Here is a 55084-nt window from a genome sequence, read left to right as displayed (position 1 = left end):
GCCGCCGCCCTGCTGGCCGTCGGCGGTACGGCGACCTGGTTCGGGACGCGCCGTCGGCGGGCGGCGACGCGCGTCTGACCGTCGAGGCACGCGGTACGTACAGGGGGAGGGCCCGGAGGCTGGTGTCACCGCCTCCGGGCCCTCCCCGTTCGTCGCGTGGGCTCAGCGCGCCCCGGGGTCGTACTTCTTCAGCGAGGCCTGGACCTCGGCCGCGTACGCGCCCTCCCACCACGGGATCGTCTCGACCAGCACCGGCTTGGTGCCGGAGGCGAGGACGAGGGCCCGGCCGGGCGGCATCGCGCCGAGGTCGGAGACCTGCAGCACCCGCTCGCGGCGGGTGGACTCGCTGATCGCGCGGTTGCCGGACCAGCCGCCGAACTCCGACTCCCGGCTCGTCTGGTACTCGCGCAGCTCGAACTCGCCGGCCAGCTCGCTCAGGTCGCCCAGGAAGCGGGTGTCGGAGACGCCGCCGCCGTAGACGCGGACGTTCGCCGCGGACCACAGCTTCTCCATGCCGCGCTCGCCCCACACCTCGATGCCCTGCGCCCAGGACTGCAGGATCGTCATCAGGATGATGCCGCGCGAGCCGTAGTGGGAGTACAGGTCGGGAAGGTTGCGCCAGCGGCACACGTTGGCCGCCTCGTCGAGCACGCCGACGAGGGGCAGCGGGAGCCGTCCGCCGCGCTGCGTGGTGGCGAACTCCTCGGCGGCCTCGACGACGGCGACGGTTAGCGCGGTCACCAACGGCCCGGCGGAGTCGCGTCCTTCCCGGCTCAGGGAGTAGAGCGTTCCGCCGCCGCGCACGAACTCGTGCGGGTCGAACTCGCCCGCGTAACTGTCGGCGGGCGGCGTCACCCACCGGTTGACTTCCGGGTTGACCAGGCAGGACGCCATCTGCTGGGCGACGCCGTAGATGCCGCTGCGCTGCTTGTCGGGGGCGTTGATGACGCCGGCCAGGCCGTCCGCGGACATGGCGTGCCCGGCGCCGCGCAGGATCCGCTCCGGGGCGTCGTCCTTGGGGTTGGAGAGCCAGGTGTAGATCTGCGTGATGGGCGCCTTGGCGCAGGCGGCGGCGAGCAGCAGGTTGGCGAGCAGGTCCTGGCCGGCCGGGTCGAAGAAGGCGTCGGTGGAGGCGTTCGCGTCCCGCGAGCCGCTGGCGAAGTGGTCGGCCATCTTGCGGGCCTTGGCGACGTCGGTGACGTACGACAGCGGGTTCCACCACCAGGTCGGCGTCTCCTGGGCGACCTGCTGCGGGTCGAACACCCACACCGGCCCGCGCGCGGTCCGCGGTCCGCGGGTGGCGTCCACGATGTCCCGCTTGTTGGAGGTGACGAGGACCGCGCCGGGCCCGTCGAGGATCGCCGGGATGGCCCGCCGAGTGGTCTTGCCGGTCCGGGGCCCCCAGATGTCGACGTGCATGTCCTCGTAGGACCCGTACAGCGGCTGACGGCCCTTGACGGACCGTCCGATGAACACGCCGGGCGTGGACGACTGCACGCCGAGCCGCTCGGCGGTGGCGGCGGCGCCCTTCATCGTCAGCTTGCCGAGCTCCTCGCCCTTCGCGAGGTGCTTGGCGGCGCCGTCCACCTTGGGCTTGTTCCGGAACCGCTCGCGCACCCGGTAGGCGGCCACGCCGAGCAGCCCGACCACGACCGCCTCCGCGGCCGCGACGGCACTGGCCGGCGAACCGGGCCAGCTGTAGTCGCCCTTGACCACCTCGACGAGGAACGTCAACGGATTCGACGCCGGCGCGGGCTCGTCGGCATACCCGGCCCCGATCTTCGCCGCGAGCCAGGCGCCGGCGCCGACGAGGAGCACGACCGCGACGGCGATGACGATCTCGAAGGTCCAGTCGTCCTCGGCGCGGGGCTTCTTCTGCTGTTCTGCGGTCACCCGCGGGTCCGTCCTTTCTGGACTTCCTGGCCTGTGTGGGGCTCGGCCGGGTGCCGGTCAGGCCTTCGTCGCCAGGAAGGCGAAGAGGCCGTCGTCGGCAGGGATGAGTGTGTAGCCGTCGGTGGTGAACTGCGTGGGTGCGTCCGTCCCCTGGGGGACCACGCCCATCAGGCGCTTCGTCGCCATGGACAGGGCTCCCTGGTCGGAGTCGAGCTCCGCGAACAGGACGTCGCCCGTCGTCACCGCGACCGGTCGGATCTCCTTCTCGTCGGCCCCCTGTCGCCACAGCTCGGCGCCTGTCGCGGTGTTCCAGGCCACCGCCTCTCCGGCGAAGTCGACGACGGCGGTCCTGCCGTCGGGGGAGACCACGGGGACGTCGACCTGCTGGAACTCCTTGACGGTGGTGCGTGGACCGACGGCCAGGGTGGCTCCGGTGCGCAGGTCGACGGTGGTGATCACCGCGTCGTTGGAGCCGCTCGCCGACCAGACGAGGATTCCCCGGTCGCCGTGGAGGGCGTAGAGCTCGGCATCCGGTTCCTCGTCGTCCTCGATCTGCGCGACGACGTCCTTGGGCGGGGTGAGATCCGTGGTGGTCCAGAGGGGCTTGCCCGTGCTGCGGTCGATCACCGACACGGGTTCGTTCCTGCCGTCGCCCTCGACCGCGCATCCCTGTCCGGTGCCGAGGGGTTCGGCCTCGGCGAGCTTCGCGGGAAGCACGAGGTCCTTGCCGCCGCCGATGGGCGCCAGCGTGCGGTTCTCGTCGTCCTCGCCGGGCAGCAGCACATGCCCCCGGACGACGGGGAGTCCCGCATGGTCCTCGCCGGAGTACGTGGAGCTGCCCAGCTTCGTGCCGCTGGGCGCGTACATGGTGTAGACGGTCTTCACCGCGGCCTTCTTCAGGCCGCTTGCCTCGGTGTTCTCGCAGCTGCGGATCAGCACGGCCGGGGAGCCGTCCTTCCAGGCGCCCACCTGGACCTGCGCTTCGGGGCCGGGTCCGTCGCTCTCGGACGGGTCGTACGTGCACTCGACGGTGAAGGCCTTGCGCTCCTTGCCGGTCGCCGCGTCGTAGAGGTGACCGACGAAGTGCGCCGTCTGCGGGTCCGTCTCGCCCTCCGCGACCCGCTCGGACAGGTCCTCGACCAGGAGGAAGGCGTCGCCGACCGCACAGCTGCCGTCCTGCCCCTGTTCGTCGGCCGCGAGCGCGGCGTCGCCCGCGCACGACCGGTGAGCACCGGTCTTCTGGGCGAGGCTCCACGCGGGCTTCGCCGAGAGCCCGGGGATCGGGTCGCCCGGGTAGGCGAGCGACCTGGCCGCGGACGCCGACGCGGGCGGGGAGGCCGGTCCCGTCGCGTCCTTGCCCGCCGGCTCGTCACCGCCTCCGCAGCCGGTGAGCAGTCCCAGGGACAGCACGGCACCGGCGATGGGGGCGGTACGTGGCTTCGTCAACTTCCTTGCTCCGTCGAGTGAGATCAGACATGAGTGGCGGGCGGGCGTGCCAGGCCTCAGGCGCCCGCGGTGTCGTTCGTGCCGTCGCCCTCGACCGCGTTCGTGCCCTGGGGGATCGGGACGCGGTAGACGCCGGTGATCTTGTCCTGGTAGTCCCACTTGCTGAACTCGACCGACTTGCCCGGCCGCGGAGCATGGATGATCTTGTGGCCCTTGGGGTCCCAGACCAGTCCGACATGGCCCGAGTGGTTGCCCTCCGGCCGGAAGAAGATGACGTCGCCGGGCTGGGCCTCGGACAGGGGCACCTCGTACTTCTTGAGGTAGGGCTCCTGGGTGTACGTCGTCGTACCGATGTTGATCTTCCCGCCACTGGCCATGTAGTACGCCCACTGCGTGAAGCTGGAGCAGTCGAAGCTGGTCGGGTTCTGGCCCTGCAGGCGCGGTGCGCCGAACACGTACGGGGTGCCGATGCCGCGCTGGGCCCAGCCGAGGACGGCGCGGATGACCGGGTCGTCGGAGTCGGGGAGCACACCGGAGGCGCCGGCGCCGTCGGGAGCGACGGCCGCACCGCCGTTGCCCTCGGCGCACTCGGCGTACTGGGCGTCCTTGCTCTGCTCCTCGGAGCCGGGAACCGTGCCGTAGTCGGGGTTCGCGGTGACCCTGCCCGCCATCCACGCGGCGGGATCGACCATGCCGGGGCCTTGGTCCTGACCCGCGACGAAGGGGTTGTCGACGCCCGGGACCCGGACCTCCCAGTGCAGGTGGGGCCCGGTCACGTTGCCCGTCGCGCCGACCGTGCCGATCTGCTGACCGCGCTTCACCTGCTGGCCGACGGACACATGGATCGAGGTCTGGTGGGCGTAGAGCGTGACGACGCCGTCCGCGTGCTGGATCTCCGTCTCGTTGCCGTACGAGCCGCCGGGGCCCGCCTTGACGACTTTGCCGTCGGCCGGGGCGTAGATCGGGGTGCCGCTGTCCGCCACGAGGTCGAGGCCGGTGTGGTAGCCGAGGCTCCACATGTTGCCGTTCTGGTGGTAGGGCGTGCCCAGCGCATAGGAGCCCGACTTCATGGGCCACTGCCAGTCCTTGCCGCCGACGACGGGCGGCTTGGCCTCGGGGAAGGCGACGGTCGTCACCCCCGTGCTGCCCGCCGCGTTCATCGCGCTCGCGAGACTCGTGCCGTACGCGGCCGGGGCCATGGCGGTGGTGGTCGAGCCGTCGTCGCCGGACAGCGGCGGGGTCGACCACGAACGGGCCGAAGAGGCCGGGATGCTGAGCGCCTTGCTGGGCTGCGCGTCGTTGCCGACCGGCTCCGGGATGTCCGACTGCTGCCCCAGGGTGGGGAAGTCGGGGTTCTTCTCGATGGTCTCCTTCAGGTGCGCGTACCAGCGCTTGATGAGGTCCTGATCGCCGGTCAGCACCCCGCGGTAGCGGGCTGCCTGGGTGAGGACCACCCGCGGGTAGATCGTGTTGGAGGCCGTCGAGCCGGAGTAGATCTGCAGCGCCTTGAACGGAGCGGTCTCGGCCTTCTTGGCGTGCAGGAAGTTGGCCGCGGCCCAGGCCGCGTCGTCGATGTTGTAGAGGTCCTTCTTGCCGTCGCCGTTGCCGTCGGCGCCGTAGTCCGTCCAGGCGGGCGTGCCGAACTGCAGGATGCCCATGTAGCCGAGGGAGTTCTTGCCGCCGGGTGCGGCCGACTGGTCCTGGCCGTACTTGGTCTCCTGGTACATCTGCCCGGCGATCAGCGTCCAGTCGAGGCCGTCGTAGTTGGCGGCGGCGCGCATCGCGGCGAGGATCATCTTCGGCGGTATCTCGGCGCGCGCGGTCTCGCTCGGCATGTACATCTTGCCGGCCGGCATGATCGGGTTGGTGGCGGCGGCGTCACCGGTGTTGCCCGCGCCGGCGTTGTCCGCGTAGTCACCGCAGGCCGCGTTCGCGGCGCCGTTGCCGACGCCGCCGACCATGCTGCCGATCAGCAGCAGGACGAGGAAGACCACGGACGCGGCGGCAAGACCGCCGCCACCGCCGATGATCATCCACCACTTGACGGACTTGTCCTTCTTCTTGCCGCCGTCGCCGTCCGGCCCTCCCCCGGAGCCTGCTGCGGCCTTCGCCTTCTTGGCGGCCTTGGCGACCTTCGCGGCCTTCTGCGCGGCCAGGAGTACAGCGGGTGCCACCATGGCGGGCTCACTCCCCCGAGTCGTCGGAGGCGCCGACGTCGCCGAGTCCGAAGACGTCGAAGCCGGAGACCTCCCACTGGCCGCCGTCTTCCTTGACGGTCACCAGCCACTCGTTCTCCTCGGTGGAGGACTGTCCGCCGGACGTGTGCGTGGCGGTCACCTTCACCAGGCTGGATATGGTCCGTCCGCTGCCGCGCACCACATCGTCCGCGATCACCGCGTCACGTTCCACGACCGCGGCGCCCTTGGACGAGCACTCCTCGGCCTGGCAGGTCGCCCACTCCTTGCCGGACGGCAGCACGGTCGCCTGCTTCATCTGCGGGTCGCCGGAGGTGAGTTCGAGCAGCGGGGCGGTCCAGGCGGCCGACTTGCTGGTGTGGTCGTAGGTGGTGATCCCGGCCATGTACTGCGCCATGACGGCATGCGCCCGGGCCAGTTCGGTGGCTTCGACGATGGGGGTGGCGCCGCCGCCGGGCGCGTCGGATCCCGAGGACCCGGAGCCCGCGCCGGCGCCGTTCTGTCCGGCGGCGGTGGCGACCGGTGCCGCGTCCCCGGCGTCACCGTCGTCCCCGTCGAAGACGGTGAACACGGTCAGCACGAGAATCAGCAAGACGCCGAGCACGACCAGAGGTAGTAGTGCCGTGCGCTTGTTCTCGGCAGGCAACTCCACGTTCCCGCGCCTCCCTTGTGCTGAGCCGGTACGGCGGTCGACGGGTGACCGGGACACGGTAGGTGGCCCAGGCGTGGGGGAGCTTCGGGTTTTCCTGGAGAGGAAAGAGGTGAAGACGCCTCGGGAAAGGGGAGGAAAGACGGAGGGCGCGGTGTGCGGAGGGGGAGGTGCGTCGAGCGTCGCCGTGCGGAGGCCTGCCCGACGGCGGTCACTCGGGTCGTGGATCCACCGGCAGCGGGTCGAACGGGTAGGCCGTGTGCCCGTCCTTGGGCGAACAGGCGGCGAACGGGCCCGCGTCGGCGTCCATCAGCACGCGCAGATGCGGGTCCGCGTGATGCAGCCACCACGTCGACATGCCGAGCGCCGGGTCCTGGCGCAGGTGCTCCCAGGCCAGCCAGAGCGCGGAGAGGCGGGCGCCGGCCTCGGGGTGCTCCCACCACCTCGGGCACCAGGTGGCCGAAGAGCCGTTGAGACGGCGGCGGATCATCTGGGCGAGGTAGTCGGACACGAAGACGAAGACGTCCGCGAAGTAGAACTCCGGCTCTTCGGCGGTGGGTTCGGTCACGGTCATCGTTCGACTCCTGCGGGCTTCTGCTCGGGAACCGGGGGCGGGAGGGTGAGCGCCGCCGCCGGGTTGAGGACTCCGTGTCCGGCGGTCGGCCCACGGGGCGTCGCGGGGCGGGCCACGGGGGGCACGTCGCCCGTTCTCTCGATCGTCATCGGCTCCGGCTCCCTCTCGATCGGCTGATCGGTGATCACGTGATCCCGCGATCAGGTCAGGAAGATACCGAGCAGCAGCAGCGCCACCACGATCGCGCCCATCACGATCCGCGCCGTCGGGTCTTCTCGTTCCCAGAGGTCATGAACCACGGTCCAGCCGCTGAGGCGCGCCGCGCGACCCCCCTGAAGCCGGTCGGCCAGACTCTGCTGGTCCTCGTCGACGCTCTCCTCGTCGGCCGCGAGCGGCTCGGGGTCGGGGTCGTCGTCGAAGCCGACCGGCAGCCCCTGCTGCTCCTGCGCCACCAGGACCAGCTGCTCGAGGAGTTCGGGAATCGTGTTCGGCGTGAGCGGATAGGCGAAGGTCCCGTACGGCGTCTCCACGCACAGGCTGGTCTGCCAGGGGTTGCCGGGCTCATAGCCTTCGACCCATGCGCGGTCGGCCTGGAACACCTGAGGCGCCTGAGGCGCCTGAAGGGCCTGGGGGGCCGGCACGGCGGCGGGGGCAGGAGCGGAAGCCTGCTGGACCGGCGGGGCCTGCTGGACCGGCGGGGCCTGCTGAGGGATGTCCCGGCTACGCGGGTCGGGCTGCTGCGGGTTCCCGTGGTGGTCGGTCAACTCTCGTCCTTCGCCGGGTCCGTCGGATCCAGGGGTGGTGCCGGGTAGCGGTACCGGGCGCGTCGAGCGGACGCGCCCAGCGCATTGTGGGCCCAGGGCGGCTCTCGGCGTCCCGGCATCCTCCCGGCGTGTCCCTGACAGTTTTCCCGACGCGATTCCCCCCGCACACCGCGTCGGGAATTCCCGAAGTCCCGGCGAGGAAAGCGACACCGGTCCGGTGACAGGACTTTGTCACACTGCCAAGCGCACCTGGCCGGGCCAGGGCCCGTCGTGCGGTGCGGTCGTGACCCGCCCAGGCGGACGGGGAACCGACTCGCTGGAGTAACCGACTCGATGACAGACCACAACAGCCCTGCTGGCGCGGTCGGCGGAGGCCAGCCTTCCGGGCAGCCCGGGTCCTTCGGTCCTTCCCAGCAGCCGCCGCAGCAGGCGTGGCAGGGGCAAGGGCATGCCCAGCACGGCGCCGCCCCGCAGCAGCCGCAGCCCGCCCAGCCCCAGCAGCTCCCCTCCGACGCGGCCCGCGCCCAGGTCGCCGCCGCCTGGGTGCGCAACACGCCCCGGGCCGGCCAGGCCGCCGTGCCGTCGCTGCCGCCGCGTGAGACGCGTCCCCAAGGCGAGTCCAAGAAGGAGAAGCGGGAGCGGGAGCGGGCTGCGCGCAAGGCGGCGTACGAGCAGAAGAAGGCGGAGAAGGAGCAGCGCAAGCACGGCGGCGCCACGACGGCCTACGCCGCCACCGCACCCACCGCGCCCGCACCCGCCGCGCCTGCGCCCGCCGTGACGGCCCGGCCCACCTCCCAGGCACCGGCCGCCGGCGCCTCCGCCACCGCACCCCGCCCGACGACCGCCACCGCCCCGGCCACGGGCGCAGCCGCCTCCGCGCACACCGCCTTCAGGCCCGCGCCCGCCCGAGACTTCGACGTCCCCAAGCCCGGTGGCCGCATCCCCAGCGGTGGACGCCGTACGCACGTCGCGCTGCGCGCCACACTCCTGATCACCACATGCGTGTTCGCGCTGGGGTCGTGCGGCGTGATGGGGCTGGTGGTCGGCAAGTCCTCCACGACCACCGCTGCCGGACTCGACGCGGCGGACGCGACCCGCTACCGGCTCACCGAGTTCCCCACCGAGCAGGCGGCGGCCTTCGCCGAGCAGTACGCGCAGCTGTGCATGACGTTCTCCCCGGACACGTCGTCCGCGCGCCGGACCGGCCTGGCCCGCTACGCCTCCGCCGGCGTCGACCCCGAGTGCGGCTGGAGCGGAGAGGGCACCAGCAAGGCGCTCTCCGCGACCTGGGACGGCACCGCCGAGAACCTTCCCGAGTTCGGCGACCACGGCCGCTACATCGGAGTGCAGGTCCGGACGGACGACGGGGCGCTCACCACGCTCACCGTCCCGGTGTACGTGCAGAACCTCAAGACGGGCGAGGGGATGCGCATCGCCGGCGACGTCGGCCAGATGCCGTTGCCCGCGCGCGCGGACGTGCCGGAGGTCGACCAGAGCGACGAGGTCGTGGACGAAGCCCTGTCCACGCAGCTCCAGCAGAAGGTTCTGCCGGGCTACTTCGCAGCCTGGGGGGCCTCCGACGCGACCGCGATGTCCCGTTTCATCACGCCCGACGCGACGCTGACGGCCACCACCGGCCTCTCCGGGAGCCTGGCGAACCCGCAGGTCGGCACCGTCGTCGCGCTCGTCCCGACGAGCCTGCAGGACACCGACCCGTACGCCTACAGCGCCGGACAGGCCGTCCAGGTGCGCGTGGCCGTCGACTGGAGCGACGCCAAGGGCGTCGTCGTCAGCCGCGCGTACCGGATGACGATGGTGAACACGGCCCAGGGCTGGTTCATCAAGGACATCCGGGGCGGTGTGCTCGACGAGCAGGGCGGCCGAGCCGACAGCGACGACACCGGCAGCGGTGCCGCGACGGGAACCGCCTCCCCGTCCGCCGCGGCCTCCCCTTCCACTTCGGCCACCACGACCACCCCGTCGTCCGCGGGCGCCAAGCCGCCCAAGTCCTGACCGGACCGCGCCACCCTCACACCACCGCTCAGCACCACTTCACCACCCGAGAGGAATCACCATGTACCTGGCTGCCGGTACGACCCTGGACGAGATGTTCGGAAAGATCGAGGACATCCTCCGCAACGCGGGCACCATGGTCGCCGTCATCGCCCTGCTCGTCCTCGGCATCCGCATGCTGCTGTCGATGAAGCGCGGCGACGGCATGCGCGAGGCCTTCCAGGGCTTCGGCATGATCGCGCTCGCCGCCCTGATCATCGGCGGCGCCAGCGGCCTCGCCGGTGTGCTGATCGGCCTCGGCACAGAGATCGGCGGCGGCAACTGACCTTCCCCTCGGGCCCTGCCCGACGGACCGTCAGTAGCCGTCCCAATCAGGGGAGTTCGCAGACATGAGCCAGGAGGCACCGCCGGAGCCGCTGGTCGCGTACGACCACACCGATCTGGTCAACCGCCCCAAGCGGATCTGGAACTGGGGCAACATCCCGCTGCCGGGCCTGCTGCTGCCCGCGCTGGGCGCGGCCTTCGGCTTCGGGCTGGTCTGGCTCGTCACGCTGTTCACGATGTCGGCGTTCCTGCCGTTCCTCGGCATGTCGATGTGGACGTCGATCCTCTACTTCGGGCCGCCGTTCGCCGTCTACTTCGTCTGGGGACGGCCGCTGCCCTCGGCGCTCACGCTGAGCCAGCAGATCGTGGTGTGGACCGACTGGTGGTTCCAGCCCAAGCGCCTGCAAGGCCTCGCCGCGGACCAGGAACCCGAGGAACTGCACTGGCAGGTCATCCTCTTCACCCCCGGCTCGCCGCGCTGGCAGGCCCGCTACGACGCCGCTCGCCGGGCCGCCGCAGCGCGCGGCAGCGCCTTCTCCACCTACCGCTGACCCCCTACACGTCAACTACCGCAGGATGAGTCCTCCATGTTCATGTTGATCCTTTTGGGCGGGGCGGCCGCCTTCTTCGTGGTCGCCATGATCATGGCCGCTTCGTCGAGCAAGAAGAACGGCCAGGGCGGCGGCAGGAGTTCCTCCGCCGGACGCTCCAAGCCGTCCGGCGCGGCGGCCGCCACTCGCCGCGAGGACCTCCGCCTCCCCTACCGCTACGCCGACGACATGATCTTCGTGCACGGCGACTCGGTGTGGACGGGCATGGTCCTGCCCAACGCCATCGACGAGTACCTGAACGCCGGCGAGCTCCAGGCGATGGCCGAGGGCCCGGCCCGCGGTCTGCTCAACCTGGCCCGCGGCGACCGCAACGTCGAGTGCCACTACCGCAAGGTCTACCAGCCGATCACCGCGCTGACCTGGGCGGAGGAGCTGAACGCGATCGCCTGGGAGCCCACCGAGAACTACAAGGCGTACAACCTGCGCAAGGCCGAGTACCAGGAGCGCATCGGCGCCAAGCGGGAGCGCAACATCCTGCTGGTGAAGCTGGGCTCGCTGAAGCGCTCCAGCGGCGGCAGCGGTGTCCTCGCCCAGGACGACGAGCCGTACAACGAGCCCGGTCTCCTCCGGGGCGTCCGCGGCGCCGCCGACCAGGTGGCCGCCACCGCGACCGGCGTCGCCGACGAGTACCTCTCCCCGCACGTCCTCGCCGAGTGGACGCAGACGGCCGTCGAGGTCCACGAGAGCCTGGAGGGCCTCAAGGGCACCCCGCTCAGCCGCGAGGAGCTCGTCTGGCTGATCCGCAAGCCGCTGCACGGCGACCTCCCGGTCCCGCCGGAGCCGGTGCTCGGCTCGCGCGCCTGGGGACCCGACCAGTTCGACCTGGTCGTCGACTTCTCCGGCGAGAACCGCAAGACGCACATCGTGCTGAACCAGTACGACGAGGTCACCGGCGAGCAGCAGACCAGCTACACCACCACCCTCGTCGCCGCCAACTGGCCCGCCGAGACCCGCTTCCGCCAGTCCACCGCCTGGGCCCGCTACGCCGCCCAGCACGTGGAGTTCCCGGTCGAGATCGACATGCGGTTCACGCTCATCCCGTACCTGAAGTTCAAGGACCGCGCCGACAAGATCCGCGGCAACCTGGTCGACGAGATGAACGACATGGCCAACTCGGGCCGCAGCCCCGACACCAAGCTGGCCACGCAGGTCACCCGCGCGCAGGAGCTCGTCGACGACATCGACGAGCACAAGATGCCGGGCATGGAGGCGCAGATCCGCTTCACGATCTCCGCGCACGACGTGAAGGAGCTGGAGCGCCGCCGCCGCGTGCTGGAGATGCAGTTCAAGCAGGACCTGAAGGTCACGCTGCTGCGCCCGACCCGCCAGCAGTGGCGACTGCTCCAGTCCCAACTCCCGGGCGACGCGCCCAAGCTGCCGATCGCTCCCTACCTGCGGCTCCAGGAGGTCGAGCAGCTCGGCGCCGGACTGCCCACCGCGGGCACGGAGTTGGGCGACAACCCCGAGCAGCGGTCCGGCAAGCGGCTGGGCTGGGTCGGCAACCTGGTCGGCTGGGCGGGCAAGATGCCGGTCCACTACTCGCTGCACGTCGGCCCGGCCCGCAACGACGGCGGTGGCCTGGCGATCGTCGGCGCGTCGGGCGGTGGAAAGTCGTCCCTCGCCCTGCAGAAGTTCTACGAGGAGTCGGAGTCCGGCGTCCGCTGCCTGGTCATCGACCCGAAGACCGACTTCGCCCAGCTGTGCTACTACCTGGCCTTCGGCTCCCAGGTGAACGACCCCGCCTTCGCGGGCGACGCCGAGCAGGGCCTCCTGGGCACCCCGGAGAGCCGGTTCCACCCGGTGAACCCCGAGTTCTGGGCGGAGACGGAGGTCGTCGACCTCCTCAAGGGCCAGGCCGGCGTCCTGGACCCGTGGGTCATCGCCCGGGACATCCCCGCGGGCCGGCTGCTCGCCGAGTCCATGCTCCGGGGCTTCCTCGGCGACGACGACTACCAGCGCGTCCGCCTCCCCGTCATCGAGGGCATGGCGACGGTCATCGGCCGCTACAACTCCGCGATCCGCCAGGCGGTCGAGCAGGGCCACACGGCCCGCGACGCCGAACTCGCCGTCCCCCGGCCGACGTTGTGGCAGGTCGTCGACGAGGTCGTCGCGGCGTACGACCAGGCGGTCGCGTCCGGCGACCGGGAGGCGATCAAGGACCTGAAGCTCGCGCAGATGCTCCTCACCGAGCTGCGCACACTGCCGTACGCCCGGCTCTCCTTCGCCGAGCGCCCGCAGCCGCTGTCCAGCATGCGCAAGCGCCGCACGGTCATCACCCTGCGCGGTTTCCAGTCCCCCGCGGCCTCCGACCCGCGCAGCTGGAACCCGGCGGAACGCCTCGCCGCGACGGCCCTGATGGCGGTCGTGGAGCTGGGCAGCCAGATGCTCGACGTCGGCTACGAGAAGAACCCGGTGACCGGCGAGATCGGACTGCGCCCCAAGGCGCTCTTCGTCGACGAGGCGTACGTCGTCACCGCGACCGAGTCCGGCCGCGACCTGATGCGCCGCGCGCTCAAGCAGGGCCGTTCCTATCTCGCGGTCACCGTCCTGATCACCCAGCAGGCCATCGACCTGGTCCAGATCGAGGACTCCGAGGCCCGCAGCGGCGGCGCCAACCAGATCCACACGGTCTTCGCCTTCAAGCAGAAGTCGGCGCAGGAGGCGTCCCTGGTGGCCCCGCTGCTGGGCCGCCCGGAGAACGACCCGAAGGTCATCGCCGCGCTGCAGGAACTCCGCACCGGCGTCTGCCTCCAGCGCGACGCGGACAAACGCGTCGGCACGGTCGCCGTCGACCTGGTCTTCAAGGAGATCCTGGCCGCCACGGACACCAACGGCACCACCCGCCCGGCCCGCCAGGGCGTCAACCCGCCACTGAGCGTGTGGGACTGGACCTTCCTCCAGGAGGTCGAGGAGGACCCGGCTGCCTCCCGGCCCGCAACGCCGGAATCGGCCGCCGTATGACCTCGCCCGAACCCGTCTCGTCCCAGGAGGCAAGCGTCCCCATGTCCCTGTCCAAGCTCCTGCCCACGGGCATCGTCTCCGTCGCCCTGCTCACCGCGCTGACCGGCTGCGGTTCCGACTCGGACGCCGACGGCGACGGCGCCACGGCCTCCTCTTCGACGTCCGCTTCCACGTCGGGCTCCGGTTCCGGTTCCGGTTCCGGTTCCGGTTCCGCGAGCCTGCCCAGCGCCAAGACGCTGAGAGACGTCCAGGAGTTCATCACCGGCGCGGGGCTCCCGTGCGACAACCTCACCGACGACGAGAGCGGTCAGGGGACGCCTGCCGAAGGGTTCCTCGGCCCGGCCACCGACTCCGACGACGCCGACCGGAAGCGTGAGGCGGACGCCTGGTCGATCAGGCTGTCCGGTTTCTGCGGGGAGACCCGGTCCGACGTGGGTGGCTGGGTCATCTATCTGCCGAACGACATGAAGGCGTTCCAGGAGAACTACCGCAAGAAAGCCCTGGAGAGCGCGAAGGACAACGGCTGGACGGAAAAGGGGAAGCGCGGAAAGTTCTTCTTCGGCGCCGACTTCGTCCTCGATCCCACGAACTACCAGGCGAGCAAGACCCTCCTCGAAGCCGGATTGCTGCTGGAGAACTGCGACCCCGATTTCAAGGCTCCTGACGGCTACCGCACGCAGGATGCGCTGGCGAGCGGCTGTGTACTGACCAACTACCTCCTCGATCCCCTGGACCAGTAGGCAGACCTGCCGATCCGCTGTGCGCTGAGCGACTGCTACGGCGGCTGAGCCCGCACCTCGAGCACCTCACCCTGCCCACGCGTACCCCGAAGGAATACAGATGCATCCGCGCAACGCGCTGAGCCGTCGCATACGGAAAGCCGGTGTGGCCGCCCGCGCCGGCCTCTTCGTGGTGCTGGCGCTGATCGCCCTCACCCTGGCCGCGCCGAGTTCGGCGTACGCGGACTTCGCCTGCAACTTCACCGGCGACGAGAGCTACCACATGGACTCGCCGGGCAGTAATGGCGAGGGCATCATGCCCGCTGTCGTGCAGTGGAAGGACGGCGACGGCTCCAAGAACCTCGGTGACCAGTCGGGCACGGTCAGGGGCTCCTTCCCGGTGGAGCCGGACCAGGCGGCGCACTACACCCTGTACGAGCTCAACGGCATGCGCGGCCTGAACTGGTCCATGACCTTCAAGGGCAAGGGCGACGCCTCCGAGGAGAACGGCTCGTGGGGCAGTGGGGCCGACTCCTGCCAGGTCATGGCCTATGTCAACAACGGCATAGCGGACGCCGTCTTCTACGGCACCAAGGTGCTCACCCGGTTCTCCATCTCCATCAAGGAGATGGCGTCCAACCCGAGTCCCTTCTCCGGCCTCTACTCCGGCCGCGACAACGTGGTGACGACCCTTCGTGACAACGTCCTGAAGCCCGCCGTCACGGTCATGATCCTGCTGGTCGGCCTCTGGGTGTTCACGAAGTGGCGCAAGGGCGACATGCGTGAGGTGTGGGCGGGAGTCTCCTGGACCGCCCTGACCGTGATCGCCGTCATGGCGTTCCTCACGGGCAACAACTACGACAGGGTCGTCGAGAGCTCGGACAAATGGATCGCCAAGGCCAACTCGGCGCTCAGCTCGACCGTCCTCGCGGGCGTCTCGGGCAAGATGCAGAGTCCGTGCGATCTGCCGAACAACGGCAGGGACGAGCCCGGAGAAGTGGGCCTGCGCCTGTCGAGCTGCGCCATGTACGACACGCTCGCCTTCCGTCCCTGGGCCATGGGCCAGTTCGGCGACGTGGGCGCGAACTGCATCTTCAGGAACGACAGCAACGGAAAGGTCTCCGCCGAGGACGGGACCTGCACGTTCAGCAGCGGCACCAACTACACCTGCTACTGGGGCCAGAAGGACGGAGCCCGCTGTGGCGACCTCCGCGTCCGCCAGGCCGTCGCCCAGTCCTGGACCAATGTCGACAGCCAACGCGGCTCGGCCAAGCCGAAGGGCGACAAGTTCGGCGAGTGGGAGAAGATCCGCATGGACATCGCCGTCAGTGAGGAGGCGGCGGACGGCACCATCTACCCCGTCGCCTTCAACGACTGGGCCGGCAAGAACGCCACCGACCGGGTGGGCATCGCCTTCTACTCCCTCGTGGCCGCCTTCATCGTCGGCGTGATGGTCCTCGCGCTCAGCGCGCTCACCCTGCTCTGGCACGCGGTCACGCTGATCCTGGTCATGCTGCTGCCGCTGGTGGCCACGCTCGGCATCCACCCCTCCCAGCAGAAGCTGCTGAAGAGCTGGCTCGAGACGTTCATCCACAGCTTCGTGCTGCGCGCGGGCTTCGGAGTCATCCTCACCGTGCTGCTCGTGCTGTACCAGATGATCCTGCCCGCGCAGATCGCCCTCGGCACCCAGTTGCTCATGCTGCTCCTGGTCACCGTCGCCGTCGTGATGATGCTCAAGAAGCTCCTCGGCGGGAACTTCACCCCGCAGGTGGCGGGCGGCGAGGACGCGCTCGGCATCCGGGACGCCGCCGGCAAGGTGACCGCCATGGCGCCGGGCCTCGCCGCCTCCACGGCCAAGACCACGGGCCGCGTCGTGAGCGGTGGCGCCCGAGGCTCCGCGCGCGTGGCGGACAAGGTCATCGCCGGGGGCAAGGGCCGCGAGAAGATGCAGCAATGGGGATGGATCGGTCAGTCCAAGCGTGAGCAGCGCAAGACTCAGCAGCAGTCGGCGGAGACGACGCGCATGCAGCACGAGATGACCCGGGAGGAGTTCGAAGCGCGGAAGGGTCCGGACCCGGAGGCGAAGCCCGGGCGCGGTCGTCGGGTCAGCGGCGGCACCGGCCAGTCGTCACCGCAGCCCGCGACACCGTCGGAGCCCCGCCCGGCACCGAATCCCGCACCGGCTCCGGCACCGGCACCGGCGTCGACTCCGGCTCCCGCTCCCGCTCCCAAGCAGCCGGCACAGCAGCCGGCCCCGCGTCCCCGCCCGGCGCCCACCACGCCGCCCGCAGCCCCCTCCCTGCCCTCGCCCCCGCCGCCCCGCGACCCCCGAGGCCCCAGCGGCCGTGTCTGACCCCACCCACCCGCGTAAGCCTGCGAGGAGCCACCGATGCCCGTCCTGACCGCCGACCGCACCCCCGGCCAACTGGTCGCGGAACTGGAGCGGCTCATCGGCGTGGACTGGCCCACGGTGTGGGCGGGTGTCCCGGACGGCACGGAGAAGCGGGCGGCCTGGTGCGCCGGCTTCGACTGGCAGCCGCTGTGGTTCCAGGGCGGCCTACGGGTCCGTACCGCCCTGGGCGGCCGCCTGCTGCTGGCCTCGGCGGCGCCGGCCCGCCCGGTGACCCGGATCGACCACACGGTGTGGGCGGCCCGGGCCCGGGACACGGACGAGAACCAGCAGGTCGCCGATCTGGCCGAGGCCCGCTGGGCCGCCTGCCTGGCCGCCCTGCGCGGCCTGCTCGGCAACCCGGTCCAGGACGGCGCCTGGGACACGCCCGACTTCCCGGAGCTGCCGGGTCCGGGGGCCTGGCCCGACGCCCGGTGGCGCGAGGAGCACCAGGATCCCTACCGCGTCGCGGTGTGGCGGTTCCGGGTGCCGCAGGCGCCGGTCTTCGAGCTCAGGATGACGCTGGGCGCGAGAGCACGAAGGGGTCCGGTACCGGCCGATGCGAGGATCGGACTCGCCTGCCACGACCCCGCCCACGCGGAGTCCCGACGGCAGGCGCGGCTCGGATGAACCGCAGCCGTGCGGAACGCGAGGAAGGTGACAGGCGATGACGACCCTCAGGATCGACCGCAGCCCCGGACAACTGGCCGAGGAGTTCAAGGCACTCGAGCACGTGGACTGGCCCGCCGTCTGGGCCGGCCCGCCGAACCCCGGCCAGGCGCTGGACGACTGGTGCGCCCTGTTCGGCTGGACGCCGACGTCGGCGGAACGGGTGCTGTCGGTGCGCAGCGCGACGGGCGAGTGGTTCGGGCTCTACCCGGTGCGCGAGGCCGGCTGGGCACCGGTCAAGCAGCTCAGCTGGACCAGCTGGGACATGTGGGCAGAGAACACGTCCGAGAACGAGGAGGTCCTCGCCCAGGCGGCCACGACCTGGGCCGCGTACGTGGCGGCGGCACGCCCCGTACTCGGTGAACCTGCCTTCGCCGGCGCCTGGGACGACCCCGCCTTCCCGGAACCGCCGCACGACCGGCACTGGCTCATGCCGCGCGACCTCCGCATGGAGGACATGGACCCCTATCGCATGGCCTTGTGGCGCGAGGACAGTCCGGAAGGACGCATCACCGTACTCACCGTCAGCCTGGGATCCGCCCTGGTGCCGGGCGAGCTGCGAAGCGCGCGCATCAACGTCGACTGTTATCCGCCGGAGGCCGTGTGATCCAGGTACATGTCTCGGACCAGGTCCTCGACGATGCCCGTGACCGCCAGCGGACGGGCGAGGCCGCCCTGACACCTGCCCAGGCCAGGCGGATCGGAAAGAGGCTGCGCGAGGGCATCGGCGGTCTGTCCCCCGACGAGTACCGGGAACAGCTCCGCATACGGCTCAGGGAATTCGCAGCCGCCCAAGACGTCGAGCTTCCCGACCCGGACACCAGGTCGACCTTCTGGTCCTACCAACTGGAAGACCATCCCGGCCTCGACGTGCATACCGAGGAAGCGCTCTACAGCATGCACATGGCGGCCGCCTACACGGAGGCGCAGAACTCGATCGTCCCGGAGACCTTGCGGTATCTGGAGGGCACTCCTGGCGGCAAGGCCCTGGGCGAACTCCACCTGTGGGACCCCCAGGTGCAGAACGAACTCAAGCTGACCAAGGACGAGGGCAGGGACTTCGCCTACGACGCCTGGGGCACGCTCTCCGAGAAGTACGCCGCGAAGACCGAGCACGAAGCCCTCTTCTTCATGGCCGAGCTCAACCCGAACACCGTCGCCTTCCAGACGGAGTCCCGGCAACTCCGCCAGGACGGCAAGCTCGACATCATCCAGTTCATGTACCCGGCGCCGGCGCAGAAGTACGCGGATCTCGCCCCGGAGACGCAGGAGTTGCTGGCCTCCCAGGCCGTCCGCGCACAGGTCCACACCTTCGCGTCCAACGAGAACGACGCCAAGTACACGCCGCTGACCAAGGCCGGCTACCTGGACCTGGAGCAGCTGGCGGCGCTCCCCACCCCCGAGGCCCAGCGCGCCGCCGTCCTGGAGGTGTGCGCCCGGGTGGCGACCATGGACGGCCCCGCCCGCGCGGCCGACGTGGAGAGACTCGTCGAGGAGATCAAGGTCCTGCGCCCTGATCACGAGGTCACGCTGCCCGGTATCGAGGACCAGGAGTGGGCGGCCGACCTCCGCAGCCGAGGATGGGACTCCCAGCCGGCAGCCCAGCCGACAGCCCTGCCGGAGGCGTCCGGCACGCACGGCCGGTACGTCCCGGACGCCGAAGTCGACGCCGAGACGGGACCGGCGCTCCCCGAGTCGCCCACCCTCCCGGCGCCAGCGGCCGAAGTCCCCGCCCGGGAACAGGACTCGCCGACGACAGCCCCGTCCTCCGAGGCGGCCGGCGCCCACGGCCAGTACCTCCCCGGCGTCGCGGTGAACGTCAAGGCGGGACCGGCGGCGCCCCAGCCTCCGGCCGGCCCGGTGAAGACCGCCGGCGTCGCCTCCACCCACAACTTCCTGCCCGGCGTCACCCCACAGCCGAAGTCGATCGCCCCCGCGGCCAAGAACGCGACCCCCGCGGCTGCCCCGCAGGCCCCTCCGGCCCCCGAGCAGTCGCGCGACTCCGGAATAGGGGTGTGACCCGATGACCCGACCCACGAACCGCACCTCACCCACCCGAACCACCCCAACCACCCCGCGCGCCTCCGCCACAGAGCTCCCCCGCCTCCCCCGCCTCTCCCACCTCCGCCGCCTCCTCCACCAGGACGAGAACGACTCCTGGGCGGTCAGGCTCCTCCCCCGCATCGTCTTCGGCCTCGCCGCCGCCTACACGCTGTTCGCCATCGCCTCCGAGAGCGGCTCCAGCTTCCTCACGGTCTGCGCCCTGGCCGTCCTCGGCGCGGTGGTCTGGCTGCTCCGCCGCCGTGGCCAGCTCCTCCTGGGCCTCGGGGCGACGATCCTCTCGGCCGCGTTCACCGGGCTGTTCTCCGCCGTGGGCGACTCGGCCCGTATGTCCACAAGTGCGACCGTCACCGGCCAGGCCGCCCTCGGCTACTGGGCGCTCGCCGGCATGGCGCTTCTCGGCGCGTGGATGGTGAAGGAACACCCGGGCCGACGCGGCGTCACCGTCGTGCTCGCGGATGTGATCCTCGTCATCGCGTCGCTCGTCGGGATGTTCCTGCCCGAAGCGGGCGTACCGCTCGGATTCCTGGGAGTGATCGGCGTTCTGGCCTTGCGCGGAAACAGCGCGAAAGCCGTGGTGGCCCGTGCCCGTCGGGTACTTGGCCGACTGCGGCAGCGCAAAACCAGTGACCCGGCGGACAGTTGAGGCCCGTGTGAACTTTTCGTCTCGTCACTGTGCCAGAACGGCACATGCTTTGCAGATGCGTTGCACCGGGTTGACGGGTCGTTCTAGAGTCCCCTCCGATCACGGATCATCACGGGGGATTACACACATGCGTATGGCCAGCCATACGGTGCTGCACGCACGGCCGACGCGCGGACCGGTACATGGGCCGGGAGCTCACATACCGGACGCCGCCCTGCCCTGCCAGCGCCGACCGGACGTCTACCAGCACCCGCTGCTGGAGGCGTCGACCGAGACGTCGACCGGCATCCCGGACATCTCTCCCGAACAGCGCCACCAGCACCTCGTCCTGCTGCGCACCGCCCGCGACCTGTGCGCTTCCTGTCCGTTGTGGCAGGAGTGCCTCCAGGACGCGATCGCACAAGCGGAGCCGTCCGGCTACACGGCCGCGACGACGCTGGAGGACCGCCGCTGGATCCGCCGCGCGCTCGGCATCGGCGACGCCAACGGCAACCTCCCGACCCACACCGGCGACGGCCCCGGCGGCACCACAGGGGTCAGCACCAGTGGCGACGCCTCCCGGCGTCTCCTGCGCCTGCGCTCCCGCACCACCGACGCCGCCGCCCGGCACGCCGCCGAGCGCGGGCTGCCCGAGTTGGAGCGGATCCTCGACGCGTTCGACGCCCGCCAGGAGCAACTGGCCGCGCTGCGCCGCGAGTTGCCCGCTATACCCAGGCAATTGCACGAGCACACCACCCCGCAGCGGACACCCAGACACGCCCACCCGGAAAGCAGGAGCGAGGACATGCCAGCGGCCGAGTCCGGGCAGCGGATCGCCTTCTCGTACGAGGATCCCGCCCAGGCCGTACGACAGGCCCTGCTGGTCCCGCTGATCCGCTCCGCCCTGCCCACGCTCGACAGCCTGGAGCAGCTGGTCACGATGCTGGCGAGCGTGCCCGGCGGCGACATCGCGCCGGAGCTGCCGGAGCATCTGCGCGCCGTGCGCAAGGCTGTGGAGGCGGTGGCCCCGGAAGGCTGCTGCGACGACCCGGCCGAGGCCGCCGCCGACACCGGCGCCCCGCTCCACGCCCCCCTCCGCGCCCTGACCGGCTCGGTCTCCGTCGAGCTCGCCACCACCGACCCGGTGGCCGCGCTGCGCCGCGACTTCCTGGAACCGCTGCTGCGCGAACTGACGTCCGCCCTCGCCAACATCGAGAAGGTGGCGACGATGCTCGCCGCGACCTCGGCCGACGACGAGGTCCGCCTGGAGCCGATCCGCACCGCGCTGCAGGGCGTCCGCGCCTGCCTCCCCCACCCGGCCCCGGCCGGCAAGACGTCGCCCACGGCCGCCGGCCGGCCCACCCACCCGGGCGCCCCCGACACCCCGAGCATCCGCGCCGCCGTCGAAACGGCCGTGGCCACCTTCCCGGGCCCCTTCTCCTCCCGCGACGTCCTGCGCGCGCTGCCGCCCGGCGTCTACGGCGACCCCTCGAAGACGATCAGCAACGTCCTGTCCGCCCTGGTCAAGTCGGGCCGCCTACAACGCCTCGCCCGTGGCACGTACGCTCGCACCATGGACGTCCCCGACGTCCCCGACGTCCCCGACGCCGCTGCCGTCCCCGGCCTGCCCGGCCGACCCGAGCAGGACGCGGCGAAGAGCGCCTGAGCCGGAAGGAACCCACCGCCCCGATGACCGAACCGACGCCCACACCCCCGCCCCCGCCCCCGGCCATGGCGGACGCCCAGGTGCACGTCTTCTCCCCCAACGCCGGTCTGATCGACGGCGTCCCGGTCACGGCTCCGCCCTACGGCGACATCCAGGACGTCGTCCTGTCGATCCTCCAACAGCGCGCCCAGCAACTCGGCGCGCCCACCCCGGCCACCATCACCGACAACCGCTACGGCGGCGCGATCCGCCTCCTCATCCACCCGGACGGCACGACGGAACAACTCGGCTGAACAGCTTCAGCGCCCACGACGGCGCCGCAGCGGAACCCTCAGTCGGTGGGGCCGGGGCCGGCGGGCGGGGCGCCGGCCCGGTCGATGTCGGCCAGCACGGCCCGTGAGTTCCTGATGCTCAGTTCGAGCACTTCCCGACGGAAGTTGCCCGGCTCCCGCTGATAGCGGCCCTTGCCCACCTCGGAGGTGAAAGCACTGGCGGGAACCGCGTCCTGCCCCGGCGGAATGAACTTGATGACCTCTTCATAAGCGGCGAGCGCATAGGCCACAGCATCGCGATGCTTGTAGTGCTCGGACTCCGGCGCGTTGAGCAGCTGAACCCCCGTCGATTCCGCGATCCGGAAGGCGACGTCGAGGAACTCCCCCGGGTCGATGATCTGCGACGGCTCGGGCCCGCCGAAAGCGGGCGGAGGCGGCGGAACCTCCTCCGCCATCCGGAAGACGAAACGACGAGTCGTGCCGCACTGCCGGCACGGCCCCTCGTACACCGCCACGAGATCATCCCCGTGCTGCTCCAGCCGATGCTGCCGCTCGAAGTCGCCGGAACCGCACTCACAGGGATGCAGATCCATGTAGAGGTGGGCTTCGAAGGCTGAGCGCGCAGTCAACATGACATGATCCTACGGCCGTTGACGAAGATGCAGACGGAAGGTACGGGGGACGTGCTGCTACCGGAATCCGAAGAGGCGACCGACGCGGAGCTGCGTGCCCGACAGGCGACGCTGGTCGCGGCGGCGGAACGCGATCTGGAAGCCGTGGCGTCCATCGTCCTGGGGGAACGTTTCGGCGCATTCCGCAAAGTGGCGGCTGCAGACAATGAACGTGAGCACTTCCTGCTGGAGGACTCCCAGGGCGGCTCGGCCAAGATCTGCGTGGACGCCATTCCGATGGAGACGGGCACCGTCGCCTACACGGTGACGAACACGACGTCGGGCTACTACCTCCTGCAGCTGTCCGACCGGCTGCCGAGCGGGCAGCTGTCCCGCGTCCTCGCCCACGAGGTGGGGGAACTCGTCGCCGTGCGCGACCGTTCCGGTCAGGGGCTTGCGCCGGTACGCGAGAACCTCCTGAACCAGGGAACCGAAATCGGTGACCGGCCCGAGCTGTCGAGCCAGGATCACGGGCGGGTCGGCCAGTTGAACTGGCTCGCGGATCGCAGCACCGTGGCCGGCCTGTCGGAGCAGGAACGGCTGCAGGCGCGGGCCGAGTTCTCGGCACTGCTCGACGGCACAGGCCTGCGGCCGGTGGCCGCCGTCGCCGACGAGGAGGCGTTCCGGGCGCAGAACGCCGCCGCCAGGAAGCGGTTCTTCGCCTCGACCCCGCACCTCTCGCCCGATGCCCGCCTCCTGGTCGACACCCTCGCCCACCCCGTGGAACACCTCTCCCCCGCCGACGCCACCGCCCTCCAGGCGTCCCGGGACGCCGCCCTGCGCGCCGACCGTCAGGTCGAGGCGTTCATCGGGCGTCGGGACATCACCATGCCGCTCCCCGGTTACGACCAGAACGGCCTCCCCCTCCCCCGCGACGAGTTGGAACCCTCCGCCGTGGCGTGGGCGGGCTACCGCGCCCAGGTCAGCGAGCGCACCGTGCAGACGCTGGAGGGGCAGCTCGCCGTCGGGGAGTTCCCGCTGCGGCAGGTGGTGATCGGCGGCGGAGCGAGCCTCACCGGACGCAGTCCGGACGCCCTCCTGATCGACGGCGCCGGCCGCTGGCACCTGGACCCCGGCGCCGGCATCGTCCAGTCCGCGGACCAGGACCGGGATCTCGCCCGTTGGATGGGCGTCGACCCGTACTCGGCGGTCCAGGATCCCCGGAACCGCATCTCCATCCACGCCGTCCGCGTCTGGGAGGACCAACTCGCCACCCAGGGCGACCTGGTGAACGGCCATGCCCGGCTGCGGCTCGGCCGGGACGGCGAACTCCTCGCCGAGGTGCGGCCCTTGGGCGCCGACGGCAAGGAGAGCGCGGACCCCCTCTGGGTCGCCTGCGACGGAACCCCCAGCATCGCCACCGGCCTGACCCCGGAGATCCTGCCCGGAATGCCGCGCGAAGCCCCCGCCGTGGAGAGCCGGAGCGAGGCCGTCCGTCTGATCGGCGACCGCCTGCGAGAACTGGCGGGGCACGAGGACCAGGTGCTTCCCGAAGCGGGCGACATCCGTGCCTGGCTGACCCAGGCCGAGCGGGGGAACGCGGACGCCCGCACCGTCCTCGACGCCCTGAACTCCCACCCGTCGCTGCGCGAGTCCCTCATCTCCGGCCTGGGCGACGCCGACGCCGCCCGCATGGGCAACTGCTTCACCGCCCTCGAAGCGACGCAGCAGTGGGAGTCGGCCCGCGAGGCCGCGCCGGGCCGGGCGCTGCTGGGCGACGAGGTCGCCGAGAGCCGCTTCGACCCCCACGCCGCAAAGAAATGGATCGTCGTGGGCACCGGCGGAACCGCCGTCGCCAACGCGGAGATCATCCTCATGCAGAATCCCGACGCCCACGTCACGATCATCGGCTCGGGGACGCCGCCGGCGCTGCAGCACCAGGTCCAGTTCCCGGCGATGGAGGAGAAGTACGGCCACGGACCGGACGGCGAGAAGCGGCTGAGCTTCGTCAGGGCACGGGTGGGCGCCATCGAGACCTACTGGGACGAGCAGGAGAACCGGACCGCCTTCCAGGTCTCCTACGCCGACCCGGACACCGAGGAGGAGAAGGCGGTCCGAGGCGACGGCTACGTCACCAGCCTCGGCCGCACCAACCCGCTCCCGCCCGCCCTCCAGACCCTCGCGAACGAGGTCCGCGACCGCGGCGGCGAGATCTCCGGCGACCTGCAGTTCGACCGGGACGACCAGTACATCGGCTACGGCCTCACCTTCGCCGTCGACGGCCATGAACACCGCGTCGACGTGGACGGCGCCGCCTCCTGGCAGTTGCCGCGCGAGATATTCGCCCCCGAGACGGAGATCCAGGCCGAGCTGAACCGGATGGGGATCCGCGGACTGCCGTCCGAGACGGGGAACGCCGCCCCCGGCTTCTCCCCGATCGCCCGCCAGAGCGCCCTGCGCGCACGCGCCGTCGCGGCGGCGGCAGCGGGCGACGAGAACGCCGTCCGGCGCACGAACGAGATCCCGCAACGCTGGCGCGGCCCGGAGCAAGGCCAGGACGAAGTGCAAGAGCACGGGCAGGAGACCGGTCCGGCCCCGGAGCCGGCCCCCACCCCCCACATCCCCGGCGCGCACCTGTGGCAGGCGGGCCGCCTCCCGGGCGTCACGGCCCGTCCGCCCACCGCTCCCGGCCGGCGGCCGCAGCAACAACCCCCCGGCTACGAACCGCCGAAGCCGGACCTGGGCCTGGGCGGCTGACCCGCAGCAGCGACGCGCATGCGAAAGGGGCGGCACCAGGCCGCCCCTCCCTCATGTACACGCGTGTGCCTCAGTCGGACGACTAGTCGGACGACTGCTGCCGCTTCGGCCGCCAGACCACCAGCGCGCTCGTCTGCTGGACCTCCTGGTACGGCACCAGGTCCCGCCGGTACGAGGCATGCACCGCCGCTTCCCGCTGCTGCATGGCCGCAGCCGCGCCGTCCAGCGCCGATTCCATTTCCGCGACGCGGGACTGGAGCGCGGCGACCTGGTTCTCCAGCTCGATGATCCGCTTGATGCCGGCGAGGTTGATGCCCTCGTCCTGGGACAGCGCCTGCACCGTGCGGAGCAGTTCGATGTCCCGGGCCGAGTAGCGTCGGCCCCGGCCGGCGGTGCGGTCGGGGGAGACCAGGCCCAGGCGGTCGTACTGACGCAGCGTCTGCGGGTGCAGGCCGGAGAGCTGGGCCGCCACCGAGATGACGTAGACCGGGGTCTCCTCGGTCAGTTCATACGGGTTACGCCGACGGCCGTCCATCACTCTCAGGCTCCCTTCGCGGCCTCGAACAGCTCCGCCCGCGGGTTCTCCCCCACGGTCGCCTCGCGATACGCCTCCAGCGCGTCACGAGCCTTCCCCGACAGGTCCTTGGGCACACTCACCTCGACGGTGACCAGAAGGTCGCCGCGAGTGCCGTCCTTGCGGACCGCGCCCTTGCCCCGCGCCCGCATGGTGCGGCCGTTGGGCGTGCCGGGGGGCAGCTTCAGGGTCAGCGACGGTCCCCCGAGCGTCGGCACCCTGATCTCGCCGCCGAGTGCCGCCTCGGTGAACGTCACCGGCACGGTCACCGTCAGGTTGTCCTCCTTGCGGCCGAAGACGGGGTGCGCGCCGACATGGACGACGACGTACAGGTCGCCCGACGGGCCGCCCCGTTCACCCGGACCGCCCTTGCCGCGCAGCCGGATGCGCTGCCCGTCCGTCACACCCGCGGGGATGCGGACCTGCATGGTCCGGGACGACTTCGCGCGACCGCTGCCCTTGCAGTCCAGGCACGGATGCTCGGCGATGAGGCCGCGGCCCTTGCAGTCGGGGCAGGGGTCGGTGAGGGAGAACCCTCCGCCGGAGCCCCGTGCCACCTGGCCGGTGCCGACGCAGGTCGGGCACACGCGCGGTGTGCCGTTCTTGTCGCCGGTGCCCGAACACGCCTTGCAGGGGGCCTGCGAGGACATCCGCAGCGGAACCGTCGCCCCCTCGATCGCCTCGGTGAAGGTGAGGGTGACCTCGGTGTCGATGTCCTGCCCGCGCCGGGGCTGGGTACGGGTCGTACCGCCCGCCCCGCCCCGGTTGAACAGTCCACCGAAGACGTCCCCGATGCCGCCGCCGAAGCCGCCCGGAGCACCGCCGCCGCCCTGGGCGCCGCCTCCGAAGAGGTCGCCCAGGTCGAAGTTGAACGAGCCGCCCGCGCCCGGGCCCGGGCGGAAGCCGCCGTTGCCGAAGAGCGCGCGCGCTTCGTCGTACTCCTTGCGCTTCTTGGGGTCGCCAAGGACGTCGTTCGCCTCGGAGATCTCCTTGAAGCGCTCCTCCGCCTTGGCGTTGCCCTTGTTGGCGTCCGGATGGAACTCGCGGGCGAGCTTCCGGTACGCCTTCTTGATCTCGGCCTCGGTGGCGTCCTTGGGAACGCCGAGGACCTTGTAGAAGTCCTTCTCGATGAAGTCCTTGGTGCTCATCCTCGACGTGCCCCCTTTCCGGTGTTCCGCTGGCTGTCTACGTCAGCCCTCCTCAGGGCCGTTGTCCTTGTCGTCGCCTGCCTCGGTGCCGTCCTCGGCCTTCACGGGCTGCGCGCCGGGCTGCGGTTCGGCGACGGCCACCCGCGCGGGGCGGATGGTGCGCTCGCCGAAGCGATACCCCGGCTGCAGAATCGCCACGCACGTCGTCTCGGTGACGTCGGGCGCGTACGAATGCATGAGGGCTTCGTGGATCGTCGGGTCGAAGGGCTCGCCCTCCTTGCCGAACTGCTGCAGGCCCATCTTCGCCGCGACGGTCTCCAGCGACTCGGCCACCGACTTGAAGCCGCCGAGGAGTTCGCCGTGTTCCCGCGCGCGGCCGATGTCGTCGAGCACGGGCAGGAGCTCGGTCAGGAGGTTCGCGATGGCGATCTCCTTGACCGCGATCCGGTCGCGCTCGACCCGGCGGCGGTAGTTCTGGTACTCCGCCTGGAGGCGCTGGAGGTCCGCGGTGCGCTCGCCGAGGGCGGTGCGCACCTGGTCCAACTGGGCCACCAGAGCGGCTGTCTGGTTCGCGTCCCCGGCCGGGGCCGCCCCTTCCGCCGCGGCGGAGGAGGGGGCGGCCTTCGGCTCGGCGTCTTCAGGGGTGGCGCCGGAGGGGACGTCGGGCTTCTCCTCGAAGCCCGGGGTCTCCTCCGTCACGCGGCACCGTCCTTGCGCTCGTCGTCCACGATCTCGGCGTCCACGACGTCGTCGTCGGCCTTCGGGGCGCCGGCCTGGGGGGCCTCGGCGCCCTGCGCGCCGGCCTCGGCGTACATGGCCTGGCCGACCTTCTGGGAGACGGCGGCGACCTTCTCGGTGGCCGTGCGGATCTCGGCGGTGTCCTCGCCCTTGAGCGCGGCCTTCAGCTCCTCGACGGCGGCCTCGACCTCGGTCTTGACCTCGGCCGGGACCTTGTCCTCGTTGTCCTTGAGGAACTTCTCCGTCTGGTAGACGAGCTGCTCGCCCTGGTTGCGGGCCTCGGCGGCCTCGCGGCGGCGGTGGTCCTCGTCCGCGTACTGCTCGGCCTCCTGGCGCATGCGGTCGACCTCGTCCTTCGGCAGCGAGGAGCCGCCGGTGACGGTCATCTTCTGCTCCTTGCCCGTGCCCAGGTCCTTCGCGGTCACGTGCATGATGCCGTTGGCGTCGATGTCGAAGGCGACCTCGATCTGCGGGACGCCGCGCGGGGCGGGCGGCAGACCGGTCAGCTCGAACATGCCGAGCTTCTTGTTGTAGGCCGCGATCTCGCGCTCGCCCTGGTAGACCTGGATCTGGACGGACGGCTGGTTGTCCTCGGCCGTCGTGAAGATCTCCGAGCGCTTGGTCGGGATCGTGGTGTTGCGCTCGATGAGCTTGGTCATGATCCCTCCCTTGGTCTCGATGCCGAGGGACAGCGGGGTCACGTCGAGCAGCAGGACGTCCTTGACCTCGCCCTTGAGGACACCGGCCTGGAGCGCGGCGCCGATGGCGACGACCTCGTCCGGGTTCACGCCCTTGTTGGCGTCCTGACCGCCGGTCAGCTCCTTGACGAGCTCGGCGACGGCGGGCATCCGGGTGGAGCCGCCCACGAGAACGACGTGGTCGATCTCGGAGAGGTTGATGCCGGCGTCCTTGATGACGTTGTGGAACGGCGTCTTGCAGCGCTCCAGCAGGTCGGCCGTCAGCTGCTGGAACTGGGCGCGGGTGAGCTTCTCGTCCAGGTGCAGCGGGCCCTCGGCGGACGCCGTGATGTAGGGCAGGTTGATCGAGGTCTCGGTGGACGAGGACAGCTCGATCTTCGCCTTCTCGGCGGCCTCGCGCAGACGCTGCAGCGCCATCTTGTCCTTGGCGAGGTCCACGCCGTGGCCGGCCTTGAACTGCTGCACCAGGTAGTCGACGACACGCTGGTCCCAGTCGTCGCCGCCGAGGTGGTTGTCGCCGTTGGTGGCCTTCACCTCGACGACGCCGTCACCGATCTCCAGGAGGGACACGTCGAACGTGCCGCCGCCGAGGTCGAAGACGAGGATCGTCTGGTCGTCCTTGTCGAGGCCGTACGCGAGCGCGGCCGCAGTGGGCTCGTTGACGATGCGAAGGACGTTGAGACCGGCGATCTCGCCGGCTTCCTTCGTCGCCTGGCGCTCGGAGTCGTTGAAGTACGCCGGGACGGTGATGACCGCGTCGGCCACCTTCTCGCCCAGGTACGCCTCGGCGTCGCGCTTCAGCTTCTGCAGGATGAACGCGCTCATCTGCTGCGGGTTGAAGTGCTTCCCGTCGAGCTCGATCTTCCAGTCGGTGCCCATGTGACGCTTCACCGAACGGATGGTCCGGTCCACGTTGGTGACCGCCTGGCGCTTGGCGACCTCGCCGACAAGCACCTCGCCGTTCTTCGCGAAGGCGACGACGGACGGCGTGGTCCTGGCACCCTCGGCGTTGGTGATGACGGTGGGCTCGCCGCCCTCCAGAACGCTCACGACGGAGTTGGTTGTGCCCAGGTCGATGCCGACCGCACGTGCCATGGTGATCTTCCTCCAGCTGACTTGAGTGGAACGGACTCAAGTGTGCACGACCCTCGCCCCGGGGTCAACAGACCTGAGTCGGACCCACTCAACTCTTATCCGTTCCTTACGCGCAATCCGGCGTTGACCTGCGGCGATACGGAAGGAGTGGCCCGCCTCACCCCGAACTCCGGGTGACCGGCAGCGGCCTCGGATTGACGCCGGGGCCCATACACGGGCGCGGAACGCGCCGCTCGGGAAGCAGGGCGATCGTCCCGGGATGCGGCACGGGTCCGGCGGGCGCGACGGGCGCGAGAGCCGTCCGTCTGTGCCGCCTGTCCCGCGCGCTGCGCCCCGCGCGCGTCGCGCGGCCGTGGCGCACGCGCGCGTGGCGGCCCGTACACCGCGACCCGCAGCAGCCCGAGCGGGACGACGGCCGCCGCGCCGGCCACCCACAGCACCGCGCGCGCGTCCACCCACCCGCCGTGCACCAGCACCCCGACGAGCACCGCGCCGAAGGCCGCGACGCCGAGCAGGACGGTCACGCCCTGCGCGGTGAGCCCGAGCCGGCGCAGCCGATGGGCGAGGTGGTCGGGCGCGGCGCGCAGCAGGGGCCGTCCGGCCAGCCGCCGGGACACGGCCACCAGGAGGACGTCGGCCCCGGCGACCGCGGTGAGCGCGAACAGCACCCCCGCGCCGACGACCGGATCGTGCCCCGCGCGGGCGATCACGGCGGCCGCGGCGAGCAGGAACCCCGCGAAGAGCGATCCGCAGGTCCCGAGCGCCACGCGCGCGGGGGGCCAGTTGTGCATGAGGAACCCGGTCAGCGCGGCGGCGAGCACGCTCAGCAGCACCACCAGCCCGTCCATGACCTCGACGGCGACGCACGCGGCCACCCCGAAGGCGGTGACGACCCCGACGGTCCCGGCCACCCCGTCGGCGTGGTCGAGCGCGCGGAAGGCGAGGGCCACGAAGGTGATCCAGGCGACGCCCGCCGCCGCGGCGACCGGCCCGGTGTCGCCGTACGGCACCACGAAGGCCGCCGCGACCGCCGTGCCGACCACCAGGAACCGCGCCTTGAGCCGCCACACGTCCGCGACGAGCCCGAGCGCGGCGACGGCGCCTCCCGCGACGAGCAGCACCTCGATGCCGTCCCCGAGCGGCGCGACGCCCGTCCAGTCCCCGGCGACCGAGACCAGACAGGTGGCGAGTGCGACGGCGGCGCCCCCGAACAGCGGAACGCGTCGTTGCCGCTGCCGGCGGTCGATCAGCCCGAGTCTCAGGGCGGGCGCGCGCAGCAGCGCGGCGAGTACGGCGGCGAGGAGCAGGGCGGTGGCGGCGGCGACGATCCCGTAGAGCACGGCTATAAATTAGTCATAAATGTACCAATTTGGTACGAATAACACGGCCGAGACGAGGATGGATTCCGAGGCGCTCATGAGGTGACCCTCAGCGATTCAGATCACCCCCCACCCGACTACAGTGCGGCAGAGGATAGGGGTAGTCTCAGACGGACGTAAGTTACCGCTTAGTAATTTGATCTCCCCTCGCAGGCCCGAGGAGCCTCCATGCAACTCGCCGCGATCATCGTGTCGCTGGTCCTGACCGTGGTCGGCGTGGCGCTGTTCGCACGCGTCATCGCCCAGTTCGTCCGGTTCTTCATGCTCGGCCAGCCGCTACCGGCCGGCGCCCGGCTCGACAACCCCTACCAGCGCAGTGTGACGCTGGTGAAGGAGTTCCTCGGCCACACCCGGATGAATCGCTGGGGGATCGTGGGCTTCGCCCACTGGTTCGTGGCGATCGGCTTCCTGACGCTGATCCCGATCCTGGGCCAGGCCCTCGGCCAGCTCTTCCAGGCCGACTTCGTCCTCCCGGTCATCGGCGGCTGGCTGCCCTGGGAGATGTACGTCGAGTTCATCACCGTGATGACCGCCGTGGGCATCGCCGTGCTCATCGCGATCCGCCTGCTGAACCTGCCCTCGCGCCCCGGCCGCAAGTCCCGCTTCACGGGCTCCAAGGCCTGGCAGGCGTACTTCGTCGAGTACGTCATCCTCACCATCGGCATCGTGATCTACGTACTGCGCGGCCTCGAGGGCGCGATGCACCACGTGGACCACTACGAGGCCGCGTTCTTCGCCTCGTACCCGCTGGTCGCCGCCTTCCGCACGCTGGACGTCTCCACGCTGCAGACGCTGGTCTACCTCTTCGCCGGCATCAAGGTCAGCGTCTCCTTCATCTGGATGATCGTCGTCTCGCTGAACGCCAACATGAGCGTCGCCTGGCACCGCTTCCTGGCGTTCCCGAACATCTGGTTCAAGCGCAACGCGGACGGCTCCACCGCCCTCGGCGCCCTGCAGCCGATGACCTCCGGCGGCAAGCCGATCGACTTCACCGACCCCGGCGACGACGACGTCTTCGGCGTCTCCCAGGTCGAGCAGTTCTCCTGGAAGGGCCTGCTGGACTTCTCCACCTGCACCGAGTGCGGCCGCTGCCAGTCGCAGTGCCCCGCCTGGAACACCGGCAAGCCGCTCTCGCCCAAGCTCCTGATCATGTCGCTGCGCGACCACTCGCACGCCAAAGCGCCCTACCTGCTGGCCGGCGGCGGCAAGAGCATGGAGGGCGAGGAGAAGGCGTCCGAGGAGCAGCTGGCCGGCGTGCCGGCCGCGGCTCTGGCGGAGGCCGAGCGCCCGCTGATCGGCACCGCCGAGGAGAACGGCGTCATCGACCCGGACGTCCTGTGGTCCTGCACCACCTGCGGCGCCTGCGTCGAGCAGTGCCCCGTCGACATCGAGCACGTCGACCACATCGTCGACATGCGCCGCTACCAGGTGATGATCGAGTCCGCGTTCCCGTCCGAGGCGGGCACCATGCTCAAGAACCTGGAGAAGAAGGGCAACCCCTGGGGCCTGGCGAAGAAGCAGCGCCTCGAATGGCTCAAGGAAGTCGACTTCGAGATCCCGGTCGTCGGCAAGGACATCGAGGACCTGACCGAGGTCGAGTACCTGTACTGGGTCGGCTGCGCAGGCGCCCTGGAAGACCGCGCGAAGAAAACCACCAAGGCGTTCGCCGAGCTGCTGCACATCGCGGGCGTCAAGTTCGCGATCATGGGCGGCGACGAGAAGTGCACGGGCGACTCGGCACGGCGACTCGGCAACGAGCCGCTGTTCCAGGAGCTCGGCATGGAGAACGTCATGGCCCTCAACACGGCCTTCGGCGAGGAGCTCGACGACGACGGCAAGGTGACCGAGGAGTCCCGCAAGCCGAAGTCGGCGAAGAAGATCGTCGCCACCTGCCCGCACTGCCTCAACACCATCGGCAACGAGTACCCGCAGCTCGGCGGCGACTACGAGGTCATCCACCACACCCAGCTGCTCCAGCACCTGGTGGACGAGGGCAAGCTGATCCCGGTGACCCCGGTCGAGGGCATCATCACCTACCACGACCCGTGCTACCTGGGCCGCCACAACAAGATCTACTCGCCCCCGCGCGAGATCATGACGGCCGTCCCGGGCCTGCGTCAGCAGGAGATGCACCGCCACAAGGAGCGCGGCTTCTGCTGCGGCGCCGGCGGCGCGCGGATGTGGATGGAGGAGCGGATCGGCAAGCGCATCAACAACGAGCGCGTCGACGAGGCCCTGTCCCTGAACCCGGACATCGTCTCCACGGCCTGCCCGTTCTGCCTGGTGATGCTGACCGACTCGGTCAACGGCAAGAAGAACGAGGGCAAGGCCAAGGAGTCCATCACCGTCGTGGACGTCGCCCAGCTCCTCCTGGAGTCGGTCAAGACCCCGGAGACCGACGACGAGCCCCCGGCGGGCGAGGCGGAGTCGGAGAGCGCGCCGGAGGCGACGCCGGTGCAGTAGCCGGTTCCGTACGGCAGTTTCCGTACGGGCAGGTTGAGGACGGCAGGTTGAGGCTGGCGCCCCGGGTCACAGGACCCGGGGCGCCGTCGTGCACCCCGAAGCCCGCCGAAGCTCCCTGAAGCTCCCTCAAGGCCTGGTGAGACCCCCTGAGGCACCCTCAGGTCCGGCCCCTAGGGGATGTCACAGCTCGGCAGCAAACCCGTCCCCGTACGCCCCGCCCAGCCGCACGAGTCGGCCGGACCAGGTACTTTCGATGACGTGGCTGGATTCAGGATCGGACGCGGCCGGGACAACCCCGCCCCGCAAGCGCGACCGCAACAACCCCCGTACGGGCAGGCGCCCCAGGGTCAGTCGGCACGGCCTTCGGGCCCGTCGTACGGCTACCCCTCGCCCCAGCAGCCGTACCCGCAACAGCAGCGACCGCAGTACGGCGGCACGGGCGCGGGCGGCGGCCAGTGGCCGCAGGCGAACGGCGGCGGATACGGCGGCCCGGGCGGGCAGGGCGGCGACGAGCCGGAGTACTTCGGCGGCGACGCCCCGTACGGCGCGCCGGGCGGCCCCGGCGGGCCCGGTGGTGCGGGCGGCGGCCCCGGCGGCGCCCCGTACGACCCGTACGCCGCGAACAACCCGGGTCACACCCAGGCCTTCTCGGTCGACGACCACACCCAGTACGACCAGTACAACCAGGGTGGTACCTACCAAGCCGGCCCGGCGGCCCCGGCGGCCCCGGTCGGTCCGCGGCTGCACTGGAAGGAACTGCTGAAGGGCATCGTCGTCGCCCCCAACCAGACGTTCCTCCAGATGCGGGACTACGCGATGTGGGGCCCGGCCCTCGTCGTCACGTTCCTCTACGGGCTGCTCGCGGTCTTCGGCTTCGACGGAGCCCGCGAGGACGCGATAGGCGCGACGCTCTCCAACGCGATCCCGATCGTCCTGACGACGGCCGTGGCGATGGTGCTGAGCTCGCTCGTCCTGGGCGTGGTCACCCACACGCTGGCCCGCCAGCTCGGCGGCAACGGCGCGTGGCAGCCGACGGTCGGCCTCTCCATGTTGATCATGTCCCTGACGGACGCACCGCGCCTGGTGGTCGCGATGTTCTTCGGCGGCGACGCGTCGTTCGTCCAGCTCCTGGGCTGGGCGACCTGGGTGGCGGCGGGCGCACTCCTGACCCTCATGGTCAGCCGCTCGCACGACCTGCCGTGGCCGAAGGCGCTGGGCGCGTCCTCGATCCAGCTGCTGGCGCTGCTGTCGATCGTGAAGCTGGGCACGTTCTAGCAACTGACGAACGCAGGACAGACGCAGGTAGGGCCCTCGGCGGGTGGCCGGGGGCCCTTTGACATGCCGTCACCAGGAGTGAGCCGTCACGGGGGCACAGGGACGGACGGAGGGGATGAACGGATGGACAAACCATCCGAACAGTCGCATGTCGCACCGCTACAACTACAGAGCGTAATATAATGTGACTGTTCCCTGACAACCTCCTACAAGGAGTGTGCGTGAAAGCTCGCTTTGGCATGCGGCGGGGAACGGTGCTCGTGGCCTCCCTGCTGGTCGCCGTCAGCGCCGCGGTCCTTCCGGGATCGGCCGCCGCATACACGGACGACAACCAAGCCCATTCGGACCACTGGGGCGTGATCGCCCGGAACACGATCGGCTCTCCCGTCGCCGAACTCCGCAACGGACCCTTCGGCCCGTTCGGGACGACGGCCGCGGCCGCCAGCCCGCCGTACGGGCGAGGCAGCCTCGGCATCGAGGTGGCGGACAGATCCACCAGCCTGACCCCTCCCAGCGAGAAGGTCGACTTCGGCAATGAAGTCGACTTCTTCGGCCAGCAGCTGCTGCGGCTGCGGCATGTCGGCTTCCATGTCTTCCAGACGAACGAGAACGTCGTCTACGGGGGCGCGACGAACATGCCGAACATCCGGATCGAGATCGACCCGGACGTGACGTCCACCGACGACTACTCCACGCTGGTGTGGGTGCCGAACGCGTCCCCGGTCACCAGCGGCTGGAGCCCGTTCATCGACGCCACGAAGACCGGCTACTGGTACCTCACCGGCAGCGAGACGAGCTGCACCCAGGCCGCCCGGTGCACCTTCACCCAGCTCAAGGCCTCGTTCCGCACCCTCAACGCCAGGCCGACCATCTATTCGGTCGCCGTGGGCAAGGGACGGGACTCCATGTGGATCGGCGCGATCGACGGTCTCCGGCTGAACGACCACGTCTACGACTTCGAGCGCTACGGCGTCAGGGCGCTTCGGGTGAAGTGACGCGAAGCACCGCACACCGACAAGCCTGACCGGGCGGGGCCGGCAACAGAACCGGCCGGCCCCGCCCCGGGCCACACCCCGCACGGCCGACCGGAGAGCTCCTGAAGCCCTGTCCGATCCCGTCACTGGGAAGCGGTGTGGTCGAGGTGGTCATCGCCCGGATTCGAACCGGGGTTTCGGCGTCGGGGCGAACCCGAGTGCCGTGTCCTGGGCCGCTGGACGACGCATGACCAAGCGGAGCGTATCCACTTGCATGCCGGTGCGCCCACCCATTTCTTCCCTGGAGGAAGGTCGGCTCCTCCCTGGAGGAAGGTCGGCTCCTCCCCTGAGGAAGGTCGGCCGGACCGGGTCGTCGTGCACCCGCAGGTCCGCGGTGAACAGGGCGGCGGAGCGGAGACGCGTACGGTCCGCTGAGCCCCTTCATCGGGCACGGGCCGGTTCGGGGGCGGCCGACTCGGCCGCGGCCGCGATGTTGCGGGCCATGCCGCCGAAGACCGCGGCGTGGAAAGGGGCCACGCCCCACCAGTAGGCGTGCCCGGCCAGGCCGTGCGGATGGAACAGGGCCCGCTGCCGGTACACCGTGCGCCCCCGCGCGTCCCGGTCGACGGCCATCTCCAGCCAGGCCAGGCCCGGCAGCCGCATCTCCGCGCGCAGCCGGAGCAGCCGGCCCGGCTCGATCTCCTCCACTCGCCAGAAGTCGAGGCTGTCGCCGATCCGCAGCCGGGTCGCGTCCCGGCGGCCCCGGCGCAGGCCGACACCGCCCACCAGGGTGTCCAGCCAGCCCCGCAGGGACCAGGCCAGCGGCGAGGAGTACCAGCCGTTCTCGCCGCCGATCGCCTCCACCACCCGCCACAGCGCCTGCGGCGACGCCGCGACCGTACGCTCGCGGTGATCCGTGTAGAGGCTCCCGCCCGCCCAGTCGGGGTCGGTCGGCAGCGGGTCGCTGGGGGCGCGGGGAGTCGCGGCCGAGGACCACCTGGTGGCCACGTCCGCGTCCTGCACCCGCCGCAGAGCCAGCCGGATCGCCCGGTCGAGGGTGACCGGTCCCTCCGGCGGGTCCGGCACATAGCGGACGATGTCCCGCTCGGCGCAGACCACCTCGTGCTTCAGCGACTCGACCAGCGGACGCGCGAGAGCGCCCGGCACCGGGGTGACCAGTCCGACCCACAGGCTGGACAACCGGGGCGTGAGCAGCGGAACGGGGACGATGACCCGTCTCTGCAGCCCGGCGACGGCGGCGTACCGCCGCATCATCTCCTCGTACGTGACGACATCCGGCCCTCCGATGTCGAAGGCCCGGCTCACGTCGTACGGCAGCCGCGCGCACCCCACGAGCAGGCGGAGCACGTCGCGGACGGCGATCGGCTGGATGCGGGTGCGCACCCAGCTCGGGGTCACCATCACGGGGAGCCGTTCGGTCAGATGGCGCAGCATCTCGAACGAGGCCGAACCCGACCCGATGATCACAGCCGCCCGCAGTACGGCGGTCGGTACGCCCGAGGCCAGCAGGATGCGGCCCACTTCGGCGCGGGACCGCAGATGGGGTGACAGCGCCTGCTCGGGCACTCCGGCAGGGCTCAGCCCGCCGAGGTAGACGATCCGCCGGACTCCGGCAGCACGGGCCTGCTCACCGAAGATCCTGGCCGCGCGCCGGTCGGTCTCCTCGAAACCCCGCCCGGTGCCCAACGCGTGCACCAGGTAGTACGCGACGTCCATGCCCTCCATGGCCGCGCGCACGGACGCCTCGTCCGTCACATCCCCGCGTACGGCCTCCGCCTGCCCTGCCCACGGATGGTCCCGCAGCTTGCCGGGCGAGCGGGCCATACAGCGCACGGAGTGCCCGGCCGCGAGCAACTCCGGCACCAGCCGGCCGCCCAGGTAGCCGGTGGCGCCGGTGACCAGACAGCGCAGCGGCCGATCGTCGTCGGTCATGTCGTCCGTCATGTCCGTCATGCCTGCCCATGCTTGGGGCCGAGGACGAGCACCGCAACCGCGCAGCCGCGACGCCGTACAGCCGCGACGGACGCTTCAGATCGCTTCAGAGCGCTTCAGAGCGCTTCCGTGGACGGAGTGATCGGCTCCCCCGACTTACGGACGACGGGCAGGACACTCCACGGGAAGTTGATCCAGTCGTCGGTCCGCTTCCACACGTACTCGCACTTCACGAGCGAGTGCGACTTCTCGTAGATGACCGCGCTGCGCACCTCGGCGACGGCGTCCAGGCAGAAGTCGCGGACGAGCTTCAGCGTCTTGCCGGTGTCGGCGACGTCGTCCGTGATCAGGACCTTCTTGTCGGAGAAGTCGATGACGTTGGGGACGGGCGCGAGCATCACCGGCATCTCGAGGGTCGTCCCCACGCCGGTGTAGAACTCCACGTTCACCAGGTGGAGGTTCTTGCAGTCGAGGGCGTAGGCGAGTCCGCCGGCGACGAAGACGCCACCGCGGGCGATGCTGAGGACTATGTCGGGGACGAAACCGTCGTCGGCGATGGTCTGTGCGAGCTCACGGACGGCGACCCCGAACCGCTCGTAGCTCAGCTCCTCCCGAGCCGCGCCCGGGTCGCTCATACCTGGGTCCGATGGAAGTTGAGGAAGGACCGGGAGGCGGTCGGACCGCGCTGCCCCTGGTACCGGGACCCGTACCGCTCACTGCCATAGGGCGACTCGGCCGGCGAGGTGAGCTTGAACATGCACAGCTGGCCGATCTTCATCCCGGGCCAGAGCTTGATGGGGAGCGTGGCGAGATTGGACAGCTCGAGCGTGACGTGCCCGCTGAATCCGGGGTCGATGAACCCGGCGGTGGAGTGGGTGACGAGCCCGAGCCGCCCGAGGGAGCTCTTGCCCTCCAGCCGCGAGGCGAGATCGTCGGGAAGCGAGATGACCTCGTAGGTGGAGGCGAGCACGAACTCACCGGGGTGGAGAATGAACGGCTCGTCGCCCTCGGGCTCCACGAGCCGGGTGAGGTCGACCTGTTCCACGGACGGATCGATATGCGGGTACCGGTGGTTCTCGAACACCCGGAAGTACCGATCGAGCCGCACATCGATGCTCGACGGCTGCACCATGGATTCGTCGTAGGGGTCGATCCGTACTCGCCCGGCGTCGATCTCGGCCCGGATGTCCTTGTCTGAGAGAAGCACGTCCCGAGGATACGCACGGCGCGCGGAGCCACCACAATCGGACGACTCCACGCGCCAGGCCGCTGGACGGCCGTATTGCCTACCGCTTACCTACCGCTTCTCGAGAATGACCGGCACGACACTTCGCAACCGGGCACAACGAGGGCACCGGACGAGTCGCCCGGGACCGAGCCGCTCGGCCTGCTGCATCGGGAACGAAGCGGTGCTGAACACGTGCCCATCGGCACAACGGACGACGGTGCGCTCCATCAAGTCCTAGAGTCCCTTCCCCAAGAGCCGCGTCCGGCTGCTGCTCGCCGGACACTGAAAGCCACATTACGGGACGAACGGGACGACCCTCCAGGCGGCACTCCGACCCCGCCCGACCCCTCTTCGGCACCCCCACCGTACGCCCCAACTCCGGTACCCCGCACCCGGATCCCACCCCCGAAACGCACCCGGACCCCACGGCTTCAGCGCCCGGGGCCCGGCATGAGGTAGAGTGACGGAGCGTTCCGACACCGGCCGTGACCGGCGTCTCACGCGGGTGTAGTTTAATGGTAGAACATCAGCTTCCCAAGCTGAGAGCGCGAGTTCGATTCTCGTCACCCGCTCCAGAATCCACCCCTAGGTCAACGACCTGGGGGTTGTTTGTTGGCTAGACCATTTTGCGGGGCCGCGTGCCCTGCGCGTGCCCTAAGCCCAGCCCAGGCCGCTACGCCAGGCCCATTCAGGCGCCATTTCGGACACCCCAAGCCCGAGCAGTCTCACATCGCGAGACGCATTTCATGTGGCCTCCCCCATAACTCGACTGATTGCGGGTGAAGTCGCTTACGCAAAGCGCCAGTTCACGGACGAGCTGGCGCACGTACGCCTGGCCCGAGGCGCGCCGACTCCCCGAACCGGCCTTGAGCCATGCACCGCAGCCGTGCTTCTTCGGCACCCGCGTTGTCACTGGGGCTCGCCAGGCTCCCGGGCAGCACTGAGAACGGAGGCCGTGGACGGCCGAGTTCAACATCGACAAACGCGCCGTCGAGAAGATGCAGCGGGAGATCGCCAAGGGGTCGCTGCCGACATGACGATGTTCGTGGAAGCTCCAGGCCCGTACTTCGCAGGCGACTCGCTGACTGTGGACGAGATCCTCGGCGCCCTGGACTGCGTCCTGTCCGGAGGATCCGTCAGTGACTGTCTGAGCCGCCAGCAGCGCGCTGGCGACACGCGCACCGCGTCGACCATCGCCCGAACCCAGAACGGCTGATCGGGCCCACCGGTGCAAGGTGTGCCGACCGCTGGACGGGGGACTTGGTAGGCAAGGCGGGTCAGCAGCGTTCCCCTGGGGACTGGCCCGGCCCAGGCTTCTCTGGTTCAGCCAACGTGCTGGGGGAGCCGCTCGCCCGCTGTCACGAAAGGGTGCCCTCCTCGCAGACCCGGCGGGCCACCTCGCGGAGCTTGATGTTGTTCGCCTGGGAGTAGCGGCGCAGCACGTCGAACGCCTCCTCTTCGGTGAGGTGGTGGCTGCCCATGATGATGCCCATGGCCTCGCCGATGACATGGCGGGTGGCGACGGCCTGTTCCAGCTGGGCGTGTGTGCGGGCGCTGGAGAAGGCGACTGCCGCGTGGGAGGCCAGCAGCCATCCGGCCAGCTCGCTGGCCTCGCTGAACGCGCCGGGCCTGCGGGAGTAGAGGTTCAGCGCGCCGAGGTCTTCGTCGTCGGTGAAGAGCAGGAACCCCATCATGCTGCCCACGCCGAGCCGACGGGCCTCGGGGGCGTAGGCGGGCCAGCGCTGGTGCTCGCCGGTGAGGTCGGCGATGCGGAAGACCCGCTCGCCCTGCCCGCTCCGGGCTGCGTCGAAGCACGGCCCTTCACCCAGTCGCTCCTGCAGCCGGTCACTGTCGATGACCAGCTGGTGGGTGGGGGCGAGCGTCGTCACCTTCGAGTCGTGCAGCATGAGGATGCCGGCCGCGTCACAACCATGGACCAGTTCGGTGGCCGACGCGGTGATCCGCTGCAGGGTGGCCTCGACCGAGTCCTGTGCCAGCAGATCCCGCGCCATCGACGCCAGCTGCTCCGCGAACCGACCCCAGTCCACGTCGTCGTCCTCCGCCATTCGTCACGTCCGGACAAGCCTCACACCCAGCTTTTCACGCGAGGCTCGCGGTCACCTCGCGGACGGATGCCGGTCAGGCAGGCAGCGCAGAGCCGCCGCCAGGCCAGTGCTCCTCCAGCGCGACAAAAAGAAGTCCTCCACCCGCACGTCAGAGGACTGTCGGACCATGCTGATGCGGCGGCGAGCGTCCGGGGCGAATGCCTCGCCGTACGCCAGGCGAGCGCAGGACATTCGCCCCGTGCGCGCCACGGCCGTGGCCGGGGCTGCGAGCCCCCTCTCCTACCGCGCCGCGTCCGCCGTCTGCTGGGGTGGTGTGGCGGACAGCAGCGCCGTCGTGGCCCGGGCGTGCAGCGCATCCAACGTCTTGAGCTGTTGCTCTGCCCTCTGCAGCAGCTGTTCGAGCCAGTCGTGCTCCAGGCGCGGCTCGTCCGCCGAGGCCGAGAGCAGGGCGCGCCACAGCAAGACCTTGCCCTCCACCCCCACCCGCATGGTTTCGAGCTCGATGAGGATCGTGAGGCCGGAGCGGCGCAGCAGCCGGCCGTTGGGTTTCACCCGCGCCGCCTTCTCGCCCAGCCACGCGCCGTACACCTTGTAGTGGCGCACGGCCACGTCGAGATCGTCCAGGAGCTGCAGCAGATACTGCCGGTCGTGGGAGACCTCGGCTGCCAGGGTTTTCAGCTCGCTGCCGTAGGCCGATTCGCGGTGTTCTCCGACCATGCGTCGAGCGAGCGCGGTGCCGGCTGTCGCTCCGGCCAGGTGATCGTTCAGATAGACGTCCAGGATCTTCTGCCGTCCTGGCTCGTCGCCCGATCCGTGTGCTGTCGGTTTCATGGGTTTCCCTCCGGTCACCGAGAGCTCGACGAGACGGTTCCACGGTGGCTGACGGTGTCTGTCGGCAGCCGGGTACCCCTGGTTCGCGGTCCTTCACCGGGCCGTCGCGGATTCAGGCGACGGACGTCGTCCGGGCGGCGGCCCACCATGGAACTGATGGCCGACCACCGGGAGGTCGAGCCCGCCATGGAACTGATGGCCGACCACCGGGAGGTCGAGGAGATGTTCGCCCGGATCCAGGAGCTGCCAGGCGGCCGACCCGCCCGCACACCGCCGCCCCCCTGACGGCCGCCGGGGCAAGCTGTTCAGAGATCCTCTTCCATTCTTATCGCGCTCCGAAGGTCCTTCTGAGCCTCGTGCGTCTTGCTCTCGCTCTGTTCCAGGAGCGCTGCGGCGATCGCGTCGAGTTTCCGCTGGACAGCGCGCTCGGTCCGGCGCTCCGAGTTCTTCAGCAACGCCAGCAGCAGCAACGTGACGCTGGTCATCAGATCTCCGGCCAGCATTTGCTGCATGACGGACAAATGTGCGGCATGTGAAGCGACGAAAAAGGCGACCAGCAGCATGCAGAAAACGTAGAACGCGGGTGTGCTCGTCATGTTCGATGCGGATTCGGCGAACCGCTCGAATCTCCCCTGGCCTCTCTCGGCAGGATGTCGCACGGCCATGATCTCCTCGCCTCCCGGGGCTCAGGGCGCAAAGAAGCGGGATCCCCGACATGAAATGACATGAGATCCCGCTCGGCAACTGCCTGGTCAGTGCTTGAAAACGTCCTTCGTCTTCTCCTTGGCCTGACGGGCCGCGCCCTTCGACTTCTTGGCCTGGCCTTCGGCCATCATCCGCTCGTTGCCCACGGCACGGCCGACCGCCTCTTTGGTCTTTCCCTCGGCCTCTTCCATCTTTCCCTTTGCCTTTTGCTCTTTACTCATCGTCGTTCACCCTCCGAGTCAGGTAGTCAGGTGGGGAATCGTGAACACACCCCGGGTACCCCCTGTCAGTCGGGACAGTCGGGACGAACCGGTGGGAGAAGTGTTCCGAGCGGGCCGAGGTCCAGGTTGAGGTCCTCCATGGTCAGGCCGTAACTGGCGCACAGCTCCGCCATGCGGTCGTGGAGGATCATGAGGGTGGAGCCCAGCCGCTCTTCCTGCTCCTCGGTGAGGTCCTCCTGGTCGACGCGGTGCAGGGCTTGGCGCTCCATGAGCTGCCGCAGCAGCTCGACCAGGGTGAGGACGAGTCTGACGAGGTCCCGTTCGACGGTGTCGGGATCGGCGCTGATGCGCCGGGCGGGGCGCGGCGGCCCGGGCTCTCGGGTGTCGTCCGGTACGGCGGGCAGCAGCCGGAAGGCGCGGGCCGCCGCGTCGGCGACCTCGGCCCGGCGGTCCGGTCGATCGGGATGCCGGTCGGGGTGCCGGGCAGTATGCGGATCGGGATGCCGGTCGGCGGCCGCGTTCGTCATGGCGGGTCCTCGGGGAGTGCCAGTGTCGCCCACGGCGACGGGTTCTCGGCGCTCACGGAGACGATCAGGGCCCGCAGCGAGATACGGACCAGGTCGATGTCGGCGATCGACAGCACCAGGTCCCCTGTGATGACGACACCCCCGCTGAGCAGGCGGTCGAGCAGGTCGACGAGGGCCACCTGGCGCTGTGCCAGCGGCTCCGCCCCGGGCGACCGCGCCACGTCGTTCATGGCGCGAGGTCCGTCGCCGGGGTCTGCCCACCGGGCGGGGCGGCGAAGGAGTACGGCGCCCAGGGGCCGGTGACGTCGATCCGTACGCCGGGCAGGTCCTGGACGGCGTCGAGGACCCGCGTGCGGAAATCCGCCGCCGCCTCGCGGGAGACCAGGTAGGCGTCGTTGACGACGTTCTCCGCGGCGCCGGCGGCGAGCTCACCTTGCTGAACCCGGTGCCGGGCCTGGCCGACCGCCATCGCGCGGCCGATCGCCTCGACTCGCTCGGCTGCCTGGCGGGCGGCCCGGTAGGACTCGTCGCGCGAGTGCCGCTGCGAGCGACGGGCGCGCAGATAGGCCCGGCCCGGACTGAGCTCGTCAGCCGTATCGGACGCCACCGCCGCATCGGCAGCCGGCGGGTGCGGATCCTGCGGGTGCGGATCCTGCTTGTCCGGCTCCTGCTTGTCCGGCTGCGGCTCGACGTAGATCTTCACGCCCCATTCGAGACGGCCCGCCAGTCGCCGCAGGCCGTGCGAGAACTCGTCCGCCTCCTCTCGCAGCATCGCCTCCACCCGTCCGTCGTCCAGGTACACCGTGGCGAGCCGTAGGGGCAGCACGGTGGTGCGCGCAGCGACGGCCTCGATCACGGTGTGGTGGGCGCGGGCAACGGTCTCCAGCCAGTCCAGGTCCTCCAGATGACGTCGCAGGGCCCTTTCCTGAAAGTCCTGGGCGGGCACCGAACTGACGGCAGCCGCCAGAGCGTCTCCTTCCGGTGCGCCCCCGGAGCCTTCCGGCACCAGGCGAACGGACGCCCCCGCCACGCCTTCCACCCCGTCCAGGGCCGCCGGACCGAGGCCCTCTGCGTCGCGCAGCACGGCGTAGGCGTAGGTCACCCAGTCAGTCATCCCTTCAGTCATCGGTCGCCTCGTTCCTGCGCCGCGTGGTGGCGGACCGCGAAGGACGGTGGCGCCGTCCGGCGGTCGACCCCTCGTCGGGCGGCAGCGCCCGCTTGCCCCTCAGGGCCTCGATCTCCGCCTGCAGCCGTCGGTTCTCTTCGGCCAGTGCCCGGTCGTCGGCGCGGGAGGAAAGCGACGGATCGTGTTCCCACCAGTCGATGCCCATTTCCTTGGCCTTGTCGACGGAGGCGACGATCAGCCGGAGTTTGACGGTGAGCAACTCGATGTCGAGGAGATTGATCCGGATGTCCCCCGCGATGACGATGCCCTTGTCCAGGACGCGCTCGAGGATGTCGGCCAGGTTCGCCGAGGAGCCGTGGTCGTAGCCGTACGGGGCCGTCGCCCGGGAGGGGTACGTGCTCAGCCGGTCGGCTGGGGGTTCCGACACCGTAAGCACCTCGATTCCAGCTCAGGAAGTTCCGGCTCAGGAATTTCCGGCTCAAAGGTTCCGGTTCAAAAGGTTCCGGCTCAGAAGGTTCCGGTTCAAAAGGTTCCGGCTCAGAAGGTTCCGGCTCAGAAAGCGGGGTCTCCCCGCCGGTAGGCCGCGATCTCTTCCAGACGGTCGAGGAGTAGGTCCTCGCGCTCGTCGAAGGTCTTCTGGTCGATGCGACCCGCCAGCAACGCGCTCTCCAGCTCGGCCAGTTCGCGTTGAACGGGCTCGGGGTCGTAGTACTCCTGTTCGGCGGCCTCGGTCACCCGGTCGACGACCCAGCCCACGCCCCGTACGGGCGCCAGCGGGAAGGTGAGGAGTTGAGTCAGCAAACCCATGAGTCATGCCTCTCAGACGAAACTGTACGGGGGCAGCGGTCCGTGCAGTCGGAGCTCGCACTCCTCGCCCAGTTGGTCGGCCAGGCTGAGTTCCGTGGCCAGGAACATCTCCTCGTTGGCCGCCTGGACCAGGAAGGAGACGCTGAGGAAGTCGTTGCCGGCGGGAGACGCGAAGCTCTCGTCGGACACATACGGGCGCAGCGCCTCGACGATGCCGTTGGCTAGCGCCTGCTCTCGCTCCTCGGCTTCCCGCGCAACCAGTTCGCCGAGCGCGAGTGACATCTGCGGGGTGCCGGAGCCGTCACGGATGGCCGCGTTGAGTTCGCGGGCCTCGTCGGACTCCAGCAGGATCCGGCGCAGCAACGCCTGCTCTTCCCATGAGCACTTCAGGTTGTACTCGATGGTGCCTTCCAGGCTTCGCAGCCGCTCCTGATACTCGCCCTCCCTGTTCTGCAGGGCCGCGCGAACGCCGTCGTCGCTCTCGGTCGTCATCCCGAACCGCAGCGGCAGCACGGCGCCGTCGGCCATCAGCCGCTCCTGGACTTCCTGGTGGGCCAGGACGTCGCGTCGCCTGGCCCGCAGGTCCTCGGGCGCGTCGCTGATGACCGCGCACAGGACTCCGGCGGTCACCGTGCGCAGCGCGCCGGGGGGATCGCCGACGCCGTGGACGCCGTCCAGCCTCATCGGGTGGTCCTTCGAGGTGATCGAGTACACGTAGACGGCCATGGTCACTCCCTCTGCCGCCGGGAAGCCGTTCTGGCCGGTCGACGCCGCCGGGGCCGGGGCGCCTTCTCGTATTCGGGTTCCTCCTGCTCGCCTTCGGCGTCCTCGTATTCGTCCTCGTCAGCCTCGTCCTCATCAGCGTCGTCGCCGGTCAGGGTGTCCTTGACGGCCTCGACGGCGCCGGTCAGGGCGCCCTTGGACTTGCCGGCGGCCCCGCCTTCGGTGATCTCGCCGACGAGGTCGGTGAGCTGGGTGGGCTGTTTGCTGCCTGATTCGAGGTCGAGGCGGTTGCATGCCTCGGCGAAGCGGAGATAGGTGTCCACGCTGGCCACGACGATACGAGCGTCGATCTTGAGTATTTCGATGCCGACGAGCGACACCCGGATGAAGACGTCGATGACCAGGCCGCGGTCGAGAATCAGATCCAGGACGTCGTACAGGGTGCCCGTGCTACCGCGCGAGACGCCGCCTCCGCCCTGTGGCACCACAGTCATGGCGCCTCCCTTCACCACCCCCTTGTGCGTGCGCATCAGCCGTGTACGTGCGCATCAGCCTTGTACGTGCGCATCAGCGCATCAGCGCCGGTCGATCTGGCCGCGCGTGTAGCGGCGGGTCCGTTCGTACGCCAGCAGTTCACCTCTCGCACTCAGCGTGACGTGGTAGGTGCCGAGCACACTGGTGGTCTCGGGAATGCGCTCCAGTTCGAGTACCTCGACATCCGCTTCCCACCCCTCATCGGTCGATTTGATTGCCGAGACCGACTCGGGGGCGCGTCCGAGGAGTTCCTCCAGTTGCCCTGCGGCCGAGCGCATGGCCCAGGCCGCCGAGCGTTTGGCGTGCTTGTCTGACGCGGGCATGATCCCAACTCCGTCGCTGGAGCGGCGCTCTGCTGTCACTCAAATGTACTATTTCACCATATACATCTTGAAATGTGCCGCGACGAGCCGATGGCGGCTGCGCGCCGCCGTGCGACCGTACAGCGGCCCGCCGGAGGGATTGATCGATGAACGATTCGACGAAAGTCGCTCTCGCTGCCGCGCTCGCCGGTGGCTACGTTCTCGGCCGGACCAAGAAGGGGAGACTCGCCTTCGGACTGGCCACCTACCTCGCGGGCCGCCGCTTCGGCCTTGAGCCCCAGCAGCTGCTCACCGAGGGCATGCGCAAGCTCCAGGAGATTCCTCAGGTCGCGGACCTCACCGAGCAGGTGGGCGGCGAATTCAAGGACGCCGGCCGGAAGGCTCTCGTCGCAGCTGCCGACCGCAAACTCGCCGACCTCGCGGACACCTTGCACGAGCGGACCGCGCGCGTCGGAAGCGACAAGGAAGAGGAGCCGGAGGACGGCGCGGTCGACGAGGCGGAGGACGAGGACGAGGAATACGAACCGGAGGCGGAAGAGGAGTACGAGGACGAGGAGGAAGCGGAGCCCGAGGAGGAAGAGCCGGAAGAGCCGGAAGGGGCAGAGGAGGAAGACGAAGAAGAGGAGGAAGAGGCGCCCAAGGCCAGGAGGTCCACGTCCAGGCGCCGGCGGCCCGCTCACCGGGCCGAGGACGCCGAGGACGCCGAGGACGCCACGGAAGAGCCGCCGGAGCCGTCCCGCCGCCGGACGGCCAAGCGCCCGGCCGCGCGGTCCGCGCCTCGCAAGACGTCGACACGCAAGGCCGCTGCGAAGAAGGCGCAGCCGGCGAAGAAGTCGGCCGCGAAGAGGCCGGCTCCTGCCAGGAAAACCACGGCGAAGAAGACCGCGGCTCCAGCGAGAAAGACCGCGGCGAGGAAGAGTGCCGCACCGGCCAGGAAGACCGCGGCGAAAAAGGCCGCCCCTGGGAAGACTGCCCCGAAGAAGAAGACGACGGCCACAAGAGCGTCGGCGCGGCGGAGGTAGGCCATGGTCACGACGGCACAGCAGACAGCGCGCGATGGACACTCCGGCCTCGACCGGTTGCGCGAGGAACTCGTCGACTACCTCGGTGCGCAGGCGGAGCACCTCGCGGACGTCGCGGGCGACAAAGTGGAAGGCCTGACCGACCAGTTGCTGGACGTGGCCGACAACGGCGGCGTCCTGCCGAAGGTCGGCGCCCGCGTCCTCAAGGGGGACTCTCCCCTCAAAGCCCTGATCGGCGAGAAGACGAAGAGCATCAAGGACAGCGCCACCGAGAAGGTTTCGAGCCTGTTCGGCGGCGGCAAGGGCCGCAAGTCGGGCACCACCAAGACCACCACCATCATCGAGCACCTTGATGTGGGTGTCCCCGTCCGCGTCGCCTACGACCACTGGACCGAGTTCGAAAAGTTCAGCTCCTTCACCAAGGGCGTGCGCAGTGTGTCGCAGGGGGACGAGACCACCAGCGACTGGAAGGTGAAGGTGGGCCCGTCCAGCCGTTCCTGGAAGGCCACCGTTCAGGAGCAGGTCCCGGACGAGCGCATCGTGTGGACCTCGGACGGCGCCAAGGGCAGCACCAAAGGATGCGTCAGTTTCCATGAACTGACGCCCACGCTCACGCGCATTGTGCTCGTCGTCGAGTACTACCCTTCGGGGTTCTTCGAGAAGACCGGCAACCTCTGGCGCGCCCAGGGACGCCGACTGCGGCTCGACGCCAAGCACTTCCAACGCTATGTCACCCTCTCCGACGAGGACGCCGACGGCTGGCGCGGCGAGATCCGCGAGGGCGAGGTGGTGCGCACTCACGAGGAGGCGCTGGAGGAGGAAGAGGCGGAGTACGAGGAAGAAGCCGAAGACGAGGAAGGGGCGTCGGAGGACGAGTATCCCGAAGCGGAAGACGAGTACGAGTACGAAGACGAAGAGGGCACGGACGAGGGCGCGGAAGAGGACGAGGACGAGGCTGAGCGCGAGGAGGCATGAAGCCTCACGCCTTCACGCGTTCACGCCTTCACGCGTTCGCGCCCTGACGCCCGCGCGCCGTGCTCGTCAGGTTCGCCGGGACACGCGAAAGCCCCGTGACTCGTTGCGAGTCACGGGGCCGCGGCGCTCGGAGCGGGGATCGGGTCAGGCGTGCGGGCCGCCGAACGCGGTGCCCGTGCCGTAGTAGATGCCCAGCTCGTCGTGGTAGTTCTGGTTGCCGAGGTGCTTCTCGCGGTCGAACTCCGGAGCGTCCTTGATCTCCTGCTTGGTGCGGCCCACGAAGATCTTCCGCTCGTCGGGGTCGATGCCGACGACCGTGCTCGCCGGGAGCAGGACCTCCTTGCCGAAGATCCACACACCGGTGTCCACCACCAGGTAGGCGGCATCGGCCTCGTCGGAGTGCTTGTCGACCTTACCGATGCTGCCGTCGGTGGCCTCGACCTTGTACCCGGTGAGGTCGGCGTCGGCCGGCCGGCCCGCAGTCGAAGCGTAGCTCCACATATTCCCGGTCACGCGAAAACAACTCCTCTGGTAAACAGAGGACAGCGGGATACCCGCCGCTCCTCCTTTTTCCGTATGCCATGCGCGGCAGTCTTCGCGACCGCCGCTTTTTTGCGAGTGCCCCACACCCAGGGCCTCACACCCATCGGATTCCGTATTCTTTTCTTGAAATGCATCGTCGCAGGTCAGCTACCAGCGATACCAGCGACCGCTCCCGCCCTTCGGACGAGCGACGAATCCGACAAGCCACAACACCAGCACGACGATGGCAACCCACCACAGGACTTTCAGCGCAAAACCCGCGCCGAATAGAATCAGAGCCAGCAGCAGAACGAGAAGCAGGGGAATCATGATTTCAACCTCCGAACCACCGATTGCCCGACCGCTCTTCGGACATGCCTACGACTTCGAAATCCGCCGGGAATTCGAACTCGACCGGACGCCGTCCCGAGCTGCGGTACCGGATGGTCCGCCCATGTCACTGGCCACGGACGTCTTCGGCGACGCGGCTGTACACATCGCGTGAAAACCTGGGTAGCAGATGTGTCCGGGTGACGCGGAATGCGGGAGGACCCAGTGGACTTGGGCCGGTTCGCGCAGCAGATGGCGTCGATGGCACGGGAGCTCGTGGCGCAGGAATCGGTGGAAGCCACACGTGAGCGGATCACCGCGTCGGCCACCGAGCTGGTGGGCAACAGCGGCTGGCCGAGGGGCCGTGCTTCGACACCGCCCGCAGTTCGCAGGGGGAGCGTGCCTTCCGCATCTCCCACAGGTGAACAACGTCAAGCTCCGCGAGGTCGCCCACCGGGTGTGTCAACGGGGCAGCCTCTCACGACCTCGGCCGAACCGCTCCCCCTCCTCCCAGTGACCCGGCGCTCGTTACGTCTGCCGCCAAGGGGTACCCGTGAGGTGCTGCCGGGTCGTGCCCGTGCAGCGGGCCGCCTGTCCCCCGGCATCGGAGCGAACGTGCGAGCACTCGTCGTCAACCGCACTCTCATCGGCTGCACGATCCCCGGCCCGGCGTGGACGTACTGGTACCTGGGCCCCGGCCCCGGGCCCGACTGTCCGGCGGAGCAGCGGGGACGCGGCGCACAGCACCGGTCGCAGCGTGGCCGACAACTCCGGCGTCGCGCGGGCCCTTTCCGTGTCCCCGTCCCCGTTGCGGGCACGTGGCTGAGGGGGCACCACCCATGACCGCCGAAGCCCTGACCGCCGTCCCGGGCCTCCGCTGCTGGATCCCTCGGGGCGTCTACGCCCCGGGGACCGATACCCGGCTGCTCCGGAGGGCGATGGGGCGCGAACGGATCACGGCGGAGACGGACGTACTGGACCTGGGCACCGGGAGCGGTCTGCTCGCGGTGGAGGCGGCGCGGCTCGGCGGCCGGGTCACCGCGGTCGACATCTCCTGGCGGGCGCTCGCCGCCACCCGGCTGAATGCCCTGCTGAACGGACAGACCCTGCGCGTGCGCCACGGCGACCTGGCGACGGCCGTATCCGGCCACCGCTTCGACCTCGTGATCGCCAACCCGCCCTACGTGCCCGCGCCAGGCACGACGCCGGTCCGGGGCCCCGCCAGGGCCTGGGACGCCGGAAGGGACGGCCGGCTGCTGATCGACCGTATCTGCGACACCGCGCCGTCGGTCCTGCGGCCGACGGGGTCGCTGCTGATCGTGCACTCCCACCTGTGCGGTATCGACACGACGCTGAACCGCCTCGAGGAAGACGGCTTCCGCGCGGAGGTCGTCGACCGGGCCTCGCTGCCCTTCGGCCGCGTGCTGCGCTCCCGGCTCGACTGGCTGCGTGAGCAGGGGCTGACGGCCGGCGGGACGACGGAGGAGCTGGTGGTGATCCGTGCCGAACACGCCTGAACGCCCCCGCCGCGTCCGCGTCCAACGCGACGGTCCCCTGCTCATCGAGGGGCCAGTCGAAGTCGTGGGCGAGGACGGCGAGGTGACGGTCTCCCACCGCTTCACGGTGGCGGTCTGCACCTGCCGCCGCAGCCGCGCCTTCCCCTGGTGCGACACCAGCCATCGCCAACGCCATCGCCGCCGCCCCAAGCCCTCCGCCCCGGGCGAGGACAAGGAAGGCAAGGAAGACAGGGAGGACGGGGATGGCCGGGAGGGCGGGGATGGCCGGGAGGGCGGGACTGACCCCATGACCGGCTCCAGCGCCCGTGCGCGTCCCCGGCCCGAGTTCCGGCTCCGGCCACCGCCGCTGCCCGAGCCGCGCGGCCCGCTCTCCGCCGCGGTGACGGACCTGCTGCGCGGCTCGGACCCCCGGCAGGTGCCGTCCCCCGAGGACAGTCCCCCGTACGGCGACGACCTCCAACTCGCCCTGTACGTCCTCTACGAGCTGCACTACGACGGCTTCCAGGACGTCCCCGACAGCCTGGAGTGGGACAGCGGCCTGCTGGCGCACCGCGCAGCGATCGAGAACCGCTTCCTGGGCGCACTGCGCCGGGACGTGCCGATCGACGGCACGGAGACGGCCGAGCAGGCCCTGGACGAACTCCAGCTCGAACCGGTCGGCGACGACGGAACCGGCGTCTCCTACTTCCTCCGGGACGAAGGCAGCCTCGACCACCTGCGCGCGTACGCCGCCATGCGCTCCCTGTACCACCTCAAGGAGGCCGACCCGCACGCCTGGGTCATCCCCCGCCTCCATGGGCGGGCCAAGGCGGCCATGGTCGCCGTGGAGTTCGACGAGTTCGGTGCGGGCCGCGCCGACGAGATCCACGCGCAGCTGTTCGCCGACCTCATGGCGGACCTGCGGCTCGACCCGACATACGGCCACTACGTCGACGCCGCGCCGGCCGAGGCGCTCGCCACCGTCAACCTGATGTCCCTGTTCGGTCTCCACCGGGCGCTGCGCGCGGCACTCGTCGGCCACTTCGCCGCCGTCGAGGTGACCTCGTCCCCGGCCTCCCGCCGCCTCGCCGAGGCCATGCGCCGCGTGGGCGCGGGGGCGGCGGCCGTACGGTTCTACACGGAGCACGTGGAGGCGGACGCGGTGCACGAACAGGTCGTACGGTACGACGTCGTCGGCGGGCTCCTGGAAAGCGAGCCGCACCTGGACGCCGACGTGGTGTTCGGGATCCGCGCGACCGCCCATCTTGAGGACCGCCTGGCGGACAGAGTGCTCAGCGCCTGGCGCGAGGGCGCGACCGGGCTACGCGGAAACATCCCGGCAGCAGGCGAACAACCGCCCAGCGGCCCGGCGTCCCGCGGACTGCCGTCCTCCTCCCACGCGGGCTGAACACGCGGGATGAACACGCGGGCTGAGGCGGAAGCCCGGTCGGCGACCGGCGCGGTCGGACGCCGCCCTTGGGCCCAGGGCTGCCTCGGCGGTCTGAGCCGTCAGATTCCGCTCCCGGCCCGAAACCCGCAGACGCCTGCCGCACTGCCACCACGGCAAACCAGGCCCAGCGGCGAGTTGCACCCGCTGAGAGCGGCTTCAGGACGTCTCCAGGTCTACGAACGAAATCCCGCTCCCCGATCCCGGCGGCAATGCGTCCCGCGAGACAGCCACGCGACAGCGGTCTTCGGCGCGGCGTACCCGAAGTCCTGACGCCGACACGGGGTTTGTTCCTCGCGGCTCTCGGCAGTTCCTCGACGCCGGCCTGCCGCGGGTCTGACCGGGTGTTTGCCATGAAGGAGCGGGGGTACTCGCCGCACAGTGCTTCAGACAAGCAGGCACGTCCGTGGGAGCGACGAACCGTCGCACCGGGTGTGCCTGTCCGTATGGCGAGTGCCCTCCCCATGGCGATCGTTCCGTCCAGACCAGGGGAAGCCCGGTGAAGCACCATGACCGCGCCAATGAGCACCAAGCGCCGTGCGCACGACGACGCACCCGACACCGCCGAATCCTTCCGTACGCTCGCTCTGCTCGCTCCCGGCCCGCAGCACGACGCCGTCCGCGAGCAGATCGTGGTGGCGTGGCTGCCCATGGCCGACCGGCTCGCCGGACGGTTCCGGAACCGGGGCGAGAGCTCCGAGGACCTGTGCCAGGTCGCGGCCCTCGGCCTGGTCAAGGCCGTCGACCGGTACGACCCCGAGCGCGGCAACGCCTTCGAGAGCTACGCCGTCCCGACCATCACCGGCGAGATCAAGCGGCACTTCCGTGACCACATGTGGACCGTGCATGTGCCGCGCCGGGTGCAGGAACTGCGCAACCGGGTGCGGTTCGCCATGCAGGATCTGTCCCAGACCGTCCCGGGCTGTCGTCCCACCACCGTCGAGATCGCTGCTCAGGCCGGCCTCGGCGAGGAGGAGGTCCTGGTCGGGCTGGAAGCCTTGGAGAGCTACACCGTCCTCTCGCTGGACGCGGAGCTGCCGCGAGGTGAGGACGGGTACTCCCTCAGCGACACGCTCGGGGTACCCGACCCGGCCCTCGACACCGTCATCGACCGCGAGGCCGTCAAGCCCGGCATTCAGGCGCTGCCGGAGCGCGACCAGCTCATCCTCCACCTGCGCTTCTTCGGCGGCCTGACGCAGGCTGCCATCGCCGAGCAGCTCGGCATCTCACAGATGCACGTCTCCCGGCTGATCAGCCGCTGCTGCGACCGACTGCGTGATCAAGCGATGCACGACGCGGCCTGAGGCCCGCAGCTGGTCGTCCCCCGCCGGGTCGGGTGTGCACGCGACAGGGCAAACGGAAAGCCGTCGCATGCCGACGGCTTTCCGTCACAAGGCGGTCAGGAAGTGTCTCCCGTCGGGTACTCAGGCTCGTCTTCGTCCTTGGCCTTGGCCTTGTCCCGGACATCTCGCGGTGTGGGTGCGGTGACGTTCCGCTGCTCCGCGGACCGCCGCCGCGTCTCGTCGTCGACCGGGGGTGTGTCGTGGTCACCGGGGGTCTTCATGAGGTTCTCCTCTCTCCTTCTCGTCGGACTTTGCTCGGACGCCGTCGGCGATGCGCTTGCCGATCGTTTCGTCGATCTTCGACCAGTACGCGAAGGCGCGTTCGAGGACGGGCTCGCTCACCCCGTCGAGGAGATGGCCGACGACGTTGTCGACCAGGCGGTCGCGGGCCGCGTCGTCCATGACCTCGCGGACCAGGGTGCCCGGCTGCCCCCAGTCGTCGTCCTGCGGGTGGGAGACGTATGCGGCGCGCGTGATCTCGCCGTCGGCCGCCCAGCTGGGCGGGGTGCCGTAGCGGGCTGTGTCGGCGGCCGGACCGCCCTTGGAGTTCGGGGCGTAGACCGGGTCCGTCGTCTTGCGGTAGGCCATCGCGCCGTCCTTGGAGTAGCTGTGGACGTCCACGACGGGCGCGTTGACGGGAAGCTGCTGATAGTTGGCGCCGATGCGGTGGCGATGCGCGTCCGCGTACGAGAAGAGGCGGGCCAGGAGCATCCGGTCCGGACTCGGCCCGATGCCGGGGACGAGGTTGTTCGGCTGGAAGGCCGCCTGCTCGATCTCGGCATGGTTGTCGGTCGGGTTACGGTCGAGCGTCATCCGGCCGACCGGGATCAGCGGGTAGTCGCTGTGCGGCCACACCTTGGTGAGGTCGAAGGGGTTGAAGCGGTAGTTCGCCGCGTCCTCGTACGGCATGAGCTGTACATGAAGGGTCCAGCTGGGAAAGTCCCCGTCACGGATGTGCTCGAAGAGGTCACGCATGTGGTAATCCGTGTCGACGGCGGCCATCTGATCGGCCTCGTGCTGCGTGAAGCATGCGATGCCCTGGTCCGTCCTGAAGTGGTACTTCACCCAGAACCGCACACCCTCGGCATTGATCCACATGTACGTGTGCGACGAATACCCGTTCATATGACGCCACGTACGCGGAATGCCGCGGTCGCCCATCAGCCAGGTGACCTGGTGGGCGGATTCCGGGGAGAGCGTCCAGAAATCCCATTGCATGTCGTGGTCGCGCAGATTGCTGTCCGCGCGGCGCTTCTGCGACCGGATGAAATGCTGGAATTTCATCGGATCCTTGATGAAGAACACCGGCGTATTGTTGCCGACCATGTCGTAATTGCCTTCGCCGGTGTAGAACTTCACCGC

56 protein-coding genes, 2 tRNA genes and 2 pseudogenes (1 of these 60 cut by a window edge) are annotated in these 55084 nt (G+C 70.1%); 27 read left to right on the top strand and 33 right to left on the bottom strand.

What is annotated here, in order from left to right; translation table 11 throughout:
* Window positions 1-78 carry the final stretch of a hypothetical protein gene (locus tag ACWCPF_RS15335; RefSeq protein ID WP_451045510.1) on the top strand. 1200 nt of this gene lie to the left of the window's left edge, so the window shows 78 of its 1278 coding nt (coding positions 1201-1278); its start codon lies off the left edge, out of view; the stop codon is at window positions 76-78.
* A gap of 84 nt (window positions 79-162) precedes the next feature.
* Here ACWCPF_RS15335 and ACWCPF_RS15330 read toward each other — a convergent pair whose 3' ends face one another.
* The 7 genes from ACWCPF_RS15330 to ACWCPF_RS15300 form a co-directional block, all read right to left on the bottom strand.
* Complete coding sequence (locus ACWCPF_RS15330) at window positions 163-1893, bottom strand: type IV secretory system conjugative DNA transfer family protein (RefSeq protein ID WP_451045509.1); 1731 nt, start codon at window positions 1891-1893, stop codon at window positions 163-165.
* A 57-nt stretch (window positions 1894-1950) separates the two neighbouring features.
* Window positions 1951-3339 carry an outer membrane protein assembly factor BamB family protein gene (locus tag ACWCPF_RS15325; protein WP_451045508.1) on the bottom strand — a complete coding sequence of 463 codons (1389 nt, stop codon included), beginning with the start codon at window positions 3337-3339 and terminating at the stop codon, window positions 1951-1953.
* Window positions 3340-3395: 56 nt separating this feature from the next.
* The gene (locus ACWCPF_RS15320) at window positions 3396-5516 is read right to left on the bottom strand and encodes a peptidoglycan DD-metalloendopeptidase family protein (RefSeq protein WP_451045507.1); all 2121 of its coding nucleotides are present in this window, start codon (window positions 5514-5516) and stop codon (window positions 3396-3398) included.
* Between the two features lie 7 nt (window positions 5517-5523).
* Window positions 5524-6186, bottom strand: coding sequence for a hypothetical protein (locus ACWCPF_RS15315; RefSeq protein WP_451045506.1), 663 nt, complete (start codon window positions 6184-6186; stop codon window positions 5524-5526).
* A gap of 208 nt (window positions 6187-6394) precedes the next feature.
* A complete protein-coding gene (locus tag ACWCPF_RS15310) occupies window positions 6395-6757 on the bottom strand; it encodes a DUF4913 domain-containing protein (protein WP_451045505.1) in 363 nt (120 codons plus the stop codon).
* Window positions 6754-6906, bottom strand: a complete 153-nt coding sequence (locus tag ACWCPF_RS15305) for a hypothetical protein (RefSeq protein WP_451045504.1) — start codon at window positions 6904-6906, stop codon at window positions 6754-6756. Before ACWCPF_RS15305 ends, ACWCPF_RS15310 begins: the two co-directional genes overlap by 4 nt.
* 51 nt (window positions 6907-6957) lie before the next feature.
* Window positions 6958-7521, bottom strand: coding sequence for a hypothetical protein (locus ACWCPF_RS15300; protein ID WP_451045503.1), 564 nt, complete (start codon window positions 7519-7521; stop codon window positions 6958-6960).
* A gap of 333 nt (window positions 7522-7854) precedes the next feature.
* Here ACWCPF_RS15300 and ACWCPF_RS15295 point away from each other — a divergent pair, with 333 nt between their 5' ends.
* From ACWCPF_RS15295 to ACWCPF_RS15240, 12 genes are all read left to right on the top strand, one after another.
* Window positions 7855-9534: a conjugal transfer protein gene (locus ACWCPF_RS15295; RefSeq protein WP_451045502.1), complete on the top strand. Its 1680-nt coding sequence runs from the start codon at window positions 7855-7857 to the stop codon at window positions 9532-9534.
* 61 nt (window positions 9535-9595) lie between these two features.
* Complete coding sequence (locus tag ACWCPF_RS15290; protein WP_451045501.1) at window positions 9596-9859, top strand: TrbC/VirB2 family protein; 264 nt, start codon at window positions 9596-9598, stop codon at window positions 9857-9859.
* A gap of 64 nt (window positions 9860-9923) precedes the next feature.
* Complete coding sequence (locus ACWCPF_RS15285) at window positions 9924-10409, top strand: hypothetical protein (protein ID WP_451045500.1); 486 nt, start codon at window positions 9924-9926, stop codon at window positions 10407-10409.
* A 36-nt stretch (window positions 10410-10445) separates the two neighbouring features.
* Window positions 10446-13430, top strand: a complete 2985-nt coding sequence (locus ACWCPF_RS15280) for an ATP-binding protein (protein ID WP_451045499.1) — start codon at window positions 10446-10448, stop codon at window positions 13428-13430.
* Window positions 13431-13471: 41 nt separating this feature from the next.
* Entirely contained in the window at window positions 13472-14170 is a 699-nt protein-coding gene (locus ACWCPF_RS15275; RefSeq protein WP_451045498.1) for a hypothetical protein, read from the top strand.
* 100 nt (window positions 14171-14270) lie between these two features.
* Complete coding sequence (locus tag ACWCPF_RS15270) at window positions 14271-16502, top strand: hypothetical protein (protein ID WP_451045497.1); 2232 nt, start codon at window positions 14271-14273, stop codon at window positions 16500-16502.
* A gap of 36 nt (window positions 16503-16538) precedes the next feature.
* On the top strand, window positions 16539-17168 hold the full coding sequence (locus ACWCPF_RS15265) for a hypothetical protein (protein WP_451045496.1): 630 nt from the start codon (window positions 16539-16541) through the stop codon (window positions 17166-17168).
* 37 nt (window positions 17169-17205) lie between these two features.
* Window positions 17206-17814 (top strand): hypothetical protein, encoded by a 609-nt coding sequence (locus tag ACWCPF_RS15260; protein ID WP_451045495.1) that lies wholly within the window; start codon window positions 17206-17208, stop codon window positions 17812-17814.
* A complete protein-coding gene (locus ACWCPF_RS15255; RefSeq protein ID WP_451045494.1) occupies window positions 17811-19226 on the top strand; it encodes a hypothetical protein in 1416 nt (471 codons plus the stop codon). The genes ACWCPF_RS15260 and ACWCPF_RS15255 overlap by 4 nt, the downstream gene beginning before the upstream one ends.
* 4 nt (window positions 19227-19230) lie before the next feature.
* Window positions 19231-19914 carry a hypothetical protein gene (locus ACWCPF_RS15250; RefSeq protein ID WP_451045493.1) on the top strand — a complete coding sequence of 228 codons (684 nt, stop codon included), beginning with the start codon at window positions 19231-19233 and terminating at the stop codon, window positions 19912-19914.
* Between the two features lie 133 nt (window positions 19915-20047).
* Complete coding sequence (locus ACWCPF_RS15245) at window positions 20048-21559, top strand: WhiB family transcriptional regulator (RefSeq protein WP_451045492.1); 1512 nt, start codon at window positions 20048-20050, stop codon at window positions 21557-21559.
* A gap of 23 nt (window positions 21560-21582) precedes the next feature.
* A complete protein-coding gene (locus tag ACWCPF_RS15240) occupies window positions 21583-21852 on the top strand; it encodes a hypothetical protein (RefSeq protein ID WP_451045491.1) in 270 nt (89 codons plus the stop codon).
* Window positions 21853-21890: 38 nt separating this feature from the next.
* Here ACWCPF_RS15240 and ACWCPF_RS15235 read toward each other — a convergent pair whose 3' ends face one another.
* Window positions 21891-22346, bottom strand: a complete 456-nt coding sequence (locus ACWCPF_RS15235) for a hypothetical protein (RefSeq protein ID WP_451045490.1) — start codon at window positions 22344-22346, stop codon at window positions 21891-21893.
* A 168-nt stretch (window positions 22347-22514) separates the two neighbouring features.
* Here ACWCPF_RS15235 and ACWCPF_RS15230 point away from each other — a divergent pair, with 168 nt between their 5' ends.
* Window positions 22515-25199, top strand: a complete 2685-nt coding sequence (locus tag ACWCPF_RS15230) for a hypothetical protein (RefSeq protein ID WP_451045489.1) — start codon at window positions 22515-22517, stop codon at window positions 25197-25199.
* An 82-nt stretch (window positions 25200-25281) separates the two neighbouring features.
* Here the strand turns inward: ACWCPF_RS15230 and ACWCPF_RS15225 are convergent, their stop codons facing one another.
* From ACWCPF_RS15225 to ACWCPF_RS15205, 5 genes are all read right to left on the bottom strand, one after another.
* A complete protein-coding gene (locus tag ACWCPF_RS15225; RefSeq protein WP_351918986.1) occupies window positions 25282-25734 on the bottom strand; it encodes a heat shock protein transcriptional repressor HspR in 453 nt (150 codons plus the stop codon).
* Window positions 25735-25739: 5 nt separating this feature from the next.
* A complete protein-coding gene (gene dnaJ, locus ACWCPF_RS15220; RefSeq protein ID WP_451045488.1) occupies window positions 25740-26921 on the bottom strand; it encodes a molecular chaperone DnaJ in 1182 nt (393 codons plus the stop codon).
* A gap of 42 nt (window positions 26922-26963) precedes the next feature.
* Window positions 26964-27620, bottom strand: a complete 657-nt coding sequence (gene grpE / locus ACWCPF_RS15215; protein WP_451045487.1) for a nucleotide exchange factor GrpE — start codon at window positions 27618-27620, stop codon at window positions 26964-26966.
* On the bottom strand, window positions 27617-29452 hold the full coding sequence (dnaK, locus tag ACWCPF_RS15210) for a molecular chaperone DnaK (RefSeq protein WP_451045486.1): 1836 nt from the start codon (window positions 29450-29452) through the stop codon (window positions 27617-27619). The genes grpE and dnaK overlap by 4 nt, the downstream gene beginning before the upstream one ends.
* A gap of 95 nt (window positions 29453-29547) precedes the next feature.
* Window positions 29548-30792 carry an MraY family glycosyltransferase gene (locus ACWCPF_RS15205; RefSeq protein ID WP_451045485.1) on the bottom strand — a complete coding sequence of 415 codons (1245 nt, stop codon included), beginning with the start codon at window positions 30790-30792 and terminating at the stop codon, window positions 29548-29550.
* Between the two features lie 207 nt (window positions 30793-30999).
* Between ACWCPF_RS15205 and ACWCPF_RS15200 the strand changes: the two genes are divergently transcribed.
* The 3 genes from ACWCPF_RS15200 (at window position 31000) to ACWCPF_RS15190 (ending at window position 35564) form a co-directional block, all read left to right on the top strand.
* A complete protein-coding gene (locus ACWCPF_RS15200; RefSeq protein WP_451045484.1) occupies window positions 31000-33294 on the top strand; it encodes a (Fe-S)-binding protein in 2295 nt (764 codons plus the stop codon).
* 177 nt (window positions 33295-33471) lie between these two features.
* Window positions 33472-34569 carry a Yip1 family protein gene (locus tag ACWCPF_RS15195; RefSeq protein WP_451045483.1) on the top strand — a complete coding sequence of 366 codons (1098 nt, stop codon included), beginning with the start codon at window positions 33472-33474 and terminating at the stop codon, window positions 34567-34569.
* A gap of 221 nt (window positions 34570-34790) precedes the next feature.
* Window positions 34791-35564, top strand: coding sequence for a hypothetical protein (locus tag ACWCPF_RS15190; protein ID WP_451045482.1), 774 nt, complete (start codon window positions 34791-34793; stop codon window positions 35562-35564).
* Between the two features lie 147 nt (window positions 35565-35711).
* On the opposite strand, the gene ACWCPF_RS15185 is transcribed toward ACWCPF_RS15190, so the two are convergent.
* The 4 genes from ACWCPF_RS15185 to dcd all read right to left on the bottom strand — a co-directional run bounded on the left by ACWCPF_RS15185 (window position 35712) and on the right by dcd (window position 38703).
* A tRNA-OTHER gene (locus ACWCPF_RS15185) sits at window positions 35712-35796 on the bottom strand.
* A gap of 188 nt (window positions 35797-35984) precedes the next feature.
* On the bottom strand, window positions 35985-37517 hold the full coding sequence (locus ACWCPF_RS15180) for an SDR family oxidoreductase (protein WP_451045481.1): 1533 nt from the start codon (window positions 37515-37517) through the stop codon (window positions 35985-35987).
* Window positions 37518-37612: 95 nt separating this feature from the next.
* Complete coding sequence (locus tag ACWCPF_RS15175) at window positions 37613-38131, bottom strand: phosphoribosyltransferase (RefSeq protein WP_451045480.1); 519 nt, start codon at window positions 38129-38131, stop codon at window positions 37613-37615.
* The gene (gene dcd, locus ACWCPF_RS15170; protein ID WP_451045479.1) at window positions 38128-38703 is read right to left on the bottom strand and encodes a dCTP deaminase; all 576 of its coding nucleotides are present in this window, start codon (window positions 38701-38703) and stop codon (window positions 38128-38130) included. Before dcd ends, ACWCPF_RS15175 begins: the two co-directional genes overlap by 4 nt.
* 522 nt (window positions 38704-39225) lie before the next feature.
* Between dcd and ACWCPF_RS15165 the strand changes: the two genes are divergently transcribed.
* Window positions 39226-39299: transfer RNA gene (locus ACWCPF_RS15165), tRNA-Gly, on the top strand.
* A 458-nt stretch (window positions 39300-39757) separates the two neighbouring features.
* The gene (locus tag ACWCPF_RS15160; RefSeq protein WP_451045478.1) at window positions 39758-39940 is read left to right on the top strand and encodes a hypothetical protein; all 183 of its coding nucleotides are present in this window, start codon (window positions 39758-39760) and stop codon (window positions 39938-39940) included.
* 142 nt (window positions 39941-40082) lie between these two features.
* Here the strand turns inward: ACWCPF_RS15160 and ACWCPF_RS15155 are convergent, their stop codons facing one another.
* Window positions 40083-40790: a GAF and ANTAR domain-containing protein gene (locus tag ACWCPF_RS15155; protein WP_451045477.1), complete on the bottom strand. Its 708-nt coding sequence runs from the start codon at window positions 40788-40790 to the stop codon at window positions 40083-40085.
* 279 nt (window positions 40791-41069) lie between these two features.
* Window positions 41070-41621 carry a hypothetical protein gene (locus ACWCPF_RS15150; RefSeq protein WP_451045476.1) on the bottom strand — a complete coding sequence of 184 codons (552 nt, stop codon included), beginning with the start codon at window positions 41619-41621 and terminating at the stop codon, window positions 41070-41072.
* A 156-nt stretch (window positions 41622-41777) separates the two neighbouring features.
* On the opposite strand from ACWCPF_RS15150, the gene ACWCPF_RS15145 reads away from it, so the two are divergent.
* A complete protein-coding gene (locus ACWCPF_RS15145; protein WP_451045475.1) occupies window positions 41778-41906 on the top strand; it encodes a hypothetical protein in 129 nt (42 codons plus the stop codon).
* A gap of 20 nt (window positions 41907-41926) precedes the next feature.
* Here ACWCPF_RS15145 and ACWCPF_RS15140 read toward each other — a convergent pair whose 3' ends face one another.
* The 10 genes from ACWCPF_RS15140 to ACWCPF_RS15095 form a co-directional block, all read right to left on the bottom strand.
* Window positions 41927-42286 (bottom strand): low affinity iron permease family protein, encoded by a 360-nt coding sequence (locus ACWCPF_RS15140; protein WP_451045474.1) that lies wholly within the window; start codon window positions 42284-42286, stop codon window positions 41927-41929.
* A gap of 87 nt (window positions 42287-42373) precedes the next feature.
* Window positions 42374-42547, bottom strand: a complete 174-nt coding sequence (locus ACWCPF_RS15135; RefSeq protein ID WP_451045473.1) for a CsbD family protein — start codon at window positions 42545-42547, stop codon at window positions 42374-42376.
* Window positions 42548-42612: 65 nt separating this feature from the next.
* The gene (locus ACWCPF_RS15130) at window positions 42613-43074 is read right to left on the bottom strand and encodes a gas vesicle protein K (protein WP_451045472.1); all 462 of its coding nucleotides are present in this window, start codon (window positions 43072-43074) and stop codon (window positions 42613-42615) included.
* Window positions 43071-43304 (bottom strand): gas vesicle protein, encoded by a 234-nt coding sequence (locus tag ACWCPF_RS15125; protein WP_451045471.1) that lies wholly within the window; start codon window positions 43302-43304, stop codon window positions 43071-43073. The genes ACWCPF_RS15130 and ACWCPF_RS15125 overlap by 4 nt, the downstream gene beginning before the upstream one ends.
* The gene (locus ACWCPF_RS15120; RefSeq protein ID WP_451045470.1) at window positions 43301-44188 is read right to left on the bottom strand and encodes a GvpL/GvpF family gas vesicle protein; all 888 of its coding nucleotides are present in this window, start codon (window positions 44186-44188) and stop codon (window positions 43301-43303) included. Before ACWCPF_RS15120 ends, ACWCPF_RS15125 begins: the two co-directional genes overlap by 4 nt.
* Window positions 44189-44192: 4 nt before the next feature.
* Window positions 44193-44627, bottom strand: a complete 435-nt coding sequence (gene gvpJ, locus ACWCPF_RS15115) for a gas vesicle protein GvpJ (protein ID WP_451045469.1) — start codon at window positions 44625-44627, stop codon at window positions 44193-44195.
* A gap of 125 nt (window positions 44628-44752) precedes the next feature.
* Window positions 44753-45007, bottom strand: a complete 255-nt coding sequence (locus ACWCPF_RS15110) for a gas vesicle protein GvpG (RefSeq protein ID WP_451045468.1) — start codon at window positions 45005-45007, stop codon at window positions 44753-44755.
* Between the two features lie 12 nt (window positions 45008-45019).
* Complete coding sequence (locus ACWCPF_RS15105; RefSeq protein WP_451045467.1) at window positions 45020-45733, bottom strand: GvpL/GvpF family gas vesicle protein; 714 nt, start codon at window positions 45731-45733, stop codon at window positions 45020-45022.
* 2 nt (window positions 45734-45735) lie between these two features.
* Window positions 45736-46224, bottom strand: a complete 489-nt coding sequence (locus tag ACWCPF_RS15100) for a gas vesicle structural protein GvpA (RefSeq protein WP_451045466.1) — start codon at window positions 46222-46224, stop codon at window positions 45736-45738.
* 81 nt (window positions 46225-46305) lie between these two features.
* Window positions 46306-46587 carry a gas vesicle protein GvpO gene (locus ACWCPF_RS15095; protein ID WP_451045465.1) on the bottom strand — a complete coding sequence of 94 codons (282 nt, stop codon included), beginning with the start codon at window positions 46585-46587 and terminating at the stop codon, window positions 46306-46308.
* A 146-nt stretch (window positions 46588-46733) separates the two neighbouring features.
* Between ACWCPF_RS15095 and ACWCPF_RS15090 the strand changes: the two genes are divergently transcribed.
* On the top strand, window positions 46734-47609 hold the full coding sequence (locus ACWCPF_RS15090) for a histone protein (protein ID WP_451045464.1): 876 nt from the start codon (window positions 46734-46736) through the stop codon (window positions 47607-47609).
* A 3-nt stretch (window positions 47610-47612) separates the two neighbouring features.
* A complete protein-coding gene (locus tag ACWCPF_RS15085; RefSeq protein ID WP_451045463.1) occupies window positions 47613-48584 on the top strand; it encodes an SRPBCC family protein in 972 nt (323 codons plus the stop codon).
* Window positions 48585-48728: 144 nt separating this feature from the next.
* On the opposite strand, the gene ACWCPF_RS15080 is transcribed toward ACWCPF_RS15085, so the two are convergent.
* Together ACWCPF_RS15080 and ACWCPF_RS15075 are read right to left on the bottom strand one after the other, a co-directional pair.
* Entirely contained in the window at window positions 48729-49085 is a 357-nt protein-coding gene (locus tag ACWCPF_RS15080) for a PRC-barrel domain containing protein (protein ID WP_451045717.1), read from the bottom strand.
* 189 nt (window positions 49086-49274) lie between these two features.
* Complete coding sequence (locus ACWCPF_RS15075) at window positions 49275-49436, bottom strand: hydrophobic protein (RefSeq protein WP_451045462.1); 162 nt, start codon at window positions 49434-49436, stop codon at window positions 49275-49277.
* Window positions 49437-49688: 252 nt separating this feature from the next.
* On the opposite strand from ACWCPF_RS15075, the pseudogene ACWCPF_RS15070 reads away from it, so the two are divergent.
* From ACWCPF_RS15070 to ACWCPF_RS15050, 5 genes and pseudogenes are all read left to right on the top strand, one after another.
* Window positions 49689-49852, top strand: a pseudogene (locus ACWCPF_RS15070) (antitermination regulator); the annotation flags it as partial.
* Window positions 49853-50275: 423 nt separating this feature from the next.
* Window positions 50276-50953 (top strand): HemK2/MTQ2 family protein methyltransferase, encoded by a 678-nt coding sequence (locus ACWCPF_RS15065; protein ID WP_451045461.1) that lies wholly within the window; start codon window positions 50276-50278, stop codon window positions 50951-50953.
* Window positions 50937-51107: pseudogene (locus ACWCPF_RS15060) on the top strand (CDGSH iron-sulfur domain-containing protein); the annotation flags it as partial. The gene ACWCPF_RS15065 and the pseudogene ACWCPF_RS15060, both read left to right, overlap by 17 nt.
* A gap of 132 nt (window positions 51108-51239) precedes the next feature.
* Window positions 51240-52340 carry an iron-containing redox enzyme family protein gene (locus ACWCPF_RS15055; protein WP_451045716.1) on the top strand — a complete coding sequence of 367 codons (1101 nt, stop codon included), beginning with the start codon at window positions 51240-51242 and terminating at the stop codon, window positions 52338-52340.
* A 560-nt stretch (window positions 52341-52900) separates the two neighbouring features.
* A complete protein-coding gene (locus ACWCPF_RS15050; protein WP_451045460.1) occupies window positions 52901-53683 on the top strand; it encodes an RNA polymerase sigma factor SigF in 783 nt (260 codons plus the stop codon).
* Window positions 53684-53778: 95 nt separating this feature from the next.
* Here the strand turns inward: ACWCPF_RS15050 and ACWCPF_RS15045 are convergent, their stop codons facing one another.
* Together ACWCPF_RS15045 and ACWCPF_RS15040 are read right to left on the bottom strand one after the other, a co-directional pair.
* Window positions 53779-53943 (bottom strand): hypothetical protein, encoded by a 165-nt coding sequence (locus ACWCPF_RS15045; protein WP_451045459.1) that lies wholly within the window; start codon window positions 53941-53943, stop codon window positions 53779-53781.
* Window positions 53927-55084, bottom strand: a 1158-nt coding sequence (locus ACWCPF_RS15040; RefSeq protein ID WP_451045458.1) for a catalase, incomplete at its 5' end; no start/stop codon positions are given. The genes ACWCPF_RS15040 and ACWCPF_RS15045, both read right to left, overlap by 17 nt.

Source organism: Streptomyces sp. NPDC001858, from assembly GCF_053594615.1.
The sequence above is the reverse complement of the archived record's forward strand: the minus strand, read 5'-3'. Positions and strand labels throughout refer to the sequence as shown.

Excerpts from the sequence above, each read along its gene's own strand:
- ACWCPF_RS15195 (WP_451045483.1), top strand. The coding sequence starts at position 33,472 with ATGTCACAGCTCGGCAGCAAACCCGTCCCCGTACGCCCCGCCCAGCCG.
- ACWCPF_RS15110 (WP_451045468.1), bottom strand. The coding sequence starts at position 45,007 with ATGGGTTTGCTGACTCAACTCCTCACCTTCCCGCTGGCGCCCGTACGG.
- ACWCPF_RS15125 (WP_451045471.1), bottom strand. The coding sequence starts at position 43,304 with ATGAACGACGTGGCGCGGTCGCCCGGGGCGGAGCCGCTGGCACAGCGC.
- ACWCPF_RS15280 (WP_451045499.1), top strand. The coding sequence starts at position 10,446 with ATGTTCATGTTGATCCTTTTGGGCGGGGCGGCCGCCTTCTTCGTGGTC.
- ACWCPF_RS15045 (WP_451045459.1), bottom strand. The coding sequence starts at position 53,943 with ATGAAGACCCCCGGTGACCACGACACACCCCCGGTCGACGACGAGACG.
- ACWCPF_RS15090 (WP_451045464.1), top strand. The coding sequence starts at position 46,734 with ATGAACGATTCGACGAAAGTCGCTCTCGCTGCCGCGCTCGCCGGTGGC.
- ACWCPF_RS15290 (WP_451045501.1), top strand. The coding sequence starts at position 9,596 with ATGTACCTGGCTGCCGGTACGACCCTGGACGAGATGTTCGGAAAGATC.
- ACWCPF_RS15260 (WP_451045495.1), top strand. The coding sequence starts at position 17,206 with ATGACGACCCTCAGGATCGACCGCAGCCCCGGACAACTGGCCGAGGAG.
- ACWCPF_RS15245 (WP_451045492.1), top strand. The coding sequence starts at position 20,048 with ATGGCCAGCCATACGGTGCTGCACGCACGGCCGACGCGCGGACCGGTA.
- ACWCPF_RS15155 (WP_451045477.1), bottom strand. The coding sequence starts at position 40,790 with ATGGCGGAGGACGACGACGTGGACTGGGGTCGGTTCGCGGAGCAGCTG.
- dnaK (WP_451045486.1), bottom strand. The coding sequence starts at position 29,452 with ATGGCACGTGCGGTCGGCATCGACCTGGGCACAACCAACTCCGTCGTG.
- ACWCPF_RS15105 (WP_451045467.1), bottom strand. The coding sequence starts at position 45,733 with ATGGCCGTCTACGTGTACTCGATCACCTCGAAGGACCACCCGATGAGG.
- ACWCPF_RS15200 (WP_451045484.1), top strand. The coding sequence starts at position 31,000 with ATGCAACTCGCCGCGATCATCGTGTCGCTGGTCCTGACCGTGGTCGGC.
- dnaJ (WP_451045488.1), bottom strand. The coding sequence starts at position 26,921 with ATGAGCACCAAGGACTTCATCGAGAAGGACTTCTACAAGGTCCTCGGC.
- ACWCPF_RS15050 (WP_451045460.1), top strand. The coding sequence starts at position 52,901 with ATGAGCACCAAGCGCCGTGCGCACGACGACGCACCCGACACCGCCGAA.
- ACWCPF_RS15140 (WP_451045474.1), bottom strand. The coding sequence starts at position 42,286 with ATGGCCGTGCGACATCCTGCCGAGAGAGGCCAGGGGAGATTCGAGCGG.
- ACWCPF_RS15180 (WP_451045481.1), bottom strand. The coding sequence starts at position 37,517 with ATGACGGACATGACGGACGACATGACCGACGACGATCGGCCGCTGCGC.
- ACWCPF_RS15265 (WP_451045496.1), top strand. The coding sequence starts at position 16,539 with ATGCCCGTCCTGACCGCCGACCGCACCCCCGGCCAACTGGTCGCGGAA.
- ACWCPF_RS15285 (WP_451045500.1), top strand. The coding sequence starts at position 9,924 with ATGAGCCAGGAGGCACCGCCGGAGCCGCTGGTCGCGTACGACCACACC.
- ACWCPF_RS15240 (WP_451045491.1), top strand. The coding sequence starts at position 21,583 with ATGACCGAACCGACGCCCACACCCCCGCCCCCGCCCCCGGCCATGGCG.
- ACWCPF_RS15130 (WP_451045472.1), bottom strand. The coding sequence starts at position 43,074 with ATGACGAACGCGGCCGCCGACCGGCATCCCGATCCGCATACTGCCCGG.
- ACWCPF_RS15295 (WP_451045502.1), top strand. The coding sequence starts at position 7,855 with ATGACAGACCACAACAGCCCTGCTGGCGCGGTCGGCGGAGGCCAGCCT.
- ACWCPF_RS15095 (WP_451045465.1), bottom strand. The coding sequence starts at position 46,587 with ATGCCCGCGTCAGACAAGCACGCCAAACGCTCGGCGGCCTGGGCCATG.
- ACWCPF_RS15065 (WP_451045461.1), top strand. The coding sequence starts at position 50,276 with ATGACCGCCGAAGCCCTGACCGCCGTCCCGGGCCTCCGCTGCTGGATC.
- ACWCPF_RS15160 (WP_451045478.1), top strand. The coding sequence starts at position 39,758 with ATGACGATGTTCGTGGAAGCTCCAGGCCCGTACTTCGCAGGCGACTCG.
- ACWCPF_RS15080 (WP_451045717.1), bottom strand. The coding sequence starts at position 49,085 with ATGTGGAGCTACGCTTCGACTGCGGGCCGGCCGGCCGACGCCGACCTC.
- ACWCPF_RS15135 (WP_451045473.1), bottom strand. The coding sequence starts at position 42,547 with ATGAGTAAAGAGCAAAAGGCAAAGGGAAAGATGGAAGAGGCCGAGGGA.
- ACWCPF_RS15150 (WP_451045476.1), bottom strand. The coding sequence starts at position 41,621 with ATGAAACCGACAGCACACGGATCGGGCGACGAGCCAGGACGGCAGAAG.
- ACWCPF_RS15275 (WP_451045498.1), top strand. The coding sequence starts at position 13,472 with ATGTCCCTGTCCAAGCTCCTGCCCACGGGCATCGTCTCCGTCGCCCTG.
- ACWCPF_RS15250 (WP_451045493.1), top strand. The coding sequence starts at position 19,231 with ATGACCCGACCCACGAACCGCACCTCACCCACCCGAACCACCCCAACC.
- ACWCPF_RS15310 (WP_451045505.1), bottom strand. The coding sequence starts at position 6,757 with ATGACCGTGACCGAACCCACCGCCGAAGAGCCGGAGTTCTACTTCGCG.
- ACWCPF_RS15270 (WP_451045497.1), top strand. The coding sequence starts at position 14,271 with ATGCATCCGCGCAACGCGCTGAGCCGTCGCATACGGAAAGCCGGTGTG.
- ACWCPF_RS15120 (WP_451045470.1), bottom strand. The coding sequence starts at position 44,188 with ATGACTGACTGGGTGACCTACGCCTACGCCGTGCTGCGCGACGCAGAG.
- ACWCPF_RS15175 (WP_451045480.1), bottom strand. The coding sequence starts at position 38,131 with ATGAGCGACCCGGGCGCGGCTCGGGAGGAGCTGAGCTACGAGCGGTTC.
- ACWCPF_RS15055 (WP_451045716.1), top strand. The coding sequence starts at position 51,240 with ATGACCGGCTCCAGCGCCCGTGCGCGTCCCCGGCCCGAGTTCCGGCTC.
- ACWCPF_RS15100 (WP_451045466.1), bottom strand. The coding sequence starts at position 46,224 with ATGACTGTGGTGCCACAGGGCGGAGGCGGCGTCTCGCGCGGTAGCACG.
- ACWCPF_RS15075 (WP_451045462.1), bottom strand. The coding sequence starts at position 49,436 with ATGATTCCCCTGCTTCTCGTTCTGCTGCTGGCTCTGATTCTATTCGGC.
- ACWCPF_RS15145 (WP_451045475.1), top strand. The coding sequence starts at position 41,778 with ATGGCCGACCACCGGGAGGTCGAGCCCGCCATGGAACTGATGGCCGAC.
- ACWCPF_RS15305 (WP_451045504.1), bottom strand. The coding sequence starts at position 6,906 with ATGACGATCGAGAGAACGGGCGACGTGCCCCCCGTGGCCCGCCCCGCG.
- ACWCPF_RS15085 (WP_451045463.1), top strand. The coding sequence starts at position 47,613 with ATGGTCACGACGGCACAGCAGACAGCGCGCGATGGACACTCCGGCCTC.
- ACWCPF_RS15225 (WP_351918986.1), bottom strand. The coding sequence starts at position 25,734 with ATGGACGGCCGTCGGCGTAACCCGTATGAACTGACCGAGGAGACCCCG.
- ACWCPF_RS15320 (WP_451045507.1), bottom strand. The coding sequence starts at position 5,516 with ATGGTGGCACCCGCTGTACTCCTGGCCGCGCAGAAGGCCGCGAAGGTC.